The sequence below is a fragment of the Crossiella sp. SN42 genome (assembly GCF_023897065.1).
Classification (GTDB): domain Bacteria; phylum Actinomycetota; class Actinomycetes; order Mycobacteriales; family Pseudonocardiaceae; genus Crossiella.
Map to the genome: position 1 here is coordinate 1 of NZ_JAMHIV010000009.1, position 57671 is coordinate 57671.

The following is a 57671-nucleotide window of genomic DNA, read 5'->3' on the forward strand; positions in this document are numbered from 1 at the left end:
CGCCCCCCGCCAAGTACCCTCGGAACCGCGTCAACCGGCAGTGATGACCATGTCGGATACGGCCTTTTGAGAAAGACAGAATCGATCCAACTCACAGTTTGGGCGGCAGACTTGTGACTCTGCGTAGATGCACGCGCGGGGCATCTCGTTACACTTCCGTCCGTGGGGTGGTCTACCTGACCCCAAGGGAGAACTTCCCTGTCGCGTAAAGTAGTCAATACCGGCCGACCCTATGGGGAGTTGAACAAAGATGACCGTTGACGGTGTCATGCTCGGCATTCCGGCGATGCCTCCGCCTGTGCTGACCGAGCGCCGCAAGACCCGTCAGCTTCAGGTGGGCAAGGTGGGCGTGGGCAGTGACCACCCCGTGTCCATCCAGTCCATGACCACCACGCTGACCTCCGACGTCAACTCGACCCTGCAGCAGATCGCCGAGCTGACCGCGGCGGGCTGTGACATCGTCCGGGTCGCCTGCCCCAGCCAGGACGACGCTGAGGCGCTGCCCGCGATCGCGAAGAAGTCCGGCATTCCGGTGATCGCGGATATCCATTTCCAGCCCAAGTACGTTTTCGCCGCGATTGACGCCGGGTGCGCCGCGGTCCGGGTGAATCCGGGCAACATCAAGAAGTTCGACGACAAGGTCGGCGAGATCGCCAAGGCGGCAAAGGACGCCGGGATCCCGATCCGGATCGGGGTCAACGCCGGTTCGCTGGACCCCCGCCTGCTGGCCAAGTACGGCAAGGCCACCCCCGAGGCGCTGGTGGAGTCCGCGCTCTGGGAGGCCTCGCTGTTCGCCGAGCACGACTACCACGACATCAAGATCTCGGTGAAGCACAACGACCCCGTGGTCATGGTGCGCGCCTACGAGCTGCTGGCCGAGCAGTGCGACTACCCGCTGCACCTGGGTGTCACCGAGGCCGGTCCGGCGTTCCAGGGCACCATCAAGTCCGCGGTGGCCTTCGGCGCGCTGCTCTCCCGGGGCATCGGCGACACGATCCGGGTCTCGCTGTCGGCGCCGCCGGTGGAGGAGATCAAGGTCGGTACCCAGATCCTGCAGTCGCTGAACCTGCGCCCGCGCAAGCTGGAGATCGTCTCCTGCCCGTCCTGCGGCCGCGCCCAGGTCGATGTCTACACCCTGGCCGAGCAGGTCACCGCCGGTCTGGAGGGCATGGAGGTGCCGCTGCGGGTGGCGGTCATGGGCTGTGTCGTCAACGGTCCCGGCGAGGCCCGCGAGGCCGACCTGGGTGTCGCTTCCGGTAACGGCAAGGGGCAGATCTTCGTCAAGGGCAAGGTCATCAAGACCGTGCCGGAGTCGCAGATCGTGGAGACCCTGATCGAGGAGGCCATGCGCATCGCCGAGGAGATGGAGCCCGTCGAGGGCGCCTCTCCCGTGGTGACCGCCGCCGGCTGAGCAAGCCCCAACGTTAGTCCGTCATCCCCCGGTGAACTCTTCGTGAACCGGGGGATGACGACCATTGGGTGACCCAGTGCCCTCGGCCGGGTGTGTTTGGCAGACTTGCAGGGTGCTGAAGCTTGCCGGGGCTCGGCTGCTCGAGGAACGGGATCTGCGGGCGGTTCGAGCCGCCCTTGACGCCGACCCCGTGGCAGCCTGCATGGTCGCCTCCCGTGTCGAGATCGCCGGCTGCGACCCCTGGCGGCTGGGCGGGGAGATGTGGGGGTTCGGCAGCAGGCTGGACGGCCTCTGCTTCTCCGGCGCGAACCTGGTCCCGCTCTCCGGCGGGTTACCCGCGGTCAAGGCCTTCGCCGACCGCGCGCTGCGCCGCCGCCGCGGCTGTTCCTCCCTGGTCGGCCCGGCCGAGCAGGTGATGCCGCTGTGGGAGGAGCTCACCCCGGAGTGGGGCCCGGCCCGTGAGGTGCGCGAGGACCAGCCGCTGATGGCGATGGCCGGTGAACCGGTGGTCGCGCCCGACCCGCTGGTCCGCCCGGTCCGGCCGGACGAGCTGGACCAGTACCTGCCCGCCGCGGTGGCCATGTTCATCGAAGAGGTCGGCATCGACCCCAGGGCCGACGACGGCGGCGCGAGCTACCGGGCCAGGGTCGCCGAACTGGTCGCGGGCGGCCGGGCCTTCGCCCGGTTCGAGCAGGGTGAAGTGGTGTTCAAGGCCGAGATCGGCGCGCTGTCCGCGCGGGTCGGCCAGATCCAGGGCGTCTGGGTGCACCCGGACCGGCGGGGCCAGGGACTCGGCACCGCGGGTACCGCGGCGGTGGCCGACCGGCTGGTCCGCGGCCTCGGCCGGATCGCCAGCCTGTACGTCAACGCCTACAACACCCCGGCCCGCGCGGCCTACCAGCGGATCGGGTTCCAGCAGGTGGGGCAGTTCAGCACGGTCCTGTTCTGACACAACTGTGTTGGAACGAGAAGACAATCGTCCCGGCCGGGCTCCGAGTCGGGGCCCATCCGTACTCGACCCGGCCGGGACGACTACCTGAGCTGGTGGTCCCACCAACCCCCAGGCGGCAGGAACACCGGCATTCAAGCTATGCCCTGTGCGGAGCGTGGTCGTCGCACTCCCAACCGACTTTTGGCACCAACTCGGGTGGTAGCCCGGGAACGGTCTGCAACTTTTGCGGTATGCCCGATGCCATGCGCAGGTACGGGACGGGGTGCGCCGGAGGGCACTAACGTTGGTCCGTGCGCCTGATCAGATCGGCGATGCGCTGGGCACTGGCGCTGCAACCGCAGGTCGCCGACACGGTCGTGGCCGCGGTGGTCACCTGCGTTGCCCTGCTGTTGGTCCACCGCGATCCGCCGTTCGGCATCGGTCAGCCGACCGAGCTGGTCGTCGCGCTGGTGTTCCTGTCGGTGATGCCCAACGCCTTCCGCAGGCTGGCGCCGATCCTGGTGTTCCTGGTGGCCAGCGCGGCCTACGCGGCCTACCTGCTGTGCGGCTACCCCGACGTGATCACCCCCTTCGGCGCCTGGATCGCGCTGTACACGGTGGCCGCGCACTGCCAGACCAGGGTGTCGGTGCCGGTGATCCTGGCCGTGGTCCCCGCGCTGCTGACGCTGATGGTGCTCACCGGCGGGTCCTGGGTGAGCCTGGTGCAGTGGATCATGCACGGCTCGGTGGCCTGGCTGCTCGGCGCGAGCAGGCACAGCCTCACCCAGCGCAACCACCAGCTCGCCGAGCTGGCCCTGGAGCTGCACGCCGACCGGGAACGCCTGGCCCAGCGCGCGGTCACCGAGGAGCGGGTGCGCATCGCCCGCGAACTGCACGACGTGGTCGCCCACCACATGTCGGTGATCTCGGTGCAGGCCGGGCTGGCCCGCTACGTCTTCGACACCGACCGGGCCACCGCGAGCAACGCGCTGGCCACCATCGCCGACACCAGCCGCGAGGCACTGGACGAGATGCGCAGGGTGCTGGCCCTGCTCCGGCTGCCGGCCGAGGACGACGAGCCGGAGCCGGAGTTCGACCCGCAGCCCGGCCTGGACCGGGTCGAGGAGCTGCTGAACCGGGTGCGCGCGGCCGGGGTGCCTGCCGAGCTGGTGGTCACCGGCACGCGCCGCCCGTTGCCGCCCGGCCCTGACCTGTGCGCCTACCGGGTGGTGCAGGAGTCGCTGACCAACGTGCTCAAGCACGCCCTGCCCGCCTCGGCCACGGTGTACCTGCACTACCGGCCGCGCGAGCTGACCGTGCGGGTGGTCGACGACGGCCAGCAGCCCGCCTCGGCCGGAACCGGTCCGGTCTCCGGCCACGGCCTTGCCGGAATGCGGGAACGCGCCAGGCTCTACGACGGTAGCCTCACCGCTGGCGCGCACGCGCACGGCGGGTTCGCGGTGGAGCTGCGACTGCCGCTCGCACCGCCGCTGGAGCAGCCGGGGAGGAATGCGAGCCGATGACCAGCGTCCTCGTCGTGGACGACCAGGTGCTGGTGCGGGCCGGCTTCGTCGCCCTGATCACCGCCGCGCCGGGGCTGGAGGTCGTCGGCGAGGCCGCCAACGGCCAGGAGGCGATCGACCTGGCCGCCCGCACCCGGCCGGACGTGGTGCTGATGGACCTGCGCATGCCCGAGGTCAGCGGGGTGGCCGCCACCGAGCAGATCCTGGCCGGTCCGCCGGAGCCGCGGCCGAAGGTGCTGGTGCTGACCACCTTCGACCTGGACGAGTACGTCTACGCCGCGCTGCGCGCCGGGGCCTCCGGGTTCCTGCTCAAGGACACCCCGCCGGAGCGGCTGCTGGCCGCCATCCACACCATTGCGGGCGGTGACCTGCTGTTCTCGCCCAACATCACCCGCAAGCTGGTCGAGTCCTACGCCAACCGCGGCACCCAGACCTGGGCGCCGATCCCGGAGCTGTCCGCGCTGACCAGCCGCGAGGTGGAGGTGCTGCGCCTGGTCGGCCGCGGCCTGACCAATGCCGGCATCGCTGACGAGCTGGCGGTCAGCGAGGCCACCGTCAAGACCCACCTCAACCGCGCGATGGCCAAGCTCAACCTGTCCAGCCGGGCCCAGGCGGTGGTGGTCGCCTACGAAACCGGCCTGGTCATCCCTGGTCAATCCCGCACCGCCGGTCGCTGACAACCGGAACCCAGCCTGCCCTTCATCCCCTGTTGACACCCTCGCGCGGCATACTGGCCGCCGTGTCCGCTCACCGAGTTGTCAGCGCCACCGCCCTGCTTGTCATCGTGCTCCCGGTCGCGGGCTGCGGTCTGTTCGGCAGCGAGCCCAAACCCGAGGACGCGGCGCGGACCTTCCTCTCCGCCTTCGCCAACGGGGACACCGCCACCGCGGCCAACAGCACCGACGAGGCGAAACCGGCCAAGGACCTGCTGGACAAGACCCGCGCCGCGCTGAAGCCGACCGCGGTCAGCGCCACCCTGGACCAGACCGAGGTCTCCTCGGCCGACTCCACCACCGCGAGCAGCGGCTACACCGTCAAGTGGGACCTCGGCGGCGGCCGGAACTGGAGCTACCAGGGCAAGCTGGAGCTGCGCCGGGCGGAGAAGACCTGGCGGGTGCACTTCTCGCCCAGCGTGATCCACCCGAAGCTGCAACCGCAGCAGACCATCGCGCTGCGCGAGCAGCAGCCGCAGCCCGCGCCCATCCTGGACCGGGACGGCAGCCCGCTGCTCAACCCGGAGAAGGTGGTCGCGGTGCTGCTGGACCGCAAGGCCGCCGGTGACCTGCCCAAGGTGGCAGGCGCGCTGGCCGGCGCGGTGTCCCGCTTCGACAAGTCGATCACCCAGCAGAGCGTCACCGACGGCGCGAGCAAGGTGCCGGAGGGCCAGGCCTACCCGGTGGTCACCCTGCGCGACGCGGACTACCAGCAGGTCAAGGGCGAGATCTACGACCTGCCCGGGGTGCGCTTCAGCAGCCAGACCCGGCTGCTGCCGCCCGCGGGCAAGGAGTTCGCCGCCCAGGTGCTGCCCACCGTGCGCAAGGCGGTGGAGGACCAGATCGCCGGCACCGCGGGCTGGCGGGTGGTCACCCTCAACGCTGGTGGCACCGAGGTGGAGACCCTGCACGAGCAGCAAGCCCAGCCGGCCAAGGCGGTCACCCTGACCATGAGCCGGGGCGTGCAGGCCGCCGCCGAGGACGCGCTGGAGCCGGTCAAGAACGCGGCCATGCTGGTCGCCTTCCAGCCCTCCACCGGCGACCTGCTCGCGGTGGCGCAGAACGCCGAGGCGGACAAGGGCGGCCCGCTCGCGCTGACCGGCAACTACCCGCCGGGCTCCACGTTCAAGGTGGTCACCGCGGCCGCCGTGCTGCAAGCGGGCACGGCCACCCCGGACACCGTGCTGCCCTGCCCCGGCACCTGGACCATCCAGGGCCGCAAGATCCCCAACAACGACGAGTTCGACCTGGGCAACGTGCCACTGCACCAGGCCTTCGCCGCCTCCTGCAACACCACCTTCGCCGAGCTGGCCACCAAGCTGCCCGCCGACTCGCTGACCAGCGCGGCCAAGCAGTTCGGCGTCGGCGTGGACTTCGAGCTGGCCGGGGTGCGCACCCTGACCGGCAAGGTCCCGCCTGCCGAGCCGGTGGTGGAGCGCGCCGAGGACGGCTTCGGCCAGGGCAAGGTGGTGACCACCCCGTTCGGCATGGCCCTGGTCGCGGCCACCGCGGCCCGCGGCTCGATGCCCACCCCGAACCTGCTGCGCGGCGCCGAGACCAAGGTGGTCGGCGCGGTGGCGCCCCCGCCGCCGGGCATCGCCGAGCAGCTCCGGCCGATGATGCGCGAGGTGGTCACCAGCGGCACCGCCAAGAAGCTGAACCGGCTCGGCGAGGTGCACGGCAAGACCGGCACCGCCCAGTTCGGCGACGGCACCCACTCGCACGGCTGGTTCATCGGCTTCCGCGGCGACGTGGCCTTCGCGGTGCTGATCGTGGACTCCGGAACGTCCGGACCTGCGGTGGACGCGGCGGGACGGTTCCTGGGCGCGCTCTAGAGACCCTTCTCCGGCCGGTCCGATCCACTCCTCCGTCCGGGCGTCGTAGGGTGGACCCCATGCCCGTCCGCGCCCCACTCAAGCCCGGCCAGCAGTCGCCGCGGCGACCCGTGCCCGCACACATCGAGCGTCCCGAGTACGTGGACAAGCCGGCGCCCAAGCGCAACACCGATCCGTGGGTGCAGCCGCCGGAGATCATCGAGGCCATGCGGGTGGCCGGCAGGCTCGCCGCCCAGGCGCTGGCCGAGGCGGGCAAGGTGTGCGTGCCGGGGGCGACCACCGACGAGGTGGACGCGGTGGTGCACGAGTTCCTCTGCGACAACGGGGCCTACCCGTCCACGCTGGGCTACCGGAACTACCCGAAGTCCTGCTGCACCTCGCTCAACGAGGTCATCTGCCACGGCATCCCGGACAGCACGGTGATCGAGGACGGCGACATCGTCAACGTCGACGTCACCGCGTTCATCGGCGGCGTGCACGGCGACACCAACGCCACCTTCCTGGCCGGGCACGTCTCCGAGGAGGCGCGGCTGCTGGTGGAGCGGACCAGGGAGGCCACCGCCAGGGCGATCAAGGCGGTCAAGCCCGGCCGTCAGATCAACGTGATCGGCCGGGTCATCGAGGCCTACGCCAAGCGGTTCGGCTACGGCGTGGTGCGCGACTTCACCGGGCACGGCATCGGCCGGTCCTTCCACAGCGGCCTGGTCGTGCTGCACTACGACGAGCCGAGCATGGACACCGTGCTGGAGCCCGGCATGACCTTCACCATCGAGCCGATGATCACCCTGGGCACCATCGACTACGACATGTGGGCCGACGGCTGGACGGTGACCACCAAGGACAAGAAGTTCACCGCCCAGTTCGAGCACACCGTGCTGGTCACCACCGACGGCGCCGAGATCCTGACCCTGCCGTGAGCGGGGGCCTGCTCATCGCGGGCACCACCTCCGACGCGGGCAAGAGCGTGCTGGTCGCCGGGCTGTGCCGCTGGCTGGCCCGGCGCGGGGTGCGGGTGGCGCCGTTCAAGGCGCAGAACATGTCCAACAACTCGGTGGTCACCCTCGACGGCGGCGAGATCGGCCGGGCGCAGGCGGTGCAGGCCGCCGCGGCCGGGCTGGACCCCTCGGTCCGGTTCAACCCGGTGCTGCTCAAGCCGGGCAGCGACCGCAGCTCGCAGGTGGTGCTGCTGGGCAAGGTGGTCGGCGAGGTCAGCGCGCTGTCCTACCGCGCCCGCAAGGAGGAGCTGTTCGCCACCGTGCTGGCCACCCTGGACGGCCTGCGCGCGGAGTACGAGGCGGTGGTCTGCGAGGGCGCGGGCTCGCCGACCGAGATCAACCTGCGGGCCAACGACATCGCCAACATGGGCCTGGCCCGCGCGGCGAACCTGCCGGTGCTGGTGGTCGGCGACATCGACCGCGGCGGCGTGTTCGCCCACCTGTTCGGCACCCTGGCCCTGCTCGACCCGGCGGACCAGGCGCTGGTCAGCGGCTTTGTCATCAACAAGTTCCGGGGCGATGCCACGCTGCTGGAACCGGGCCTGCGCCAGCTGCGCGCGCTGACCGGCCGCCCGGTGCACGGCGTGCTGCCCTGGCGCGAGGAGCTGTGGCTGGACGCCGAGGACTCGCTCTCCTACGCCGCCGACGGGGTGGTGGGCCGTCCCGCGCCGCCGGTGGGGGAGCAGTGGCTGCGGGTCGTGGTGCCCCGGCTGCCCCGGATCTCCAACGCCACCGACGTGGAGGCGCTGGCCGGTGAGCCCGGCGTCTCGGTCCGCTTCGTCACCGAGCCCTCGCGGCTGGCCGACGCCGACCTGGTGCTGATCCCCGGCTCCAAGTCCACCGTCGCCGACCTGGCCTGGCTGCGCCGCACCGGCCTGGCCGAGGCCATCCACCGGCACGCCCGCGCCGGCCTGCCGGTCACCGGGATCTGCGGCGGCTACCAGATGCTGGCCAGGACCCTGCGGGACGAGGTCGAGTCCAAGGCGGGCACCGTGGCCGGCCTGGCGCTGCTGGACCTGGACATCGACTTCCACCCGGTGAAGACCCTGGCCCGCCCCACCGGCAGCGCGCTGTCGCACCCGGTGCACGGCTACGAGATCCACCACGGCCACCCGTCCCGCCGCGCGGGCACCCTGCCCCCGCTGATCACCCTGCCGGATGGCGCGGGCGAGGGCGTGCTGCACGAGTCGATCGCGGGCACGCACTGGCACGGCCTGTTCGAGAACGACGAGTTTCGCCGGGACTTCCTGCGCTGGGCGGCCACCCGCGCGGGCCGTACCGGCTTCACCCCGGCCCCGGACACCGACTTCGCCGCCGCCCGCGCCGCGCAGCTGGACCTGCTGGGCGACCTGGTCGCCGACCACCTGGACACCGACGCCGTGCAGCGGCTGCTGGAGCGGGGCGCGCCGAAGGGACTGCCGGACCTCCTGCCCGGCGCACCCCCACTGGTCAGCTAGCGCCGCCGCCCAGCCGCTCGTGCAGGAACGCCACCACGTCATCCCGGGCCGTCATCGCCGAGTTCCCCTCCCGGACCTCCCTGGTCAGCACCGAGTGCGCGTTCCACTGGTACCCCTCCGCGTTCCCCCGGCCCGAGTCCAGCTCCACCACCCGGAACGCCTCGCCCAACCGCTCGGTCAGCGTCCGGAACCGCTCACCGGGCGACAGCACGTCCCGGCTGAACCGCAGCCCCATCAGGCACAGCCCTGACTCCACCGTGCGCGCCGCGATCCGGGACAGCTCCGCCGCCGACATCCCCGGATCCGCCTTCCGCCGCGCGCCCAGCGGCAGTGGCAGCGAGGGCTGGCTGGCCACCGGGGCCAGCACCACGTCGTCCACCGCCGCGGCCAGCGCGAAACCGCCGGTGAAGCACATGCCGATCACGCCGACGCCGGGGCCGGGGGTGCGCGCGGCCAGGTCCCTGGCCACCGCGCGCAGGTAGTCGGTGAACGGGCGCTTGGCGTTCAGGGCGAACGCCCGGAACTCCGCGGACACGCACGCCTTGGCCATCACGGGCAGGGCGGTGAGCGGGTTCTCCGGTGCGCCGGGAGTGCCGAAGGCGGAGATCACCAGCACGGTGAAGCCGTTGTCCACCAGGTGGTCGCAGAAGCCGAGCACCGAGGGCGTCATGCCGGGGATCTCCGGCAGCACCACCACACCGGGGCCGCTGCCCTTCTCGTAGCAGTCGTAGGTGGATCCGGCCGCGGTGAACGGCGACCGCCGCCACCCGCTCAGCTCGGACGTGGGCGCCTGCTGGCTCATGAATCCGGTTGTACACCAGCGCTGCTCCATTCGCGTGGTGCTGTTTCGGGCCAGCGCCAATGCCGGCCGAGCCGTTGACGCGGCCGTAGCGGGTCTGTAACTCTTGCCTCCCGTTACGCAAAAAACTGACATCACAGTGGTAATTACGCACAGAGTCCCGTTATTTCCTGCGCAACGTCGCGCATGACCTCCTCCCTGGCTGCCCTGCCTCGGGGACGAGAAACAGAGGACCGCCATGAGAGTGCAGCGCTCACTGTTCCGACCCATCGCCCTGTTAGCCGCGTTTTCCCTGCTCAGCATGGGTGGCCCCGTCGTGGCCACCGCCGCCCCCGCACCGGATGTGGCGATCCGGCAACCGGTGGCGGCCAGCAGCGCCGACGCCGCGCACACCGCCCGCGCCCTCACCGACGGCGACCAGGGCACCTACTGGCAGAGCGCGGGCGACGCGCTCCCGCAGTGGGCCCAGGTCGACCTCGGCGGCGAGCAGACCATCGACCAGGTCACGCTGAAACTGCCCCCGCGGTGGGCGAAACGCGCCCAGACGTTCGCCGTTCAGGGCAGCAGAGACGGGATCGGCTTCGACACGCTGGTCACCTCCCGCACGCACACCTTCGACCCGGCCACCGGCAACACGGTCACCCTCGACCTGCCCGCGACCACCACCCGCCACCTGCGGATCGAGATCAGCGCCAACTCCGGCGACCGGGCCGCGCAGCTGGCCGAGCTCCAGGTCCGCCGGGCCACCCCGTCCACCGTGGACCTGGCCGCGGCGGCCGCCTTCACCGCGAGCAGCCAGCACCAGGACCACGGCGCGGCCAACGTCGGCGACGGGAACCAGGGCAGCTACTGGGAAAGCGCGAACAACGCCTTCCCGCAGTGGCTCCAGGCCGACCTCGGCGCCTCGGTCGCGGTCAACCGGCTGGTGCTCAAGCTGCCACCGAACTGGGAGCCGCGCGGCCAGACCCTCACCGTGCGCGGCAGCGACAACGGCAGCACCTTCACCGACCTGTTGGCCGCCGCGGCGCACACCTTCAGCCCGCAGGCGCAGAACACGGTGACGCTCACCCTCAACGCCGCGGCCACCACCCGGCACCTCCGGCTGGAGTTCAGCGCGAACACCGGCTGGCCCGCGGCCCAGCTGGCCGAGTTCGAGATCTACGGCCCGACCACCGGCGACACCCAGGCGCCCACCGCGCCCGGCGAGCTGGCCTACACCCAGCCCGGCGTGGACCAGATCCGGCTGACCTGGACCGCGGCCACCGACAACGTCGGCGTCACCGGCTACGACATCTACGCCGGCAACACCCTGCGCAGCCGGGTGGCCGGGAACGTGCTCAGCTACACCGACACCCAGCCGGTGCACGCGACCGTCAGCTACCACGTGCGGGCGCGCGACGCCGCGGGCAACGCCTCGCCCAACAGCAACACGGTCACCCGCACCGGCCTGGACAGCGGCACGAACCTGGCCCAGGGCAAGCCGATCACCGCCTCCTCGCACGTGCACAACTTCGTCGCGGCCAACGCCAACGACAACAACGCGCAGACCTACTGGGAGGGCGGCGCGGGCTACCCGAACACGCTCACCGTGTCCCTGGGCGCCAACGCCGACGTCAGCTCGGTGGTGCTCAAGCTCGACCCCAGCACCGCGTGGGGCCGCCGCACCCAGACCCTGGAGGTGCTCGGCCGAGACCAGGGCGGCGGCGCGTTCAACCAGCTGGCCGCATCCGCCCAGCACGTCTTCGACCCGGCCACCGGCAACACGGTGACCATCGCCGCCAAGGGCAGGGCCGCTGACCTCCAGCTCCGCTTCACCGGCAACACCGGCGCGCCCGCCGGGCAGGTCGCCGAGTTCCAGGTGCTCGGCACCCCCGCGCCCAACCCGAACCTGACCGTCACCGGCAGCTCCTGGACCCCGGCCACCCCGGTGGAGACCGACCCGGTGCGGCTGAACGCGACCGTGCGCAACACCGGCAGCGCCGCCTCGGGCGCCACCAGCGTCAACTTCTACCTGGGGGACAACAAGGTCGGCGCCGCCGCGGTCGGCGGCCTGGCCGCGGGAGCCAGCACCACCGTCACCGCCGACATCGGCCCGAGGGAGGCGGGCAGCTACCCGCTGACCGCCAAGGTCGACGAGGACAACGCGGTCGTCGAGCAGAATGAGACCGACAACAGCCACACCAACGCCGGCCAGCTCACGGTGAACCCGGTGTCCAGCTCGGACCTGGTGGCCGCCTCGGTCAGCTGGACCCCGAACAACCCCACCCCAGGGGCCGCGGTCGAGTTCTCGGTGGCCATCCGCAACCAGGGCAGCATCGCCTCGGCCGCGGGCGCGCACGGCATCACGCTGAACGTCCTGGACGGCAACGGAACCGTGGTCCGCACCCTCACCGGCGCGCACCACGGGGTCATCGCCGCCGGTGCCACCACCGCCCCGGTGAACCTGGGCAGCTGGCCGTCCGCGGCGGGCAGGCACTCGGTCCAGGTGGTGCTGGCCGAGGACGCCAACGAGCTGCCGGTCAAGCGCGCCAACAACACCAGCACCCAGGCCCTGTTCGTGGGCAGGGGCGCGAACATGCCCTACGAGATGTACGAGGCCGAGGACGCGGTCACCGGCGGCGGCGCGCAGGTCATCGGCCCGAACCGGACCATCGGCGACCTCGCCGGTGAGGCCTCCGGCCGCCGCGCGGTCACCCTGAACAGCACCGGCAGCTTCGTGGAGTTCACCACCAGGGCCGAGACCAACACCCTGGTCACCCGCTTTTCCATCCCGGACGCCACCGGTGGCGGCGGCCTCGACGCCACGCTCAACGTCTACGTCAACGGCCAGCCGCACAAGCCGATCACGCTGACCTCCAGGTACGCCTGGCTCTACGGCGCCGAGGCCAGCCCGGAGAACTCACCCGGCGCGGGCGGCCCCCGGCACATCTACGACGAGGCGAACCTGATGTTCGGCAGCACCATCCCCAAGGGCAGCAAGATCAAGCTGCAGAAGGACAGCGGCAACACCAGCAGCTACGCGATCGACTTCATCAACACCGAGCAGGTCGCGCCGATGGCCAGCCCCGACCCGGCCAAGTACGCCGTGCCCAGCGGCTTTGGCCACCAGGACGTGCAGAACGCGCTGGACAAGGTCCGGATGGACACCAGCGGCACCCTCATCGGGGTGTACCTGCCCGCCGGTGACTACCAGACCAGCAGCAAGTTCCAGGTCTACGGCAAGGCGGTCAAGATCACCGGAGCCGGGCCCTGGTTCACCAGGTTCCACGCGCCGGCCGGCCAGGCCAACACCGACGTCGGCTTCCGGGCCGAGGGCAGCGCGAGCGGGTCCTCCTTCGCCAACTTCGCCTACTTCGGCAACTACACCTCGCGGATCGACGGTCCCGGCAAGGTGTTCGACTTCCAGAACGTCAGCGACATCGTCATCGACAACATCTGGAACGAGCACATGGTGTGCCTGTACTGGGGCGCGAACACCGACCGGATCACCATCAAGAACTCCCGGATCCGCAACATGTTCGCCGACGCGATCAACATGACCAACGGCAGCACCGACAACCACGTGGTCAACAACGACTCGCGGGCCAGCGGTGACGACAGCTTCGCGCTGTTCTCCGCGATCGACGCCGGTGGCGCGGACATCAAGAACAACGTCTACGAGAACCTGACCTCCACGCTGACCTGGCGGGCGGCCGGGGTCGCGGTCTACGGCGGCTACGACAACACCTTCCGCAACATCTACATCGCCGACACCCTGGTCTACTCCGGCATCACCATCTCCTCGCTGGACTTCGGCTACCCGATGAACGGCTTCGGGCCGGGGCCGACGAAGTTCGAGAACATCTCCATCGTCCGGGCGGGCGGCCACTTCTGGGGCGCTCAAACGTTCCCGGGCATCTGGGTGTTCTCCGCCTCCAAGGTCTTCCGCAACATCCGGGTGTCCGATGTGGACATCATCGACCCGACCTACAGCGGCATCATGTTCCAGACCAAGTACCGCAGTCCCGGCCGGCCGGAGAACCCGATCACCGACACGGTGTTCACCAACGTCTCCATCTCCGGCGCCCGCAAGAGCGGTGACGCCTTCGACGCCAAGTCCGGCTTCGGCCTCTGGGCCAACGAGCTGCCGGAACCCGGTCAGGGCCCCGCGGTCGGCTCGGTCACCTTCACCAACCTCAAGCTCTCCGGCAACCACACCGACATCCGCAACACCACCTCCACCTTCACCATCAACCGCAACTGACGGGCCACTGACGAACGGGCGCGGCCGTGTCCTCCCCGGCCGCGCCCGTTCCCGCTCCGGGCTGACTCCCAGCGGGTTCCCACCTGGCTCCCAGCCTCGGCGGCCAGCCTGTTCCCGTGACCGACCGCACGCGCCAGCCCCGCTGGTCCCGGCCCGCCCTCGCCGCGGTGCTGGCACTGGCCGCGGTGCTCTACACCTGGGCCCTGTCCGCCAACGGCTTCGCCAACACCTACTACTCCGCGGCGGTGCTCAGCGCCACCCAGAGCTGGTCGGCCTTCTTCTACGGGTCGCTGGACGCCGGTGGCTTCATCACGGTGGACAAGCCGCCGCTGGCTTTGTGGGTGCAGGCCTTGTCCGCCAGGGCGTTCGGCTTCTCCAGCTGGAGCATCCTGCTGCCACAGGCCGTGGCCGGGGTGGCCGCGGTCGCGGTGGTGCACCACGTGACCAGACGCGCTTTCGGCCCGGCGGCGGGCATCCTGGCCGCGCTGGCGCTCACCCTGACCCCGGTGGTGGTCGCGGTGACCCGGCACAACAACCCGGACACCCTGCTGGTCCTGCTGCTCACCCTGGCCGCCTGGGCGCTGTCCAACGCGGTCCGCTCCGGCCGCCTGCTGCCGCTGCTGGCCTGCGCGCTGGCCGTCGGCCTGGCCTTCAACACCAAGATGTTGCAGGCCTATCTGATCGTGCCCGCCGCGGCAGTCGCCTACCTGGTCGGCGTCAGCGGGCCGTGGTGGCGCAAGCTGCTCCGGCTCGGCCTGGCCGGGGTGGTGCTGCTCGGGGTGAGCCTGTCCTGGCTGCTCGCGGTGGACTCGGTCAACCCGGCCGAGCGGCCCTTCATCGGCAGCAGCACCGACAACACGGTCAGCGAGCTGTTGTTCGGCTACAACGGTTTCGGGCGTCTGCTCGGCCAGAACCGGGTCGGCTCGCCGGGGCTGAACGCCGGGGGCGGTGGCGGGGGCAACGCCAGCGGCTGGGACCGGCTGCTCAGCGGCGAGGTCGGCGGCCAGATCGCCTGGCTGTTCCCGTTGGCGCTACTGGGTTTTGCCGCCGCGCTGGTGCTGCGGCGGCAGCGCGCCGAACTTCTGCTGTGGGGCGGCTGGCTGCTCACCACCGCGGTCGTGTTCTCCACCGCCGCCGGGATCTGGCACACCTACTACACGGTCGCGCTGGCCCCGCCGCTGGCCGTGGTGGCCGGTGCGGGCGCGGCCGCGCTGTGGCGGCTGCACCGGGACCGCTCGCACTGGGGCTGGCTGCTGCCGGTGACCGTGGGGCTGACCGGGTTCTGGGGCGCGACCCTGCTCGGCCGCACCCCGGACTACCTGCCCTGGCTGCCGGTGACCCTCGCGCTGCTCGGCCTGGCCACCTCGGTCGCGCTGGCCATCCCGTTGCTGGGCGGCCGCTTCTCCCGCCGCGCGACCGCGCTCACCGCGATCACCGGGCTGCTCGCGGCCCTGGCCGGACCCGCCGCCTACGCGGTGACCCCGCTGACCGCGAAGACCTCGGTGACCTTCCCGATCGCGAAGCCCACGGCCGCGGTCAGGTTCGCCCCGGACCGCGCCGAAGGCCCCAGCGCCGCCGCGCTGGCCCACCTGGAGTCGCAGTACCGGAATGAGCGCTGGGCGGTGGCCGTGGTGGGCGCGCTGGTCGCCGCCCCGGTCATCCTGGACACCGGCCTGCCGGTGATGGCCGTCGGCGGCTTCAACGGCAACGACCCCGCGCCCACCACCGCCCAGCTGCAAAACTATGTCCACAGTGGACAGTTGCGGTTCGTCTGGACCACCGGCGCGTCCCCGACGCTCCAGTTCGGCGGCGGTGGTGGCGCGGGCACGGCCGTGGTGGACGCGGCCCTGTCCTGGGTCACCGCGCACTGCGCACCGGTGCCGGGGACAGGGCAGCTCTACGACTGCTACAGCTCGACCCGCACGCCGTAGTCCACGATCCACCGGTTCAGGCCCAGCAGCGACTCCACCGTGCGCCGGGTCGCGGAATCCGAGCCGACGGTGACCAGCGGTGAGTCCAACAGGGTCTGGATGTCCTTGCGCGGCACCAGTTCGGTCACCGGCGCGGAGGAGTCCTCGATCACCCTGGCCAGTTCCTCGCGCAGCGCCTTCTCATACCCCGCGTCCTGGGTGGAGGGGTACGGGCTCTTCTTGCGCTGCACCACCGACTGCGGCAGCACGTCCGCGGTGGCCGCGCGCAGCAGGCTCTTCTCCTTGCCGTCGAAGGTCTTCATCGCCCACGGCGCGTTGAACACGTACTGCACCAGGCGGTGGTCGCAGAACGGCACCCGGACCTCCAGGCCCACGGCCATGCTCATCCGGTCCTTGCGGTCCAGCAGCAGGTTCACGAACCGGGTCAGGTTCAGATAGCTCAGCTCGCGCATCCGCGCTTCCAGCCCGGTCTCCCCGGCCAGCCTGGGCACCTCCGCCAAGGCCTCCTGGTAGCGCTGCTGCACGTAGTCGCCCAGCTGGAGCCGCTCGGCCAGCCCGCGGTAGACCGACTCGGTCTGGCCATGCGCCCGCGCGGCGATCCACGGGAAGGTGTTCCCGTTGACCGCGACCGGGTCGTGGAACCACTTGTAGCCGCCGAAGACCTCATCGGCGGACTCCCCGGACAGCGCCACCGTCGACCGGCCGCGGATCGCCTTGAACAGCAGGTACAGCGAGAAGTCCATCTCGCCCATGCCGTTGGGCAGGTCGCGGGCGTGCAGCGCGGCCGCGCGCACCACCGGGTCCATCAGGTCGTCGTTGTCCAGCACGATGTTGGTGTGCTCGGCGGCCACGTGCTCGGCCACCTCGGCCACGAACGGCGCGTCCGGGCTGTCCCGGAAGGCGTCGGCGTGGAAGTTGTCGGTGTACCCGGCGAAGTCCACCGAGAACGAGCGCACCGGCCCCGCGCCCTGCGCGGTCAGCGCCTTGGCTGCCAGCGCGGTCAGCGCGCTGGAGTCCAGGCCGCCGGAGAGCAGCGTGCACAGCGGCACGTCCGCGATGAGCTGCCGCTCGACGATGTCCTCCAGCAGCTCCCGCACGGTGCGCACGGTGGTGTCCAGGTCGTCGGTGTGCTCGGTGGCCTCCAGCTGCCAGTACCGGGACTTGCTGATCCCCTTGCGGGACACCGTGACCACTGAGCCGGGCCGCACCTCCGCCAGCCCGCGCAGGATGCCCAGCTCCGGCGTCTTGACGAAGCCCAGCGCCTCGCGCAGGCCGTCCGCGTCCAGCACCGCCTCGGCCAGCGGGTTGGCCAGGATCGCCTTGGGCTCGGAGCCGAAGAGCACGCCGTCGGCGGTGGGGTAGTAGTAGAGCGGCTTGATGCCCATCCGGTCGCGCACCAGCAGCAGCTCCTCGGTGCGGGCGTCCCAGATGGCGAAGGCGTACATGCCGTTGAGCCGGTCCACCAGGGACGGGCCCCACTCCAGGTAGGCGTTGAGCACCACCTCGGTGTCGCTGGCGGTGCGGAAGAGGTGGCCGCGACGCTGGAGCTCGGCGCGCAGCTCGCGGAAGTTGTAGACCTCGCCGCTGTAGGTCAGCACCGCGGTGGTGCGCCCCCGCTCCTCGGCAAGCATCGGCTGGCGGCCGCCCTCAAGATCGATGATGGCCAGTCGCCGCTGTCCGATCGCGGCGTGGCGGTCCAGCCAGAGCCCGGCGTCATCCGGTCCCCGGCAGGCCATCGTCTCGGTCATCGCGGCGGCGGTGTCGTGTTCCTGGGTCAGGTCGCGCTGGTAGCCGACCCAGCCGGCGATTCCACACATGAGAGAGATCCCCCTTCAGCACTGAATTGGTGGGATGTCTCCGACGGTAGACCCGATGGTTGCGTCACGCAACGGTCGGCTTGGTGTTCCCGGCGGCAGGTGGAAGGGTGGAATCGTGACGAACCGGGCCGAACCGAACACGGCGGACGACCAGCTCACCGGCGCACTCGAACACGAGCTGACCCTGTTCACCCGCAAGGCCTTCTGGCGGTTCTGGACCACCCGATATCCCGAGGTCATCGGCCTGGACCAGACGACCTACCCCTACCTGGCGGTGATCTCCGCGCGCCCGGGGCTGACCGTCGGCGAGCTGGCCAGGATGTTCAACGTGGACAAGTCCACGGCCAGTCGTCATGTGGCCAAGCTCACCAGCGCCGAGCTGGCCAGGGTGGTCGACAACCCGCCCAACGCGCGCACCCAGCCGTTGCAGGCCACCGAGGAGGGCAGACGTCGGGTCGCCATCGTGCAGGCCGACCGCGCCGCCTGGCTGCACGGCGTGCTCGCCGACTGGCCCGAACAGGACCGGCGGGACCTGGCCCGCCTGGTCGCCCGCCTCAACGCCGACCTGGACGCCCGCGAGCAGCGGACCAGGGGCCGCTAGCTCAGCGCGGGTCCTCGGCGGCGGCGAGCCGCCGGGTGATCCGTTCGACCTCCGCCCGGCCGATCGGCAGGTGGTGGTCCCACCTCGACCGCGAGGCGCGGACCCACGCCGACTCCCGCTCGAACCGCTCCCACCGCACGGTGCCGGCGGCCGGGCAACGCAGCACCGCGATCGCGGCGTCGGCGTCCCACACGTCCTCGACGGTGGTGAAAACCGCGAAGTAGTAGTGGCCGTCCACGGGCTCGGCCCGCCGCTGGGCCTGCCGGAGGAACACCCGCGCCCGGAACTCGGCCATCCGCCGATCAGGCATCCGGTAGTCGAGCAACCGCAGGGTGTGCCGGTGCTCGGTCGCCGGTTCCCGGACCACCTCCTCGGCGGATTCGAGGTCGAGCACGTCGATCGGCCGGCGGAACACGGCGTAGTCGCCGGTGAACTCCGCATGCCGCCGCCGGACCAGCGCCGCCATGTGCTCGACGACCCGCGCCCACTCGGTTTCCGGCACCTGCTCCGGCAGCCGGCTCAGCAGGTCCGAGGAGCGCCACTGGCCGTCGCCGGTGAACGCCTCTTCCCCGAATTTCGGCTCCGGCCACAGCGGCACCCGGACCACGGCGGAGGGCGCGCCGTCCTCGGTGAGGAGGTGGTGCGCGTAGTTCTCCGCGAGCTCGCGGTCGCACTCCGACTTGAGGTGCGCGGCCTCGGACGCGCTCACCTGGATGGCCTCGTGGGTCCAGTCCCGGCCGGAGTTCAGCCGGTCCAGCTTGTCGGTGAAGGACCAGGTGCCGTACCCGTCGTACTGCTCCTCGCGCAACGGCCCCAGCAGCCGGATGAGCATGTACGACTGGTCGATGTCACAGATGCTGTCCGAGCCCTGGAACGCCGCGTAGTAGCTGAACTCGGTCAGCCCCGAGTTGTGCTCCGCATTGCGGACCGAGTGCACCAGTTCCGCCAGCCGACGGTTGGCGAGCGGCACGTCGAGCTCGTGCGCGGTCCACCCCGGCTCGTCGGCGACCCGGCTCAGCAGATCGGAGGGCCCCCAGCGCAGCTCGCGGGTGAACGCCTCCTCCACTGTCCCGGTCGCCCGGACCACGGCGTGCGCCGATCGTTCCCCGTCGACGAAGATCGCCACGTAGCGCGTGTTCTCCGCCTCGTCGACCTGGTAGTCGCGAGCACCTCGGCTCATGTGATCACCCCCCAGTGATCAGCCGAGCCTAACGCAACGCCCTCGGCCGAGGGCAGGCCCGCCGGTGGTTCCCGGTCATCCGGCGGGCCGCCGTGGTGCCTAGTGCTCGGCGGAACCGAGGGTGGAGAGCAGTTCCTCGATGAAGCCGCCTGCCTCGCGGGCCGCGCGCTCGGGGTCCTGGTCCCGGACCGCCGCCAGCAGGTCCTGGTGGGAGATGTGCCGGTCGCCGTCCACCTCGGAGTCCACCGTGGTCGCGACACTGGCCTTCACCGCCTCGGTGAACCCTCGGTACAGCTCGGTGAGCACCGGGTTCTGCGAGCATTCGACGAGCATCAGGTGGAAGGCGGTGTCGGTGACCACCATCCGCTCCCACTCCCCGGCGGCCAGCGCCGCGTCCCGCTCGGCCAGGGTCTCGGTCAGCCTGCGCAGTTCCTCCTCGCTGCGGCGGACCGCGGCCAGCCGCGCGCCCTCGACCTCCAGCGCGTGCCGCACCTCCAGCACGTCGCGCAGCTCGGCATCGCACAGCCTGCGCACCGCGCCGGACAGCTCACTGGTCGCGCGCACGAAAGTGCCGTCGCCCTGTCGCACCTCCAGCAACCCGGCGTGCGCCAGTGCCCGGACCGCCTCCCGGACCGTGTTCCTGCCCACGCCCAGCGCCGTCACAAGCTCGGGCTCAGCGGGAATCCGCCGCCCGATCGGCCATTCGCCGCTGGTCACCAGCGTGCGCATCTGGTCGATCACCTGCTCGACGAGGCCGGTGCGTCGGGTAGTGGCCAACGGCACAGTCTCATCCTTTCATCCGGACATCCCATGTTTGCTTATAGTACTCGCGTGACCGTGACGCCGACCCTCCCTGACGACATCCGGTCAGCAGCTCAGCCTGCCACTTCCGGCCGCTCCCGTGCAGCTACGGTCGTCGGCGGCAGTTCGCTGTTGATCGTCGGAATCGTGCTTGCCGCGCTCAACCTCCGTCCCGCCGTGACCAGCCTCGCTGCCGTGCTGGCGGAGGTCCGTGATTCTCTGGGCGTCTCGGCAGTCTGGGTCAGCGCGGTAACGGCCGTGCCTACAGTGTGTTTCGGTTTCGCCGGTCTCGTGGCGCCGATGCTCTCCCGCCGCTTCGGCCCGCTGCGCGTGGTGGGCTTCGCACTGGGCCTGCTCGGCCTGGGACTCGCCCTCCGAGTCCTGGACGGACCTGCGGTTCTGCTGGGCGGCACGCTCGCGGCCTGCTCCTCGATCGCGGTGGCCAACGTGCTGATCCCGGTGGTCGTGAAGGAGTCCTTCCCCGGACGGCTCGGTTTTGTCATGGGCGTCTACAGCGCCGCGCTCTCCGCCGGTGGCGCCGCCGCGGCCGCCTTCACCGCGCCGCTGGAGCGGTGGGTCGGCGGCTGGCGGGTCGCGGTCGGGCTGTGGGCGGTGCTCGCGGTGACCGCCCTGGTCGTCTGGGCGGTGGCCCGCCGCCGCGCCCAGCCCCTGGAGGAAGCGGCCCTCGCGCACGACGCACTCGAACAAGCCGCCCCCGGCCACCCGGCCGCCACCGCGACCGCCGCCGCCACTGCGACCGCCGCCACCGTCGCCACTGCCACCGCGGCCGCCACCACCGCGACCTCCGCCACCGCCGCGATCCAGGCCACCACCCCCGACCCGGCCGCCGCGTCCACCACCGCGGCCGCCGGGAGCTCCCGGAGCCTGTTCCGCAGCCCGCTGGCCTGGGCCGTCACCGGCTTCTTCGGCATCCAGTCGCTGGTCGCCTACACCTGGATGGGCTGGCTGCCGGAGATCCTGCGCGACGTCGCCGGCGTCGACCCGACCACCGCGGGCGTCATGCTCGGCGCGCTGATGGTCATCGGCGTGCCCGCCGCGCTGATCATCCCGCCACTGGTCACCCGCCGCCGCGCGCAGTCCGGCTGGGCGGTGGCGATGACCGCGACCTCGCTGCTCGGCGTGCTGGGCCTGCTGTTCGCGCCCACGCTGTCCCCGGTGCTGTGGGTGGTGCTGCTCGGCGTCGGCATGGGCGGGCTGTTCCCGCTCGCACTGACCTTCATCACGCTGCGCTCACGCACCGTGGCCGACACCGCCGGGCTCTCCGCGATGGCGCAGAGCCTGGGCTACCTGATCGCCGCGGTCGGCCCGTTCGGCGTCGGCATGCTGCACGGCTGGACCGGCGGCTGGACCGCCTCGCTGCTGCTGGTCCTCACCGCGATGACCATCCAACTGCTCTTCGGCTACCTGGCCGGCCGCCCCCGCTACGTCTGAGCGCCGGCCCCGCGACCGCGGTGTGCGCGGTCGCGGGGCGGCCCGGCTCAGATCTTGAGCAGCGCGTTCTCCAGCAGCTCCGGCATGGCCGGGTGGATCCAGTACTGCCCGCGCGCCATGGTCCGCGCGTCCAGCCCGAAGTGCATGGCCTGGATCAGCGGCTGGATCAGCGTGGCCGCCTGCGGCCCGATGATGTGCGCGCCGAGCAGCAGCCCGGAGGCCGGGTCGGCGATCAGCTTGCAGAAGCTGGTCGTGTCCTCCATCGCCCAGCCGTAGGCGATGCCGCCGTACTCCTGGGTGACCGCCACGTGGTTGAGCCCGGCCGCCTTGGCCTGCTCCTCGGTCAGCCCGACCGAGGCGACCTGCGGGGTGGAGAACACCGCGTGCGGCACGAACCGGTGGTCGGTGGTCCTGGGCGAGTCCGGGTGCAGCAGGTTGTGCTGGACCACCTTCGCCTCGTGGTTGGCCACGTGCTTGAGCTGGTACGGCGAGCTGACATCGCCCAGGGCGAAGATGCCCGCCACCTCGGTGCGCTGGTGCTCGTCGACCGCGATCCGCCCGTCGGCGTGCGTGCCGACCCCGGTCTTGTCCACATCCAGCAGGTGCGCGTTCGGGATCCGCCCGGCCGCCACCAGCAGCTCCTCGGCCTCCACCACCTCGGCGCCCTCCGGGCCTTCCAGGTGCAGCCGGACCACGCCGTCCACCCGCTCCGCGCGCAGCGCCTTGCGGTTGAGCCGCAGGTCCCAGCGCTGGCTCGCCAACTCGGTGAACCGGGCGGAGATGTCCGCGTCCTCAGCCCGCAGCAGCGCGCCCGAGCGGTTGACCACGGTCACCTGGACGCCGAAGGAGCTGAACACGTGCGCGAACTCGGTGGCCACGAACCCGCCGCCGAGGATCACCATCCGGGCGGGCAGCTTCTCCAGGCGCATCACGGTCTCGTTGGTGTGGAAACCGACCTCGTCGATGCTGGCCACCGCCGGGATCACCGGACGGCTGCCCGCCGCGATGACGAACCGGTCCGCGGTGATGGTCACCCCGGTGCCGGTGTCCAGCTGCTTCGGTCCGGTGAACCTGGCCTCACCGGTGTAGACGGTGACGTTCGGGCACTCCTGCGCGCGGTAGCGGAACCCGCCCTCGGCGATCGGGTCGATCCGGCCGAACACCCGATCCCGGATCTCAGGCCAGTTGACCCCGTGCAGCTCCAGGTCCACGCCGAGCTTGGCCGCGGGCTTCGGGCTGCTGGCGAGCTCGGCGGGATGCACGAACATCTTGGTCGGGATGCAGCCGACGTTGAGGCAGGTGCCACCGAAGACACCCTTCTCCACGATCGCGATGTTCCAGTCGTCGAACCGCTCGTCGATGATCGAGTTGCCCGAGCCGCTGCCGATGATGACCAGGTCGTAGTGAGGCACGCTATCCATCCTGCCTGTCGCTCGTGGTCCGCCTGCCATCGGCGGGGTCGCTGACCGCCACGGGCACCCGGGCGTCGATGACCTGCAACCCGGCCAGCCGCCCGGAGATTCCCCGCTGATCCCGCCCGAAAACCGCCGAAACAGCGTGCGCCAGCAACAACCCGAGCGCCAGCCACAGTGCGATGTCCGCACCGGGCACCTCGGTCGGCGCCGCGGCGAACCCGAGCAGCCCGGCCACCCCGCCGAGCCCGATCAGCCAGCGCACCAGCAGCGCCACCGGCCCAGGCGCCCGCGCGCCCGCCCCCGGCCCCCGGCGCGCACCGTCCCCGGCCGCCACCGGCCGCAGCCGCACGATCACCTGCCCCGGACTCGCGCCCCGCGCCACCATCGTCAGCACCAGCAAGATCCCCGCGGGCAACCACCACTGCGCCCACGCGGGCACCCACGGCCCCGCGACCCCGCCCAGCCCGGCCACCAGCGCGAACACGTTCCCGGCCCACCACACCAGCAGCAGGTCGCACACCATCGCCAGCAACCGCCGCCACCGGGTCACCGGCCGCGGCAGCTCAGCGTCGGCCACCGCCCGCTGACCGGGCACCAGCCGCAGCAGCGGCGCGAACAGCACGCCCAGCGCCGCGCCGGTGGTGTTGGAGATCAGGTCGTCCACGTCGAAGATCCGGAACGCGCACGGGTAGACCCACCAGATCCCGGTCAGCTGGGTCAGCTCGATCAGCAGCGACACGCCCGCGCCGATCAGCGCGCTGGCGAAGAAACCGCGCCGGAACAGGTGCCGGACGAACATGCCCAGCGGCACGAACAGGGCCACGTTGAGCGCGAAGGAGCGGAAGCTGCCGTCCGCGGCCACCCTGGGCAGGTCCCGCCAGCCGTGCACCGAGGGCCACTCGGTGAGCACGTGCAGCGGCTGCCACTGCGCCCGCACGCCGAACTGCTGGCAGAAGTCCGGGCCCACCGGCGGCAGCGGGATCATCACATAGGCGAGCAGCGCCAGCAGGTAGAGCAGGAAGGCGAAGGCCACCGCCACATCGCCGGCCCCCAGGTCGCCGCGCTTGCGGTAGCGCACGGCGACGTAGGGCACGAACAGCACCAGGGCCAGTACGACCGCGGCGATGCCCGCGACCCAGGCCGGTAAGACCCGGACTCCCATCCGGTCAGTGCGCGAAGACCGGGCTGATCACGGCCCGCGCCAGGGTGTGGAACACCAGGTTGAAGCTGACCACCGCCGGGGTGGCCGAGGCGTCCACGCCCAGGGTCTCCACATCCAGCGCGTGCACCGCGAACATGTACCGGTGCGGGTGGTCCCCGGCGGGCGGCGCGGCCCCGCCGTAGCCCTCCGAGCCGAAGTCGGTGCGCACGTGGAAGGCGCCCGCGGGCAGCCCGGAACCGTCCGCGCGGCCCGCGTCAGTGGCCAGTTCGGTGACCGAGGCGGGCACGTCCACCACCACCCAGTGCCAGAAGCCGGACGGGGTCGGCGCGTCCGGGTCGAAGCAGGTCACGGCGAAGCTCTTGGTCTCGGCGGGGAAGCCGCTCCAGCTCAGCTGCGGGGAGCGGTTCTCGCCGGACAGCCCCATCCCGTTGAACACCTGCGCGTTTGTCAGCTGCTCGCCGTCGGCCACGTCGGCGGAGGTGACGGTGAAGGAGCCGACCGGGGGCAGCAGGCTGTAGGGGTCGGGGGCGACGGGACGTTCGAGGCTCATCGGCACTCCAAGAAATGGGGTCTCGCGGGTCATGGGCACCGCGGCTGCGGATCACCCTATCCACCCCTGTCCTACCCCGTCGCGCGGTAGGATCACCCCTGTCGCGACTGGCGTGTTCGGGTGGAACCAACCATCGGGGAGCGGCACGGATCGGTGCGCGCCGTACGCCTGGGCGCAGCCGGAACCCGTTGCCGTGCCGCGAGGAGGACTCGTCCATGCACCAGCCCGCCCTGCCCCACCTCACCCATGCCGACCCGGTGCTCGCCGAACTCGTGCAGGCCGAAGCCGGCCGCCAGTTCGAGAAGCTGCGCATGATCGCCTCGGAGAACTACGTCTCCGAAGCGGTGCTGGAAGCCACCGGCACCGTGCTGACCAACAAGTACTCCGAGGGCTACGCCGGCCGCCGCTACTACGAGGGCCAGCAGCTGGTCGACCCGATCGAGACCATGGCCGTGGACCGGGCCAAGGCGCTCTTCGGCGTGGACCACGCCAACGTGCAGCCCTACTCCGGCTCCCCGGCCAACCTGGCCGTCTACCTGGCCTTCGCCGAACCGGGCGACACCGTGATGGGCATGGCACTGCCCTCCGGCGGCCACCTCACGCACGGCTGGAGCGTCTCGGCCACCGGCAAGTGGTTCCGCGCCGTGCAGTACGGCGTGCGCAAGGAGACCGGCACCGTGGACCTGGACCAGGTGCGCGACCTGGCCCGCGCCGAACGGCCGAAGCTGATCTTCTGCGGCGGCACCGCGATCCCGCGCACCATCGACTTCCCGGCCTTCGCCGAGATCGCCAACGAGGTGGGCGCCATCCTGGTCGCCGACATCGCGCACATCGCGGGCCTGATCGCCGGTGGCGCGCACCCCAGCCCGGCCGGGCACGCCCAGGTCATCAGCACCACCACGCACAAGACGCTGCGCGGCCCGCGCGGCGCGATGCTGATGTCCGACGCCGAACACGCCAAGGCACTGGACAAGGCGGTCTTCCCCGGCCTGCAGGGCGGCCCGCACAACCACACCACCGCCGCCATCGCGGTCGCCCTCGGCGAGGCCTCCGGCCCGGCCTTCCGCGAGTACGCGCACGCCGTGGTGGCCAACGCCAAGGCACTGGCCGAGGCGCTGCTCGCGCGCGGCTTCGAGCTGGTCTCCGGCGGCACTGACAACCACCTGATCCTGGCCGACCTGACCAACAAGGGCATCGGCGGCAAGCCCGCGGCCAAGGCGCTGGACCGGGCGGGCGTGGAGCTGAACTACAACACGGTGCCGTTCGACCCGCGCAAGCCGTTCGACCCCTCCGGCATCCGGCTGGGCACCGCGGGCATCACCACCCGTGGCCTGGGCGTGGAGCAGATGCCGCAGGTCGCGGAGTGGATGGACCGCGCGGTGACCGCGGCCGGGGAGAACGACGAGGCGGCCATCGAGCGCATCGCGGCCGAGGTCGCCGAGCTGATGGCCGGTTACCCGATGCCGGGCTGGGCCCCGCAGGTCTGAGCTGACAAAAGAAAGACGGACCCCCGCCGGTGGCACGGCGGGGGTCCGTCAGCTCAGGTCAGCTCAACGCGGTTCAGTACTTCTCCGGCGAGCGCATGAACAGCGCCAGCAGCAGGTAGAGCAGGAACTGCGGGCCAGGAAGCACGCACGAGACCACGAACAGCAACCGCACCGTGCCGGGCTTCCAGCCGAAGTACTCGGCAAGGCCACCGGCCACGCCGAAGAACACACTGTTGCGCGACCGGGCCAGCCGTCGCGACCTGATCGGGGCGGACATCGTGAGTACCTCCTGGGGTCGGGCCGCTCGCTGCGGCCGCTTCCCCATTCACATTCCCCGTTTCGCGGCCCGCGTACCTCAGGGGAGACCCCGATATTTTCACTCCGGGTGACGGCCGACACTGGGGGCGGCTGCCCCGCGGCCGCTACAGCGCCGTGCGCGAGGTCAGCCAGTTCCCCGCCTCGGCCAGCGCCCGCTCCCGCACCGAGGGCGCGGACAGGAACACGTCGTGCAGCGCCCCCGGCACCGGCGTCACGGTCACCTCCCGGCCCAGCCGCGGCGCCCACCTGGCGATCTGCTCCACGTCGAGCACGGTGTCCGCGTTGCCCGCCGCCTGCTCCCACACCTTGCGGTGCAGCAGGCTCTTGTCCGAGCACAGCACCAGCACCGGCGCGCCCACGTCCAGCCCGGCGTGCACCTGCGCGTGCCCCCGGCGCACCGCGCGCAGCCAGCCCATCCGCACCGGGAAGTGCTCGATCGGCTTCCAGGCCAGGTTGTAGTCCCACTCGCCGTGGTGGGCGCGCAGCAGGCTGTGCGCGTAGGTCGGCGCCAGCGTCGGCTTGACCACCAGCTTCGGCAGCCACCGGCCGACCAGCCGGACGATCGCGGTGCCGATGGTCCGGTTGAACCAGGGCTCGGCCAGGTCCAGCCACGGGCTGTTCAGCACCATCGCGTCCAGCGGCAGCCGACCGCGCCGGGCATCGGCCCACAGTGGGGTGATCAGCCCGCCGGTGGAGTGCGCCATCACCACCAGCCGCTCGTGCCCGTCCTGCCGGATCAGCTCGGCGGCGGCGTCCAGCTCCTCGAAGTGCTCGGCCAGGTCGGTGACGTAGTTCGGCAGCTGGGCCGGCAACAACGACCGGCCATAGGCGCGCAGGTCCAGCGCGTAGAAGTCATAACCGAGTTCACTGAAGAACTCCGCGACGTGGGTCTGGAAGAAGTAGTCGCAGAAACCGTGCACGTAGAGCAAAGCGCCCTTACCGGGAGACTTCGCCGGGTAGCGCACCAGCGTGGCCACCGAGTCCACATTCCGGACCGCGGCCAGCTTGATCGTCCGCGCGCTATAGGCCTCACCCAGGAAGTCCGCTGTCACAGGGACAGTCTGTACCACAAAATCCAATGTGGACTGGCCCGCCGTCCCAGCGGTTCTTAGGCTTCCACCATTCAGCACTCGCACCGCCGCGAAGCCCCGGAAGTGGCCTTCGAGGAGCAGCCGATGACGCGCCAGCGACCATGGACGCCCGAGCGCGACCGCCTCCTCGCCGGGCGTCGCGCCGAGCTGGCCGGCCTGCGCGCCCTGCTGGCCGACGCCGCCGCCGGCCTGCCCCGCGCGGTCCTGGTCACCGGCGCCGCGGGCATGGGCAAGACCACCCTGCTGCGCGCGCTCACCGAGCAGGCCGAGCAGGACGGCCTGCTGGTGCTCAGCGCGCAGGCCGCCCCGGTGGAGCGCGACTTCGCCTTCGGCGTGGTCCGGCAGCTGCTGGAACCGGTGCTGCTCACCGCGCCCGCGGAGAGCCGGCAGCACCTGCTGGCCGGACCGGCGGTGCTGGCCGAACGGGTGCTCGGCTGGGAGGGCCTGCACGGCGAGCGGCCCGCGCTGGACACCTACGCCGCCCTGCACGGCCTGTTCCGCTTCACCGCCAACCTGGCCGCGACCGCGCCGCTGGTCATCGCGGTGGACGACGTCGAGGCCGCCGACCCGCCCTCGCTGCGCTGGCTGGCCTACCTGCGCCGCCGGCTGCACGGCCTGCCGGTGCTGCTGGCCGTCACCCGCGGCGCGGGCCGGGAGGTCGCCGACCCGGCCGCACTGGACGACCTGGTCACCGCGGGCCGGCCGCTCACACTCACCGGCCTGGCCACCGGGGACTGCGCCGAGCTGCTCACCGCCGCCTTCGGCGAGCCGGTCGAGCCCGAGTTCGCCGCCGCCTGCGCCACGGCCACCGGCGGCAACCCGTACCTGCTCGGCGAGCTGGCCCGTGCCGTGCGGGCCGCCGGCGTGCCGCCCACCGCGGCGCACGCGGCCGAGGTGCCCGAGTTCGGCGAGCGGCAGATCGCCCAGCTGCTGCTGCCACGCCTGCACGCCCAGTCACCCGAGGTGACCCGCCTGGCCAGGGCGCTGGCCGTGCTCGGCGCGGCCGAGCTGGACCTGGCCGCCGCGGCCGCCGGACTCGACCCGGCCGAGGCCGCCGAAGCCGCCCGCGAGCTGACCGGGCTCGGCGTGCTCGCCGACGGCAAACCGCTGACCTTCGCCCAGGGCCTGGTCGCGGGCGCGCTCGCGGCCGAGGTCAGCGCGGCCGAACAGCAGATCGCGCACGCCCGCGCCGCCCGGCACCTGCACGCCACCGCGGCCCCGGCCGAACAGGTCGCCGCGCACCTGGCCGCCACCGGACCCGGCGCGGTCACCGGCGACTGGATCACCGGCACCCTCATCCGCGCGGCCCACGGCGCGGCCGCCAACGGCGCCCCCGAGCTGGCCGTGCGCTGCCTGCGCCGCGCCCTCGCCGAACCCCAGCCCGCCGAGGACCTGGCCGAGCTGCGCCTGGAGCTCGCGCTCACCGAGCTGCAGGTCGACCCGGACACCGCCGCGGCCCGCCTGGCCGAGCTGACCGGCGAGGACACCGACCCGGTGCTGGCCGCCAAGGCCGCGCACGCGCTGGCCCAGGAGCTCGGCGAGGCCGACCGGCACGCCGAGGGCATCGCCCTGCTGGAGCGCGCCGCTGCCAGGGTCGAGCCGCACGAGGCCGACCTGGCCAGGCAGCTGCGGCTGTCCGTGCTGTGCCTGCACGTCGACGACTGCCACGTCCAGCCCGATCTGCCGCACCGCCTGGCCGGACTGCGCGGCGCGGCAGGCTCGATGCGGGCCAGCCGGTTCGCCGACACGCTGCTCGCCTTCCAGGCCGCGGTTGGCGGCCCCAGCGCGGCCGAGGCCGAGCCGCTGGTGCTGCGCGCCTGGGCCCAGCGCGGCGGCACGCCGGTCGCCGGTCCCGGCGCCGAGCTGGCCGAACGCTGGGAGTTCGCCTACCTGGTCGCCGGACTGTTCGTGCTGGAACGCCTCGACCTGGCCGAGGCGCACTGCACCGAGCTGCTCACCGCGGCCCGCCGCCTCGGCTACTCGCTGCGCGCCGCCGCCGCGCTCGGCCTGCGCGCCCAGGTCCGCTGCCGCCGCGGCGCGCTGGCCGAGGCCGAGGCGGACGCCCGCGCCGCGCTGGCCGTGCTGGACGAGCTGCGCACCGGCACCCGCAGCGCCACCCTGTTCGCGGTGGCCACCCTGGTGGAGATCCTGCTCGAACGCGGCGAGGCCCCGGCCGCCGCGGACCTGCTGCACGACCGCGGCCTGGCCGACGAGCTGCCCGCGGGCTGGCGCTACAACTACCTGCTGCTGGTCCGAGGCCTGCTGCGGGCCTCCCTGGGCGACCTCAGCGGCGGCCTGGCCGACCTCGAACAGGTCGGAAAGCGCTTCCTGGACCGGGGGGTCACCGACCGCGCGCTGCTGCTGTGGCGCTCCTGCGCGGTCCCGCTCTACCTGGTCACCGGCCGGCGCGCGGAGGCCGAACGGCTCGCCGCCGAGGAGCTCGCGCTGGCCCGCCGCTGGGGCGGACCCGGCCCGCTGGGCGTCGCGCTGCGCACCGCCGCGCTGACCGCGCCGGAGGCCGAGCGGACCACCCTGCTGACCGAGTCGGTGCGTCACCTGGAGAACTCCCCGGCCCGCCCCCAGCTGGCCCGCTCACTGGCCGAGCTGGCGCTGCACCTGGGCGCCCAGGGCAAGACCACCCAGGCCGGCGCGCTGCTGCGGCGCGCGCTGCGGCTGGCCGAGGACTGCGGCGCGGACGTGCTCGCCGACTCGATCCGCCGCCAGGCCGCCGGCCTGGGCGAACCGCGCCGCGGCGCGGCGGTGGACGGCGGCGAGCTGACCCCGCACGAGCTGCGGATCGCCGAGCAGGTGGTGCGCGGCCGGACCAACCGGGAGATCGCGGAGGGCTTCCTGGTCACCTCGCGGGCGGTGGAACAGCACCTGACCAGGATCTACCGGAAGCTGGGCATCGCCCGCCGCTCGCAACTGGCCGCCGCCCTGCTGAGCAGGAGCGGCGGCCAGTCGTGGGTCCGGCGTGCGCCAGGCGGCGATTAGCCGATTGAGATCAGTCCGGCGAGCCCGGCAATCTTGATCCTGATACCGAGGATGTTGATCCGGAGACCAAGGTTGATGTTGACCTTCAGCCCGACCCTGATCGAGCCCAGGTCGACCCGGACACCACCCTTGAGGATCGTGCAGCCCGACCCGACCCTGAGTTTGATGATCTCGCCGGTGTCCAGCCTGACCTTGATGGCGCCCTTGAGGACGGCGACCACCTCGGCGTCCTCGTAGTCGTAGTCATCGTGGTCGGCCGCGGCGGCGACCGTGCTGGTCGCTGCCGGTGCAGGGGTCGCTGCCATGGCTGGTGCGGCGATGAGGAACAATCCTGCTGACATCGCGGTGGCGGCAACGGTGGCGACGGTTCGTCTGGTGAAGGATCGCATTGTCCTGGCTCCCTCGTTCCTAGCGTGAGCCCAGATCGGGCTCAACTCCCAGTGAACATTCATCACTAGGGAGATGGCAGGGTGGATGGGCCATTCTCATCCCATTCGTCATTACCCACAGGTATGCGAACGGCCGAGAGTGACCGAGATCCACCAAATCGGTTGACCACGGTCACTCTCGCCGGTGGTTCGATTGCGATATTTGGGTCAGAGCACGATCACCAGGTTCGCCAGCAGCGAGCCCGCGACGCTGATGCCGCGGACGTTGACCTTGCCGCCGACGGCCAGCGAGCCCTCGATCCGGGTGTCCTTGCCCAGGTGCACGTCCACGGTGGCGCCGGAGGCGAGCTTCAGCGTGAGCTTCTTGGTGGTCGCCGACAGCACGGTGGCGCTCGAGAGGTGGAAGCCGGCCGACTGCTCGGCGGCGGTGGCCGCCGGGGCGGCGGAGGCGATGCCGCCGGTCAGCAGCAGACCGGCGGAGAGGGCGAGCGCGGAGGTGCCTGCCGCCAGGAACTTGGTCACGTTGCGCATTGTTCACTCCCATTAATTCGGAGATTTTGTCATTGCCATGCCGGGTCGCGGTCCGACGGGAGAATCAGAACAGTGCGCGGTAATCGCGGACAAGACCGGCGACCGAAGCCGCAGAAAAGCGGAACCGCACTTCGGAATAGGTGTAGTTCTCACCTTCGCTGAATTTCCTCAGTACTTCGGCCATCCGCACCCGGCTGCGCCGTCCAGGTCCGAAGGCTGGGCCGCCCGGCCTATTCGGACTACCGAAGTGCCGGACCCTGAGTTGTCCCTGAGTTGTCCCTGAGACCGACCGCACGAGCGCGCACGCGTCTGTACGCTCGAATGCAGTACCGCTTTACACCGACTAACGGGGGTTGACGATGGCGGACGACGCGGCCCAGGTGCCCGTGGCGACTGGGCGCACCCGGTTCCCACAGATCAGCCCGAGGGCCTACGAACACCCGGCCGACCGGGGCGCCCTGGCCACCGCACGCGCGGTGCCCGGCTTCCCGGCCGTCCTCAAGGCGATCTACGGCGCCCTTCCGGAGCGCAGCGAACGCCTGCTCGCCCTGGCGACCTCGATCAAGGTCTCGGAGAACCAGTACCCGGAGCTGCACCGCCTCCGGGTCGAATGCGCCACCGCGCTCGACCTCGAGCAGGTGCCCGACCTCTTCGTCGCGCGCGACCCGCACCCCAACAGCTACGCGATGGGGATGGACGAGCCGTTCATCGTCATCACCACCGGACTGGTCGAGCTGCTGGACGAGGAAGGGCTCCGGTTCGTGCTCGGCCACGAGATGGGCCACATCCTGTCCGGGCACGTCCTGTACTACACGATCCTGCGCCGCCTGATCGGCCTGGCCGCGGGCATGGCCTGGATGCCGGTCGGGTACTGGGGCCTGCGCGCGATCATCCTCGCGCTGCAGGACTGGCACCGCCGTTCCCAGCTCTCCGCCGACCGCGCCGGCCTGCTGTGCGTGCAGGACGCGGCCGTGGCGCTGCGGGTGCACATGATCCTCTCCGGGGTCACCGACCCCACCAAGATCGACACCGCCGAGTACCTCAAGCAGGCCGCCGACTACGACGGCGTGGAGGACGTGCGCGACAGCGTGCTCAAGCTCATCCACCTGGACGGGCTCACCCACCCGCTGCCCGTCGTGCGGGCCGCCGACCTGCAGCAGTGGGCGGCGAGCGAGCAGTACCGCGACATCCTGGCCGGGAACTACCCGCGCCGCGGCGACGACAGCACCACCTCGAACTGGAAGGACGACATCAAGGGCGCGGCGAAGTCCTACAAGGAGGCCATCACCTCCTCGGCGGACCCCCTGGCCAAGGTCCTCAGCGAGGTCGGCAACCTGGTCTCGGACACCGCGGGCAAGGTGTGGAACTCCTTCACCGGCGGCAACCGCGGCGACAGCAACCGCGGCGACAGCGGCGGCGACGCGGGCAAGGCCTCCGGCCCGTCCGCGAACTGAGCCGAGCGCTCCCACGGAACACAACCGCCCGTTGAGCCCCGGCTCGGCGGGCGGTTCCGCTGCGCGCGACTCCCGCGCTGGCCCGACCCCAGCGCTGTGTCTGCCCCGTGCTGTGCCCGACCCCCGCGCCGCCCGGCCCCCGTGCTGTGCCCGACTCCAGCGCTGCCCAGCCCCCGTGCTGTGCCCGGCCCGCGCGCCCGACACCCGGCTCCGCGTTCGTCGCCTGGCCCGCGCGCCCACCGCTCGACCCCGCGCCCGTCCCTTGGCCCCACGTCCGTCGCTCGACCCCGCGCCCGTCCCTTGGCCCCGTGCCCGTCGCTCGACCTCGCGCCCGCCGCCAGCCCCACGTCCGTCGCTCGACCTCGCGCCCGCCGCCAGCCCCGAGCCCGCCGCTCGGCCTCGCGCCCGCTGTCCGACCCCGCGCCCGCCGTCCGACCCCGCGTCCGTCGCCCGGCCGCCGGCCTCCGGCCCCGCTCAGTCCCCGGTGGCGGAGAAGTGCATGTAGTCCTTGGGTGTCCGCCAAGTCCCGCCCCAGGTCCACCCGATCGCGCCAAAGGCCTGCACCACCGCGTCCCCGGCGTGGATCATGCCGGGCTTGCGCTGCCGCCGGTCCACGTACGCCGAGGCCAGCTCCGGCAGCACCAGGTCCCCGCGCAGGTAGGGGTTGGCGAACGGGTTGAGGTCCACCGCGAGGCCCTTGGCGTGTGCGGACCAGCGGGTCTGCCCACGCGCCGGGCGGCAGACGAAGCCGTTGGTGTTGTTGCCGTCGCCGGTGGGCGGGGCGTCCAGCTCGGCCTTGGCGGTCACCCGCATCTCCTCGATCGGGAACCGGGCCGCGTACAGCCGCTCGAACACCGCGCGCACCTTCTCCGCCACACCCGCGGCCAGGATCAGCTCGCCGGTGTGCGGCCGGTCGTCGAATCCCCAGAACGACACGGTCAGGTACCGCAGCTCGTCCTTGCCGACCGGGCAGTCCGGCTGCCAGGTGCTGCGCGCGAGCACCTCGGCCGGCACCGGGACCACGACCGAGGCGAACCGCCCGTCCTTCGGCGGCGGCAGCCGGTCCGCGCTGGGCAGTCTGCGCTGGGCCAGTTCGGGCGGGGTGGGCAGCACCTGCCCGAAACCATCCGGCCGCTTGGGCAGCGGTCGCGCGCCGACCGTCCACATCGGCGGCGGGGGAGCGGGCCGCTGCTCACCGCCGGGCGGGGCGCTGCTGGGCGGCGGGGTGCTGGCTGGCGGGGTGCTGGTCTCGAACCGGAACGTCAGCGGCGGCGCGGGCGTGCTGGTGGTCACCGGCTCCGCCGGCCCCTGACAAGCGGTCAGTGCCACCGCGAGACCCAGTGCGACCGCCGTGCCGGCCCAGCTTCCGCTCCCCACCCGTCCAGCATGGCATGAACCGCGCCTACACCCGTTCAGCGTAGTAATCCCTCGACCAAACGACGGAGTATGCTTCCCCGTGCGTGCGCTGGGTGCCCGATCAGTCGCACAGCGTGCCGATCGTGAGAGGTATGTCGATGACGAACACCGAACCGCCGCGCAACCGGTGGTGGCTGCTGGCGCCCGCGGCGGCGCTGGTGCTCCTCGGCGGACTGGTCTACTCGGTGCTGAGCCCCGCGTCCGCGCCGGAGGCCCAGCGCGACGACGTGCAGCTGCGCTCGGCCCGGATCGTCGGCGGCACCACCACCAACACCTCGGCGCACCCGTGGGCGGTCTACCTGACCGGCCGCGCGGGCAACCAGTACTGCGGCGGCACCCTGATCGCGCCGACCAAGGTGCTCACCGCCGCGCACTGCGTGGTCAACCGCGCGCCCGCCGACATCAGGGTGGTCGCCGGGCGCACCGACACGCAGAGCCGCACCACTGGCCGGGTGCTGCCGGTCAACCGGATCTGGACGCACGCGGAGTTCGAGTCGGTGTTCAACGGCGACGACCTCGGCGTGCTCACCCTCGGTGAGGCCTTCGACGTGCCGACCCTGCCGCTGGCCGAGCACAACGACCCGCGCTACCGGCCGGGCACCAAGGCGACCGTGGTCGGCTGGGGCGCGACCAAGGAGGCCGGGCCCACCTCCCGTTACCTGATGCAGGCGACCGTGCCGGTGCTGCCGGACACCAGCTGCGCCCGGCCCTACCGCACCTACGACCCGGCCGAGATGTTCTGCGCCGGGTACGACAAGGGCGGCATCGACGCCTGCCAGGGCGACTCGGGCGGTCCGCTGGTCGCCGAGGGACGGCTGATCGGGATCACCTCCTGGGGCGAGGGCTGCGCCCAGCAGAACAAGCCCGGCGTCTACACCAAGATCGGCAACTACCTCGACCTGATCAACGCCCAGCTCGGCCAGCGCCGCGCGCCCAGGTGAAAATTCAGTCCGACTGGTAAACGCCGCGTTTCCGATCATTACGTCTTCACGCAACAACAGATTAACCACGCCGTCCTGAGCTGGGTTCTGCCTGCTCAGCAGTGGTCCGCACGGCCAGAAACTGATTAGGCCGAACGGGTCACGACGAAGGGCGGTTGTCGGCGCAAACACTCCTCGCGTTGCCTACAGCGCAACCCGGCCACCTGGGCTGGGACCTCGTACGAGGGCACGGGGAAGGAGTGACCGTTGGCGACCACCCTGCATCGCCTGGTCAAGTTCATCGGGGTCGCGGCAGCCGCCGTGACCCTCGGCCTGGCGCCCGGCGCCATGGCCAGCGCGGCACCGCCGCCGGAGACGACGGTCGACCCGTTGATCGTCGGCGGCACCGCGGCCACCACCCAGCAATACCCCTGGACCGTCGCGCTGCTGCTCGATGGCCAGCAGTGGTGCGGCGGCACGCTCGCCGCGCCGAACAAGGTCGTCACCGCCGCGCACTGCACCGCGGGCAAGGCCGCCTCCCGCTGGCAGATCGTGGCCGGCCGCACCGACCTGCGCACCAGCCAGGGCCACACGGCCAGGGTGACCAAGATCTGGCAGCACCCGAACTACCGCAGCGTCACCCAGGGTGACGACGTGGCGGTGATGACGCTGGACCGCAGCCTCAACTACACCACCCTGCCGCTGGCCAAGCCCGCGGACTCGGGGCTGTACCAGGCCGGCACCCAGGCTCGCGCGCTCGGTTGGGGCGACACCACCGGCAACGGCGACTACTCCGACACGCTCCGTCAGGTCGTCGTGCCGCTGACCTCCGACCAGACCTGCTCGAGCGCGTACTCGGAGTACAAGAGTGCGTCCATGGTCTGCGCGGGCTACCCGCAGGGCGGCAAGGACACCTGCCAGGCCGACTCCGGCGGCCCGCTCGTGGTGAGCGGCAAGCTGGTCGGAATCACCTCCTGGGGTGAGGGTTGCGCACAGGCCGGCAAGCCCGGTGTGTACGCCCGCGTGTCCAGCTACTACAGCCAGCTGGCTGCGCAAATCGGCTCTTAACAGGCACGGAGTGGCCCGCCGCCCAATTGGCCCACACCGAACGACCGTTGTGTGGCGGGTCACTCCTCTGTTGCTCTTGGTATGCGTCTCCCACTCGTTCGAGGGCACGAGAAAAGGAGCCCCACCATGGCGGTAACCCTGCGTCGCCTTGGCCGAATGCTCGGCATCGTCGCCGCGGTCGCGGCGGTCAGCTTCTCCTCCGCGGCGGCCGTGAACGCCTCGCCGTCATCCGACGTCGACCCGTTGATCGTCGGCGGCACCCGGGCATCGATCAGCGAGCACCTGTACACGGTGTACCTGGCCTCCGGCAGCTCCGGCTCCGGCCAGTTCTGCGGCGGCACCCTGGTCGCGGCGAACAAGGTCGTCACCGCGGCGCACTGCACCAAGGGCCGTTCCCCGTCGAGCACCTTCGTGGTGCACGGCCGCGAGGACAAGCAGAGCACCGCGGGCACCGTCGCCCGGGTCACCAAGATCTGGGTGCACCCCAGCTACGCCACCGCCACCGCGGGCTACGACGTCTCGGTGCTGACCCTGGACCGCAACATCAGCGGCCCGACCGTGCCGCTGGCCACCCCGTCGGACACCGCGCTCTACGCCGCGGGCCAGAGCGGGCTGATCCTCGGCTGGGGTACCACCAGCTCGGGCGGCTCCGCCTCGCGCTACCTGCTCAAGGCGAACGTGCCGCTGACCTCGGACCAGACCTGCAAGACGGCGTACTCGCAGTACAGCAACACCTCGATGGTGTGCGCCGGTCTCCCGCAGGGCGGCGTGGACACCTGCCAGGGTGACTCCGGCGGCCCGCTGATCGTCGGCGGCAAGCTCATCGGCGCCACCTCCTGGGGCCGTGGCTGCGCTTCGCCGAACTACCCCGGCGTGTACGCCCGGATCGCTCCGTACCACGCGGTGCTGAGCCAGCAGATCGCCTCTTAGCCCCTGCCGCAAGGCCACAACTGAATATCCCTGCACCCCGATGGGGCGGTCCGTGCACGCGGGCCGCCCCATCGGGCTGTCTCCGGCTTGTCCAGCCAAGGTCACCCGCGTGGGTTGCGTTCGCCGACTCGACTTGTCCGCCCGCGCCACCGGGGCTGTCCTGGGGGAGGGGAGGCGAGCAGACGGGAGCGGACGATGAGGTCTGGCACGCGTGCACGGCTCGGTTGGTCCGGCATCCGCGCGGCGATCGTGGGAGTCCTGCTCCTGTGCGCCGCGCCCGCACCCGCGCTCGCGGACCCCATTCCGCCGCCGGACACCCAGGTGGTCGGCGGCACCAGGGCCTCGATCTTCGAGTTCCCTTGGACGGTCGCGATCGCCAAGGCCGAGGGCCCGGTCATCTGCGGTGGCACCCTGGTCACGCCGACCATGGTGCTCACCGCCGCGCACTGCGCGGTCGGCCGCCAGCCCAAGGACCTGCTGGTCATCGCGGGCCGGGAGGATCTCCTGGCGCTGGGCGGCGAGGTCCGCGCGCTCACCGGGATCTGGATCCACCCGTTCTACACCGACGTGCGGGCGGGTGACGACGTCGCGGTGCTGCGCCTGGCCCTGCCGCTGGCGCTGCCCACCCTGCCACTGGCCACCCCGGCCGACGCCCTGCTCTACGGCCCGGGCTCCTACACCACCGCGCTGGGCTGGGGCCGCACCGCCGAGGGCGGCTTCCCGTCCCGCTACCTGCTCAAGGCCGCGCTGCCAGTGGTCAGCGACCCGCTCTGCCAGTCCGTGCTGGCTGGATTCGAGGCAGGCTCGATGATCTGCGCCGGCTACGCCAACGGCGGCGTGGACACTTGTCAGGGCGACTCGGGCGGCCCGCTGGTGGCCGGCGGCAAGCTGGTCGGCGTGACCTCCTGGGGCATCGGCTGCGCGCGCCCGTTCCAGCCCGGCGTGTACGTGCGGGTCAGCACGTACCAGCCGCTGCTGGACCTGGTGCTCAGGTCCTAGCAGCGGCTGTCAGTGCTCAGTCCTCGACGGCCTCACGTGCCTGGAGAACCGCGTTCAGCGCCCAGCTGACCACCGCGACGATGATCGCGCCGAAGAACGCGGGCCAGAACCCGGTCACCTCGAACGGCAGGCCCAGCTTGCCCGCGGCCCAGCCGGTCAGCCAGAACAGCAGGCCGTTGACCACCAGGCCGATCAGGCCGAGGGTGAGCAGGTAGAAGACGCAGCCGACCAGCTTGACCACCGGCTTGATGATCGCGTTGACCAGACCGAAGACCAGGCCGACCAGCAGCAGCGTGCCGATCTTCGCGCCGACCGAGACCGGGCCGGGCCCGATGTCGATGCCGGGCAACGCGGTGGACACCCACAGCGCCACGGCGGTGATCACTACCTGGAGAACGAAGAACACGGGCGGCTCCCTGAGTCGGACGGCGGCGGGCCGTGCGGCTCAGCTGCCGAGTACGAGCCCGACCGACATGGTCAGGAAGGCTACCGCGCAGAAGGCGTCCAGCCCGTTCAGCACCGCCGGACGCGCCAGCCGTTCCTGCAGCCTGCTGGCGGCCAGCACGATCGCCAGCTCCCAGGCGAAGGCCAGCACCAGGAACACCGCGGCGAGAACGCCCAGCTGGAGCACGGGGTTGCCGGCCGCGCCGAGGAACTGCGGCAGGAACGCCAGGCAGAACAGCAGCATCTTCGGGTTGGTGATGTTGCACAGGAACCCGCGCAGGAACGGCCCGTTGCCCGGCCGCTCGTCCTCCCGCTCCCCGGCGGTCGCGGTGCGCAGCTCGCCGCGCGCCCGCCACAGGCCGCGGATGATCGAGTAGGCGAGGAAGCCGAGGTAGGCCGCGCCCAGCCAGCGCAGCGCGGTGAGCACGCCCGGCGAGTGGCTGATCAGCAGGCCGAGCCCGGAGACCACCAGCGCCACGTGCACCAGCGCCGCCGAGTGGATGCCGGCCAGGGCCAGCAGCCCGGCCCGGGTGCCCTGGCGCAGCGAGGTGCGCAGCAGCAGGAACGCGTCCACCCCCGGCGTCAGCACCACGACGGCACAGGCGATCAGGAACGCGGGCAGTTGGGTCAGGTCCAGGGACATGTCGCCTCCCATCGTGGTGAGCAGGACAACCGAGGGTCGATCCATGATCAAACAGGCAATCTTTCGCCTTGATGGAACCTTAACAGGAAGACTTGCGGTCTTTGACGCGGAAACTACGTGTGTTCCCTCACCTGGTAGGAACGGCGGGGTGAGCACCCCGCACCGAGCCACCGGCGACCAGCTGGACGTCACCACCCTCTACGCCCTGCTGCGCCTGCGCGTGGACGTCTTCGTGGTCGAACAGGAAAGCCCCTACCCGGACCTGGACGGCCGCGACCTGGACCCGTCCACCCGCCACCTCTGGTTCGCCGACACCGACGGCGAACCCCTGTCCTACCTGCGCCTGCTGGTGGAACCGGACGGCCGGACCATCCGCGTCGGCCGGGTGGTCACCAGGGCGGACGCCCGGGGCAAGGGCCTGTCCCGCGAGCTCATGCGCGCCGCGCTCGACGACATCGGCGACGCCCCGTCCGTGCTGGACGCCCAGACCACGGTGACCAGGTTCTACAGCGCTTTCGGCTACCAGGTCACCGGCCCGGAGTTCCTGGACGGCGGCGTCGCCCACGTCCCGATGAGCCGCCCCTAGCTACAGGCCCCGGGCAAGGAACCCGCCGGCGGACGGGGTGAAGAACGGCGAGAACCCCTGGCAGTCGTGCACCGGCTCCGACCCCGGCAGCCCCCACAGCCACCCGATGCGGTCCCCGCGCGCGCCGTCGTAGACGGAGAAGGACACCCTGAGCCCGACGTGCGCGGGATCGGCGCTGGCCCGCACCACCCCGGTGGCCATGCCGACCCGCCCGCCGACCACCAGGCAGGTGATGTCACCGCTGAAGTCGGCGACCAGCGCGCCGTCCGGCTTGTGGTGGGTGACGTGGAACCGCCCGGTGGCCGAGTCCGGAGTGCTGCCGGGCGCGACCGCCGCGCGCACGGAGAACATCAGCGGGTCGTTGAGGAACACCGGGTCCTTGCTGGTCCCGCGCACCGTCCCGGCGAGCACGTGCCCCCGGTCGCCACCGCCCGCAGCCGCGAGCCCGCCCCCGGCCACAGTCTTGTTAGCGCGCCCACCACCGGAAGTCTTGTCAGTGGCCCCGCCACCCGAAGCCTGGCCAGCGAGCCCGTCACCGAAGGCTTTGTCAGCGCGCCCGCCACCCCCGCCACCCGAGGTCTTGTCAGCGCCGTCCACCCCCGGCACCGGCCCGCGCACCGAGAAGTCCCCGTCCCGCAGCCGCAACACCGGCGCCGTCCCCTGCAACCGGCTCACCGGCTGCCCGAAGAACCCCCACACCCACCCGATCCGGTCCCCGCGCGCGCCTTCGTCCTGCACCGTCAGCGAGATCGGCTTGCCCACGAACTCCACCTGCGGCGCCCCGGGATGCTCGGCCCAGGTGATCTTCCCGTTGACCACCCCGACCTGCCCGACCGCGTGCGCGCCGGTGACCTCGCCGGAGAACCGGGCCAGCAGCGCGCCGTCCGGCTTGTGGTGGGTGACCTTGAAGTGACCGGTCGGCTGCATCGGATCGGTGGCACTGGCCTCGATCTCGAACCGCACCGGATCACCGGCCATCGAGCCGAACTCGGGTCCGAGCGTGCCGCCCGCCGACCCGCTGATCCGGATCGGCGCCTCGGCCGCGAAAGCCGGGGTCACACCGGCGAGCACCGCCGCCGTGGTCAGCCCGGCCACCAGTAAACCGCGTGTTGTCCTTGTCATGCCCCGAGCCTCGCGGCCCGGTCGCGGCCTGGATTCCCGCCGCGGCGTGATGGTGCTCCCCCGCCCGAGGGAGCACCATCCGCCCGGACCTCAGGGGCCGATTCCGGGTCGGTCTCTGAGATCCCGTCTGGTCACCGCTGGTCAGCCGCCGTTACTGGGCTGGTAGACGGGCTGGCGGTGGGTGCGCGCGGCCGCGCAGGTGATCCGGGAGACCGCGTCGACCATGCTGCGGCCGAGCTTCACCCTGGCCCGCAGCGCCGGGTGGGTGGTGCTGTAGTCGTTCAGGTTCGCCGCCGCGTCCCCGCGGAACTCCCCGGAGGCGAACAGCGAGTAGGTGACCATCGGCTTGCCCTCGGCGTCGAAGACGATGCCGGCCTCGTTGCGGCCGTCGTTGAACCACCCGGCCTTGGTCGCCACCCTGGCGCGCTCGGCCGAGTTCAGCTCCAGCCGGATCCCGTCGGTGAACGCGGCCATCGAGCGCAGCAGCGTCAGCACGTACTGGGTGGAGGCGGCCGAGACCAGCGTGCCGTCGACCAGCTTGCGCAGCAGCGTGTGCGTCTCGCGCGGGGTGGTGGTGCCCAGGAAGAACCGGTTCGGGTTCGCCACCGGCTTCACCTGGGTGTGCGTGAAGCCCTTGGCGCGCAGGATCTCGTTCAGCTCCGCGGCCGGGCAGACCAGGCCGCACAGGCGGACCGCGGTGTTGTCCGAGACGGTCAGCAGGTTCGCCATCGCGTGACCCAGCGTCACCGAGCTCGGGTAGGCGCCGTCGAAGCCGAAGATGCCGTCGCCGTCCTTGCTGACGATGGCCGCGGTGACGTCCACCCGCTGGTCCAGGGTGAGCAGCCCGCGGTCGATCTTGTCCAGCACCGCGGCGGCCACCGCGATCTTGTTGACCGAGTAGGCCTCCACCACCCGGTCCGCCTCGTCCTCCACCGCGGCGACCGGGGTGCCGTCCGGGTCGGTCACGCTGATGAAGGAGGACCAGGTGCCACCCGCGCGGTGCGCCTCCCGCCGGTACACGCGCTCGATCCGCCGCCGGGCCTGCGCCGCGGAGGCAGGAATGACGCTCTCGTCGTCGATGGGGTCGGTCTGCGCCGACGCCAGCGGTGTGCTGCCCAGTACGGCGCCCGCCGCCGCCACGGTCCCCAGACCGAGCGCGCGCCTCCGGTTGATGGTCATGCGCGGCAGCCTAGGGCCATTCGAGTGAGGATCAAGGAGATGTCGAATCCCTTGTCCTGACTGTCCTTCCATCGGGCACGGATGGAGTAGCCGACACCGCTGTTCGCGTCAGTCGCCCGGTCGCGGGGCGGTGCGCGTGATCACCGCGACCGCGCGGTCCAGCTCCGCCGCCGACAGGTCCGCCCGCGCGGTCAGCCGCAGCCGCGACACCTGATCCGGCACCGACGGCGGCCGGAAACAGCCGACCTGCACGCCCTCCGCCCGGCACCGCCCGGCCCACGCCACCGCCTCCACCGGCGAGGGCGCGCGCACCGACACCACCGCCGCGCTCGGCGAGCTGACCGCCAGCCCGGCCGCGCCCAGCCGCTCCGCCAGCTCCCGCGCCACCGCCCGGGACCGCCCGGCCAGCTCCGGCTCGCCGCGCAGCACCCGCAGCGCGGCCAGCGCGCCACCCGCGCAGGCCGGGGCCAGGCCGGTGTCGAAGATGAACCCGCGCGCGGTGTCCACCAGGTGCGCGATCACCCGCCGCGGCCCGAGCACCGCCCCGCCCTGGCTGCCCAGCGACTTGGACAGCGTGGTGGTGACCACCACGTCCGGCGCCCCGGCCAGCCCGGCCGCGTGCACCCCGCCGCGCCCGCCCTCGCCCAGCACGCCCAGCCCGTGCGCGTCGTCGACCACCAGCGCCGCGCCGTGCGCCCGGCAGGCCGCGGCCAGCTCGGCCAGCGGCGCCAGGTCGCCGTCGACGGAGAACACCGAGTCGGTCACCACCAGGGCGCGCTTCTTCACCCGCTCGGCCAGCAACCGGGCCACCCTGGCCGGATCGCGGTGCCCGGCCTCGGCCGTCTCGGCGCGGGACAACCGGCAGCCGTCGATCAGCGAGGCGTGGTTGTGCGCGTCCGCGACCAGCACCGTGCCCGGCCCGGACAACGCGGTGAGCGCGCCGAGGTTGGCCAGGAAACCGGAGGAGAAGACCAGCGCGGCCTCCGCCCCGCAGTGCTCGGCCAGCTCGTGCTCCAGCTCCGCGTGCAGCTCGGTCGAGCCCGTGACCAGCCGCGATCCCGTGGCGCCCGCGCCCCAGCGGCGGGCGGCGGCCGCGGCGGCCTCGGTGATCCGGGGGTCCCGGGTGAGGCCGAGGTAGTCGTTGGAGGCCAGGTCCAGCAGGTCCGCGGACCCGGCGGCGCGCGGCCGCAGCGAGCGGGTCAGCCCGGCCTTGGCACGGGCCCGCGAGCGGGTGTCCAGCCAGCCGAAGACGTCGTTGGTGGTCGAGGTCACGCCCGGAGTGTCGCATCAGCCGGGCTACCGTTCTGCCCGTGCGGGCAGCGCGGCGTTCCCTCGACGACCTGGACCTCTTCGGTCCGGGTTTTGTCAGCGACCCCTGGCCGCACCTGGCCGAGCTGCGCGAGCGCGCCCCCGTGCACCACGACCGGCACACCGGGCTGTGGTTGGTCAGCAGGCACGCCGACATCCGCGCCGTGCTGGCCGACCCCGCCGGGTTCGTGCCGGACAACGCGCTCACCGCGATCACCCCGGTCCCGCCGCCGCAGCTGCGCGTGCTGGCCAGGGCCCGGTTCTCGCTGCCGCCCACGCTGGCCAACAACGGCACCGACAGCCACACCGGCCTGCGTCGCCTGGTCGCCGGCTACTTCACCCCGGCCAAGGTGCGCGCCGCCGAACCCCGCATCCGCGCCCTCGCTGACGAGTACCTGGACCGCCTGCCGGCCACCGGCGAGTTCGACCTGGTCGCCGGGCTGGCCGCGGAGCTGCCCTGCCGGGTGCTGCTGGAGCTGCTCGGCATCACCGGAGTCGACCTGCCGGTGCTCAAGGCGTGGAGCGCGGCCTCGCTGGAACTGTTCTGGGGCCGCCCCGGCCCCGGCCGCCACCAGGCCCTCGCGGAGGCGGCGGGGGAGTTCCACCAGTGGCTGGCCGCCCGCATCCGCGCCGCCACCCCCGGCAGCCCCGACCTGTTCGGCCAGCTCGCCGCGCACCGCGCGCCCGGCGACCGGCCGCTGCGCGTGGCCGAGGCGGTCGGCGTCTGCTACTTCCTGCTCATCGCCGGTCAGGAGACCACCAGCCAGCTGCTCAGCACCCTGCTGCACCGGCTCATCCCGCGCACCGACCTGTGGTCGCGCCTGGCCGCCGGTGACCAGGAGCTGGCCGCGGCCTGTGTGGAGGAGGTGCTGCGCCGCGAACCGCCGGTGAACACCTGGCGCCGCGTCGCCGCCCGCCCGGCCACCCTGTCCGGGGTGCGGGTGCCACAGGGCGCGCACCTGCTGCTCCTGCTCGCCGGCGCGGGCTCGGACCCGGAGGTCTTCACCGACCCCGAGTCCTTCTGCCCGGCCCGCCCCGACCCGCGCCGCCACCTGGCCTTCGGCCACGGCCGCCACTTCTGCCTCGGCGCCGGACTGGCCAGGACGGAGGCCGCCGTGGTGCTCACCGAGGTGGCCCGGCGGCTGCCGCGGCTGCGTCTGCTGGAGCCGGAACCGCCGATGCTCGGCCTGCTCTCCTTCCGCGCCCCGCTGCGCGTGCTGGCCAGCCGATGACAAGCGTGATCAGCGAGACGGCCTGAGCCGCCCGATCGTGTGCGACGATGCGAACTGCTTTGTCAGCGAGGGGTGAGCGAGGAACCCGGTGCGAGTCCGGGACGGTCCCGCCACTGTGACCGGAACGGTTTCGTCAGGAACGGTTCCGGGAGTCAGGAGACTCGTCCCCCTCGGCCTCCCGACCCGGGCGTGGACACCCGAGGAAGGACCTCGCGCATGACCGTCGGCTACCCGTTCTCCGCTGTGGTCGGACACCCCGACCTCCGGCTCGCCCTGCTGCTCAACGCCGTCCACCCCGGTATCGGCGGGGTGCTGGTGCGCGGGGAGAAGGGCACCGCGAAGTCGACCATCGTGCGCGGCCTGGCCGCCCTGCTGCCACCGGCCGAGGTGGTCGAGCACTGCCGCTTCGCCTGCGACCCGGCCCGCCCCGACCCGAACTGCCCGGACGCCCCGCACGACGGCGCGGCCACCACCCGCCCGGCCCGGCTGGTCGAGCTGCCGGTTGGCGCCACCGAGGACCGCCTGGTCGGCTCGCTGGACCTGGAACGCGCGCTCACCGAGGGTGTCCGCGCCTATCAGCCGGGCCTGCTCGCGGCCGCGCACCGCGGCGTGCTCTACGTGGACGAGGTCAACCTGCTGCACGACCACCTGGTCGACCTGCTGCTGGACGCCGCCGCCATGGGCCGCGCGCACGTCGAACGCGAAGGCGTGTCCATCTCGCACGCGGCCAGCTTCCTGCTGGTGGGCACGATGAACCCGGAGGAGGGCGAGCTGCGGCCGCAGCTGCTGGACCGCTTCGGCCTCACCGTCACCGTGCTCGCCGCCCGGGACACCGACACTCGCACCGAGGTGGTCCGCCGCCGACTGGCCTACGAGGCCGACCCGGCAGGGTTCGCCGCCCGGTTCGCCCCCGACGACCGCGACCTGGCCGCCCGCATCGCCACCGCCCGCGCCGCTTTGTCAGCGGTCGTGCTGCCCGATGTGGAGCTGCGCCGGATCGCCGCGCTGTGCGCCGCGTTCGAGGTCGACGGCATGCGCGCGGACCTGGTGGTGGCCCGCACCGCGCTCGCGCATGCCGCCTGGCGCGGCGCGGCCGAGGTCGACGCGAGCGACATCGAGGTCGCCGCCCGCCTCGCCCTGCCGCACCGCAAGCGCCGCGACCCCTTCGACGAGCCCGGCCTGGAGGAGGAGCAGCTCCAGCAGGCCCTCGCCGCCGCGGCCGAGGAAGCCGAACCGCCGCCGCCGGACCCCGATGACGACCCCAACGGCCCCGGCGGCGGCCAGGACCACGGCGAGGACGCCACTCCGCCCGCCGACGGCCAGCAGGCCGCTACTGACAACCAGTCCAGCCCTTCCGGCGACCAGCCCTCGGGCGGCGGCGAACAGGCCCCGGCCGCCCCGGCACCCGCCTTCCGCGCCCGCCTGCTCCAGGTCCCCGGCCTCGGCGAGGGCGCGCCCGGCCGCCGGTCCCGGTCCCGCTCGGAGTTCGGCCGGGTGGTCCGTCCGTCCACAGTGGACGGCCACGGCCTGCACCTGTCCGCCACCGTCGCCGCGGCCGCCCCGCACCAGGCCGGTCGCGGCCGCACCGGACCCGGCCTGCTGCTGCGCGGTGAGGACGTGCGCCGCGCGGTCCGCGAGGGCAAGGAGGGCAACCTGGTGCTCTTCGCGGTGGACGCCTCCGGCTCGATGGCCGCCCGCAAGCGGATGTCCGCGGTCAGCGGCGCGGTGCTGTCCCTGCTCCGGGACGCCTACCAGCGCAGGGACAAGGTCGGTCTGGTCACCTTCCGCGGCGGTGGCGCCGAGCTGACCCTGCCGCCGACCTCCTCGGTGGACGCGGCCGCCGCCCGGCTCAAGCGGCTGCGCACCGGCGGCCGCACCCCGCTGGCCGAGGGCCTGCTGCGCGCCCGCAAGACCCTGGCCGCCGAACGCCTGCGCGACCCGCGCCGCCGTCCGCTGCTGGTCGTGGTCACCGACGGCCGCGCCACCGTCGGCGTGCACGGCGACCCGGTCCGCGACGCCCTGCGCGCCGCCGCGCTGCTGGCCGCCGACGGCGTCGCCGCGATCGTGGTGGACTGCGAGCACGGCATGGTCCGCCTCGGCCTGGCCGCCCGGCTCGCGCTCGCCCTGGGCGCGACCTGCCTGAGCCTCGACGAGTTGTCCGCCGACCGCATGGCAGGCGTCGTGCGCGCCGCCCGCGCGGCCTGAGCCGGGAGGAAACCCGATGCCCCAAGGACAGCCGACCAGTGTGCCCGCCGACGGCCTGACCACCCGGCAACGCCGCAACCGGCCGCTGCTGGTGGTGCACACCGGCGAGATGAAGGGCAAGTCCACCGCCGCGTTCGGCATGGCGCTGCGCGGCTGGAACCAGGGCTGGTCCATCGGCGTGTTCCAGTTCGTCAAGTCAGCCAAGTGGAAGGTCGGCGAGGAAGAGGCCTTCCGCGCGCTCGGCCGCCTGCACGAGCAGACCGGCGAGGGCGGCGCGGTCGAGTGGCACAAGATGGGCGAGGGCTGGTCCTGGACCCGCAAGAAGGGCACCGAGACCGACCACGCCGAGGCCGCCCGCGAAGGCTGGCAGGAGATCGCCCGCCGCCTCGCCGAGGCCCGGCACGGCATGTACGTGCTGGACGAGTTCACCTATCCCATGCACTGGGGCTGGGTCGACGTCGAGGAGGTCGTGGCCGCCCTGAGCGATCGCCCCGGGCACCAGCACGTGATCATCACCGGCCGGTACGCGCCGCCCGCGCTGCTGGAGGCCGCCGACCTGGTGGTGGAGATGACCAAGGTCAAGCACCCGATGGACGCCGGGCAGAAGGGACAGCGGGGGATCGAGTGGTAGCCCGGCTGGTCATCGCCGCCCCCGGCTCCGGCGCCGGCAAGACCACGGTGGCCACCGGCCTGATGGCCGCGCTGCGCAGGCGCGGACTGCGGGTCGCGCCGGGCAAGGTCGGCCCCGACTACATCGACCCCGGCTACCACGCGCTGGCCACCGGTCGTCCCGGCCGCAACCTGGACCCGGTGCTCTGCGGCGAGGACCGCGTCCGCCCGCTGTTCGCCCACGGCGCGCGGGAGGCCGACCTGGCCGTCATCGAGGGCGTGATGGGCCTGTTCGACGGCCGCCTGGGCACCCCGGGCCACGGCTCCACCGCGCACGTGGCCACCCTGCTGGACGCGCCGGTCGTGCTCGTGGTCGACGCGCGCGGGCAAAGCCGCAGCCTGGCCGCGCTGCTGCACGGGTTCCGCAGCTACGACCCGGCTGTGCGGATCGCCGGGGTGCTGCTCAACAAGGTCGGCTCCGAACGGCACACCCAGGTGCTCAGCGAGGCCTGCGCCGAGGTCGGCCTGGACGTGCTCGGCAGCCTGCCCCGCGACCCGGCCTTCGAGCTGCCCTCCCGGCACCTCGGCCTGGTCACCGCCGCCGAACACGGCCGCGCCGCCACCGAGGTGGTGGACGCCCTCGCGGACAAGGTCGCCGGCGCGGTCGACCTGGACGCGGTCCTGCGCCTGGCCCGCTCCGCCCCGCCCCTGCCGCCCGCGACCTGGGACCCGGGCCTCGACCCGGACCCGAGACGACCGGTCATCTCCATCGCCGGCGGCGCCGCGTTCACCTTCGGCTACGCCGAGCACGCCGAGCTGCTCACCGCCGCGGGCGCGGAGGTCGCGGTGTTCGATCCACTGCGCGCCGAGTCCCTGCCCGAGGGCACCGCCGGACTCGTGCTGCCCGGCGGCTTCCCGGAACAGCACGCCGAGGAGCTCTCCGCCAACGCCCCGCTGCGCGCCGCGGTCGCCGCGCTGGCCACCGCGGGCGCGCCCGTGCACGCCGAATGCGGCGGCCTGCTCTACCTGGCCCGCGAGCTCGACGGCCGCCCCATGTGCGGCGTGCTGCCCGCCGACGCCCGGATGACCCCCAAGCTCACCCTGGGCTACCGGGACGCGGTCGCGATCACCGACTCCGTGCTGCAGCAGGCCGGAACGCGCCGCACCGCACACGAGTTCCACCGCACCGAACTCGTCCCGGCCGCGAGCGACACGGCGGCCTGGGCCTGGCGGCAGGACGGCCACCCGCGCGCCGAGGGCTACGTGCTCGGCGGCGTGCACGCCTCCTACCTGCACACCCACCCCGCCGAGGACCCGGCCGCGATCGCCCGCTTTGTCAGGCACTGCGCAGAGTTCGCCACCCGTGAACCCTGAACGCCGGATCGAGGGTCTAGACCGGCCCGCATTAAGCCAAAGCCATCGATTGCCCGACACACACAGTCACGACTGTCCTAGGTGGACAACCACAGCTCCGGCAAATCGGCGCAGCGGCGGCTACCTGAAGTGGCGATCTTGACTTAGCGGGGACCGGGCTGCGAGTGGCCGGGATCGCAGGCGGTAACGTCGTCGCCTACTCGCCGGGGGCTCGGTGCACACCGACTCGCGACCCCGGCGCCAAGTCCGAAGTGGACAGAGAAGTCCTTCCGCCTGCCGCGGGAGAGGGGAACAGTTGTGAGTGGTCGGATCTCGTTCATCGGCGCGGGGCCCGGTGCCGCCGACCTGATCACGTTGCGGGGCGCGCGACGGATCGCCGAGGCGGACATCGTGGTGTGGTCGCCCGCCGTGGTCGACGCCGACTGCGTGCGCGAACACGCCGGCCCGGACGCCGAGCTGGTCGACTGCTCCCGGGTGAACCACGAACAGGTCCTCGAGGTCTACCGCAGGGCCGCGGTGAAGAAGCAGTCGGTGGTCCGCCTGCACTCCGGCGACGCCGCCCTGTGGGGCGCGGTGCAGGACCAGTACGACGCCGCGCAGAAGATCGGCCTGGAAGTCGAGATCATCCCCGGCGTCTCCGCCCTCGCCGCCGCGGCAGCCGGCGCCGGGCGTGAGCTGAGCCCACTCGCCGACTCCGCCCCCGTGGTGCTGACCAGGCCCGAGGGCGACACCGGCGCCCTGCCCGACGGCGCCAAGCTGCGCGAGCTGGCCGCCCACGGCGGCACCATGGCCGTCGCCCTGTCCGCGGCCCGCACCGAGCAGCTGGTCGAGGAACTGCGCGCGGGCGGCTACGCCGAGGACACCCCGGTCGTGGTGGCCTACAAGACCAGCTGGCCCGACGAGCTCCTGGTGCAGACCACCCTCGGCGATCTGGCCGGCACGGTCAAGGACCACAAGCTCTGGCGCCAGACCCTGTTCCTCATCGGCCAGGTCCTGCGCCCCGGCAGCCAGCGCGCCCGGCTCTACCAGCCCGGCACCCGCCCCACGAGCTACCGCCGCGGCGACTTCACCGCCCGCCGAGCCGAACGCCTCGCCGCCGCCCAGCCCCCGGACCAGGTCGTCGAGGCCGAGGCCCCGGCCGCCACCCCCAGCACCCGCTGGTCCGGCCGCGACCAGCTCGAGTCCACCCGCTCCTCCCGCGCAGGCGCTCGCTACCGCACCGGCGCCTCCAAGCGCGCCGCCGCCGCGGCCGCCACCCGCTCCGGCCAGGTGACCCTGGCGCTGCACGAGCGGAAGCGCGCTCCCCAGGCCGACGCCGGCACGCAAACCCCTGCGGCCCAAGAACTTCCGGCCACGCACGCGGCTGACACCGGCCCACGGCCCGTCGGCGCTCAGTCCAACGATGGCCAACTTGCCGGAACCCGGCCCGCCAGCGCCGAGTCCGCGAGCACCCGGCCAACTAGCGCCCAGTCCTCGAGCCCGCAGTCCGCGAGCGCCCGGCCCGCCAGCGCCTCGGACGCGAGCCCCCAGCCCACTTCCCCCGCCCCGGCCCCACGAGTCGAGACCGTCAAGGTCGCCGTCTCCGTCGAGGCGCCCCACAGCGAACCGCAGGCGGCCACCCCGGCCAAGCCCGCGGTGAAAGCGCCCGCGGCGGCCAAGTCCACCGCGGGCAAGAGCAAGGCGAAGTCCACCGCCACCCGGCGGACCAAACGGACTCCGCGGAACAGCTGACCCGATGACGGCCGACGACGACTTAGCGGGACGCGCGGCGTCACCGCCGCCGGCCTGCCGCCACTCGGGTACTTCAACGGTTCATCGGCGAGCCGAGCCAGCGGATCCGGCGCGGCGTTGCCATGATCGACTTCAGGGCGGCCGGTGGTGGCCGTAACCGAGGCGGAGTGGGTGGCGACATGACGGTCACGGTGGTCGGCGTCGACGGCGGTCCCCTGGTCCCCGACGCGCAGAAAGCCCTTGCCGACGCGCGTTTGGTCATCGGCAAGCGCCGGTTGCTGGAACTCCACGCGCCCGAGGGGGCGCGCCGGATCGAGCTCGGTCCGGCCGGGCCCGCGCTCGCCGCACTCGGCGCGCTCACCGACGAGGACGGTCCCGCCGTGGTGCTCGACCACGGCGACCCTGGTTTCTTCGGCGTCCTGCGGGAGATCCGGGCGCACAACATCCGCGCCCAGGTGGTGCCCGCGCTGTCCACCGTGCAACGCCTGCTCGCCCGCGTCGGCCGTCCCAGCGACGACGTCACGGTGGTCAACGCGCTCGGCCGCGAACTGCGCAAGGCGCTCAACGTCTGCCGCGCCCGCCCCGCGGTCGCGGTGTTCACCGAGGGGGTGGCCGGTCCCGCCGAGATCGCCGCCGGTCTGCTGGGCTGGCGGCGCACCCTGATCGTGGCCGAGGACCTCGGCGGCCCCGATGAGAAGGTCACCTCGATCTCCCCGGCCAAGGCCGCGAAGCGCCGCTGGAAGGACCCGAACCTGGTGCTGTGCCTGACCGATCCGGGTCTGGTGCCGGAACCGGGCTGGTACCTCGGCGGCGAGCCGGTGCCCGCGGTCGGCGGCTGGGCACTGCCCGAAGAGGCCTTCGCCCACCGCGACGGCATGGTCGCCGGCGCCGAGGTGCGCGCGGTCGCGCTGGCCAGGCTCGCGCCGCGGCCGGGCATGCTGGTGTGGGACGTCGGCGCGGGCTCCGGCGCGATCGGTGTCGAATGTGGACGGTTGGGCGCCGCGGTGATCGCGGTCGAGCGCAACCCGGTGCACACCATGCGGATCGTGGCCAACGCGGTCAACCACGGCGTGGACGTCCGCACGGTCGAGGGCGAGGCCCCCGCGGTGCTCTCCGGCCTGCCCACCCCGGACGCGGTGTACGTCGGCGGCGGCGGCCCCAAGGTCGTCGAGGCCTGCGCCGCGGTCGGCGCGGAACGCGTCGTGGTCGGCCTCAACGCCCTGGACGAGGTCGCCTCCTGCCGCAACGCGCTGCGTGCCGGCGGCTACCAGGTCGACGGCTGCCAGCTCACCGCCGCCCGCCTCAGCACCCTGGCCGACGGCTCCAGCACCCTCACCGCGGTCAACCCGACCACCCTGCTGTTCGGCCGCCGCGAGGACGCCGGATAGCGTTGGCGCGTGATCGGGCTGTTCGCGGCGAGCGCCGCCGGAAGGCAAGCCGCCGCTGAACTCGCCGGCCGCCTCGGCCCGGCCGCCGTCCTCGCCGACGGCCCCATCCGCCCCGCCCTGGAACGCCTGTGGCCCCAACTGGACGCCGCGGTCTTCCTGCTCGCCACCGACTCGGCCATCCGCCTGGTCGCCCCCCTGCTGCGGGAACGCCACAACGACCCGGCCGTGGTCTGCGTCGACGAGGCCGAACGCTTCGCGGTGGCCCTCATCGACGGCCCAGCTGGCAACGCCCGCGACCTGGCCGCGCAGGTGGCCGAGATCCTCGGCGGCACCGCAGTGGTCACCGCCGCCGACCACGCCACCGGCACCACCCCGCTGGACGACCTGGTCGAACTCCTCGACGCCGCGGTGGACGGCGACCTCACCGCCTGCGGCGCCGCCGTCCTGGCCGGCGAACGCGTCCGCCTGGCCAACCCCCTCGGCTTCCCCCTGCCCGCCCTGCCGTCCAACATCCTGCTCGCCAACGCCCCCCTCGGCGACGAGAGTCCACAGTGGACGATCCTGCTGGACGACCGCCTGCCCAGCCCTGAACCCGACGGCCACGTGCTGCGCATCGTCCCGCGCACCCTGATCGTCGGTGTCGGCTCCACCAGCGGCGTGTCCACCACCGCCGTCACCACCGCGGTCGCCGCCCTGACCGACGAGCACCGCCTGGACCACCGCGCCATCCTCGCCTTCGCCACCGTCGAGGCGAAGGCCACCGAACCCGGCATCCTCGAAGCGGTCGAGGACCACGGCTTCTGGACCGCCCGCACCCCCCGCCTGCTGCACTACGCGGCCACCACCCTGGCCACCATCCCCGTCCCCAACCCCAGCCCGCACACCCACACCACCACCGGCACCCCCAGCGTCGCCGAGGCCGCCGCCCTGCACGCCGCCGCCACCCTCGCCCACGGCGCCCCCACCGAACTCGCCGCCGAGAAAACCATTCGTGGCAACGTCACCGTCGCCGCCGCCCGCATCCGCCCGCGGGGCCGCCTGGCCGTGATCGACCTCGGCCCCGGCAACCCAGACCTCCGCGTCCCCCGCGCCGAAACCGAACTCCGCAAGGCCGCCGTGGTGGTCGGCACCGAGGACACCCTCAACCAGGTCCGCACCCTGGTCCGCCCCGGCACCGAACTCTGGTCCAGCGGCAACCCGGAGGAAGCGGCTCGGCAGGCAGTCGAGCTGGCCACCGCCGGCCGCGCCGTGGCCCTGCTGAGCCCAACAGCCCCAGCCACCGGCCCAGAAGTCACCGTGGTCACCGTCCCGGGCCTGTCCCCAGCAGCGGTCGCGGCAACCACATTGTTGAGCACCCCAGCCACCGCGTCACCCAGCGACAGCGCGCACCAGACCGCCGAGCCACCCCACCCGGCCGCCACCCCGGACAGCAACACCGAGCCGACCACGAGCGCCGACCCAGGTCCGGCCAGCACCCAGCCCGGCAACACCCCAGCGCGCCCGGACACACCGGCGCACGCGGGCGCACCATCGCTCGCAGACACTCCAGTGTTCGCAGAGACGTCGCCCGACGCGGAGGCACCACCCCACGCGGAGGCACCACCCCACGCGGAGGCACCACCGCATGCAGATGCACCGCCCCACGCGGAGGCACCACCCCACGCGGAGGCACCACCGCATGCAGATGCACCGCCCCACGCGGAGGCACCACCCCACGCGGAGGCACCACCGCATGCAGATGCACCGCCCCACGTGAAGGCACCACCGCACGCAGAGGCACCACCGCATGCGGAGACGCCGCCGCACGCGGACATGTCACCGCACACCGACATGCCGCTGCAGACGGGCACCCCACCGCATACAGGTGCGCCACCGCACCGAGGCCCGCAAGTAGCCCCCGACACGGCGTCAGCCCTCGGTGCGGCACCGCATCCCGGCGCCTCGTCACACCCCGGCACGGCACCGCGTCTCACTGCGGCGCTCGCCCCGGGCGCGGCGTCGGATGTGCAAGCAGCACCTCATGGCGGCGCGACCGCGCCCGGCGGCCACATCGAGCTGACCCTGTCCGCGACCGAACCATGGCCCGTACAGGAACAGCGTCTCCGTGTGCTCGCCGCGAGCGATCTGCCGTTGCGGCTGAGTCCCACGACCGCCTGGCGAACCTGGGCGGACGAGGTCCTCACGGTATTGCTGGAGTCCCGTGGACCGAACACCCCTGCCGGTGTGGTCCGCGATCCGGGCCGGCCCGATCAGACCGCCCGGTGGATTCCGCTGGCCGAGTTGGACCCGGCCGATTTCGACGCTAGCACCGCCGTCGTGATCGGTGTTCCGGTTGTCCACAGGGGTGCGGGCCGCTGAGGAAATCGCGCTGGCGAGAACCGGTCGCGTGCGCGAGTTCAGCCGAATGTGTACCCGGGCGGCGGGAACTCGCTGGTTCGGTCATTTCTGTGGCCGTGACCGTGGTGTGATCGTCGCTGCTCGTGTTTCCACAGGGTCCGGCGAATCCAACTTCCGTGCAGTTGACCAGCTAGTTGGCCGCGTGTTGGCATTGAGTCAGCACCGGGACGTAGTCGGGCCAGACTCGGGGAGGTCGAGAAACGGGCCTGTCACGGCAGGCAAGTGGTGGCCACTGCGGCACGAGCAGTGGCGAAATGATTATCCGAAGCCCCCCGACGCCACGGTGCCGAAGAACGAAGTGTGAAGTGGTAGTCCGCGACGCGTTCGCGGCGGGCGGTCAATTCCGCATCCAGTGTGCTGATCGCGCCGAAGAGAGACCGCTCTGCCTGCCCCATCCGCCGCCCGGGGCAGGCAGAGCTTTTTCTGTTTCCGAATGAGACTCAGCTTTGCCTGGCGGGTTCCGTCGCCTCGGACTCGGCCGCCTCGGCCGCTTTGGCCGCGGCGTAGGCGGCCTTCTGCTCTGGCGTGGAGTGCCGGTGCGCCCAGTCGCCGAGCAGGGTCACCACGTCGGCCAGTTCGCGCCCCTTGTTCGTCAGCCGGTACTCGATGCGCACCGGCCGGGTCGGCTCCACGTGCCGGGTGACGATGCCCTCGCTCTCCAGCTCCTTGAGCCGGATCGACAGCAGCCGGTCGGTCAGGTCGGGGATGGTCTCGGTCAGCTCCGAGAAGCGGGTCCGGCCGGCCAGCATGGCGCGCACGATCGCCCCGGTCCACCGGCGACCGAGCACCTCCATGGCGTCCTGGAACTGCGGACAGTAGGGGGTGATCTGGTCCATTTGTGCAGCTTACCTCCGATTAGCGCCTTCCGCTTGACAAGCTCACCTTTCGTCAGCATGCTTACGATAGGTAAGTCAGTGGGCAACCTTGGAGGAAGTACGTGAGCATCCTGTTCGAGGAGACGAAGGTCGGCGGTCTGGGCTTGGCGAACCGCATCGTCATGTCCCCGATGACGCGCAACCGTGCCGACCGGGCCGGGGTGCCCACCGACCTGATGGTCACCTACTACGCCCAGCGCGCGGGCGCCGGACTGATCGTCACCGAGGGCACCCAGCCGTCGGCGATCGGCCAGGGCTACGTGACCACGCCCGGCCTGCACACCGAGGAGCAGGTCGCGGGCTGGCGGCGGGTCACCGACGCGGTGCATGACAAGGGTGGACGCGTCTTCGTCCAGCTCATGCACACCGGCCGTGTCGGCCACCCCGCGCTGCACGACGGTGAGCCTCAGGTCGCGCCGTCGCCGGTGCTCCTGGAAGGGCAGACCTACACCTACGAAGGGCTGCTCGACAACGAGCCGCCGCGCGAGCTGACCACTGCCGAGATCGAGCAGACCATCCGCGACTTCGCCGAGGCCGCGCGCAACGCGATCCGGGCCGGCGCCGACGGCGTCGAACTGCACGGCGCGAACGGCTACCTGATCCACCAGTTCCTGGCCGGCAACACCAACCAGCGCACTGACAAGTACGGCGGCTCGGTGGACAACCGCATCCGGTTCGCCGTCGAGGTCACCACCGCGGTCGCCGAGGCCATCGGCCCGGAGCGCGTCGGCCTGCGCATCTCGCCGGCGAACACCTTCAACGGGACCGCCGAGACCGACACCGAGGAGCTGTACCCGGCGCTGCTGCGCGAGATCGCCTCGCTCAACCTGGCCTACCTGCACATCGTGGAGAGCGCGGGCCGCGAGTTCACCCAGAAGCTGCGCGCGCAGTGGCCAGGTGTCGTCATCCTCTCCCCGGTGAACGGCGGCCTGCCGACCGGCAAGGAGCACGGCGAGCAGGCGATCGCCGACGGCGCGGGCGACCTGGTCGCCTTCGGCAGGCAGTTCCTGGCCAACCCGGACCTGCCGGAGCGGTTCCGCACCGGCGCGGAGCTGAACGAGGCGGACCCGGCCACCTTCTACGGCGGCGACCACCGCGGCTACACCGACTACCCGGCGCTGACCGGCTGATCGGCGCGGGCTGGTTGATCGACGTTGACCGGCTGACAAAGCTGGCCGACTGACAAAGCTGGTCGGCTGACCGAGCTAGGAGCTGACGGGCCGCGACTGACGAACTGGCGGCCGCCAACCAGCCAGGCTAAAACGACGGAGGGGCGACCGTGTAGGTCGTCCCTCCTCGCCATGTCAGCACGGTGAATATTCCACTCGACGGGTGGCTATGGTCATCGACACAGCTCGGTGACGTGATCGTGGACTTCGCCGCGCGCCGGGGCATGCTGTCTGCCATGCACGCAGAGCACCACTATCTGGCCGGGCTGGACCTCACCGGCCGCCGGGTTGTCGTCATCGGCGCCGGGACCGTCGCCCAGCGCCGCCTGCCCAGGTTGGTCGCGGTCGGCGCGGCGGTCGAAGTGATCGCCCCCGAGGCGACTCCCGCGGTGGATGCCATGGCCCAGTCCGGCGAGATCACCTGGACCCGGCGACGCTACGCCGAGGGCGACCTGGACGCCGCCTGGTACGCGCTGGCCTGCGCGGACGACCCGGAGGTCAACGCCGCGGTGGTCGCCGAGGCCGAGGCGCGGCGGGTGTTCTGCGTGCGCGCCGACATCGGCGCCAAGGGCACCGCGGTCACGCCCGCGATGGGGGAGCACGACGGGCTGCTGCTCGGGGTGCTCTCCGGTGGACGGCCGCTGCGCTCCGCGGCGGTGCGCGACACCGTGCTGGACGCGTTGCGCACCGGGCTGCTCGACGACGCCCACGAGCGCACCGCCGAGCGGGCAGGCGAGGACAGCGTGGCCGGTGAGCTGCCGGGTGTCGCTCTGGTCGGCGGTGGTCCCGGCGACCCGGAGCTGATCACCGTGCGCGGCCGGCGGCTGCTGGCCAGGGCGGATGTGGTGGTCGCCGACCGGCTGGCCCCGCGTGAGCTGCTGGAGGACCTGCCGCCGCAGGTCGAGGTCGTCGACGCGGCGAAGATTCCGTACGGGCGCGCCGCCAGCCAGGAGTTCATCAACCGGACCCTGATCGAGAACGCGCTGGCCGGGAAGT

At 72.3% G+C, this 57671-nt stretch carries 46 protein-coding genes and 2 riboswitches (1 of these 48 running past the window's edge); of the genes, 28 read left to right on the forward strand and 18 right to left on the reverse strand.

The annotated features are described in order from the left end of the window. Nucleotides 1-250: 250 nt before the first annotated feature. The 7 genes from ispG to M8C13_RS12415 all read left to right on the forward strand — a co-directional run bounded on the left by ispG (nucleotide 251) and on the right by M8C13_RS12415 (nucleotide 8865). Nucleotides 251-1411: a flavodoxin-dependent (E)-4-hydroxy-3-methylbut-2-enyl-diphosphate synthase gene (gene ispG / locus M8C13_RS12385; RefSeq protein WP_252480682.1), complete on the forward strand. Its 1161-nt coding sequence runs from the start codon at nucleotides 251-253 to the stop codon at nucleotides 1409-1411. A 112-nt stretch (nucleotides 1412-1523) separates the two neighbouring features. Continuing rightward, nucleotides 1524-2360 carry a GNAT family N-acetyltransferase gene (locus tag M8C13_RS12390; protein WP_252480683.1) on the forward strand — a complete coding sequence of 279 codons (837 nt, stop codon included), beginning with the start codon at nucleotides 1524-1526 and terminating at the stop codon, nucleotides 2358-2360. 293 nt (nucleotides 2361-2653) lie between these two features. Beyond that, the gene (locus M8C13_RS12395; protein ID WP_252480684.1) at nucleotides 2654-3865 is read left to right on the forward strand and encodes a sensor histidine kinase; all 1212 of its coding nucleotides are present in this window, start codon (nucleotides 2654-2656) and stop codon (nucleotides 3863-3865) included. Continuing rightward, the gene (locus tag M8C13_RS12400; RefSeq protein ID WP_252480685.1) at nucleotides 3862-4542 is read left to right on the forward strand and encodes a response regulator transcription factor; all 681 of its coding nucleotides are present in this window, start codon (nucleotides 3862-3864) and stop codon (nucleotides 4540-4542) included. Before M8C13_RS12395 ends, M8C13_RS12400 begins: the two co-directional genes overlap by 4 nt. Before the next feature lie 62 nt (nucleotides 4543-4604). Continuing rightward, on the forward strand, nucleotides 4605-6413 hold the full coding sequence (locus M8C13_RS12405) for a penicillin-binding transpeptidase domain-containing protein (RefSeq protein WP_252480686.1): 1809 nt from the start codon (nucleotides 4605-4607) through the stop codon (nucleotides 6411-6413). A 59-nt stretch (nucleotides 6414-6472) separates the two neighbouring features. After that, the gene (gene map / locus M8C13_RS12410) at nucleotides 6473-7330 is read left to right on the forward strand and encodes a type I methionyl aminopeptidase (RefSeq protein ID WP_252480687.1); all 858 of its coding nucleotides are present in this window, start codon (nucleotides 6473-6475) and stop codon (nucleotides 7328-7330) included. After that, nucleotides 7327-8865, forward strand: coding sequence for a cobyric acid synthase (locus tag M8C13_RS12415; protein WP_252480688.1), 1539 nt, complete (start codon nucleotides 7327-7329; stop codon nucleotides 8863-8865). Before map ends, M8C13_RS12415 begins: the two co-directional genes overlap by 4 nt. On the opposite strand, the gene M8C13_RS12420 is transcribed toward M8C13_RS12415, so the two are convergent. Further along, nucleotides 8858-9667: a dienelactone hydrolase family protein gene (locus tag M8C13_RS12420; RefSeq protein WP_252480689.1), complete on the reverse strand. Its 810-nt coding sequence runs from the start codon at nucleotides 9665-9667 to the stop codon at nucleotides 8858-8860. The genes M8C13_RS12415 and M8C13_RS12420 overlap by 8 nt on opposite strands. Nucleotides 9668-9965: 298 nt before the next feature. Between M8C13_RS12420 and M8C13_RS12425 the strand changes: the two genes are divergently transcribed. Together M8C13_RS12425 and M8C13_RS12430 are read left to right on the forward strand one after the other, a co-directional pair. Further along, nucleotides 9966-13907, forward strand: coding sequence for a discoidin domain-containing protein (locus tag M8C13_RS12425; protein WP_252480690.1), 3942 nt, complete (start codon nucleotides 9966-9968; stop codon nucleotides 13905-13907). 116 nt (nucleotides 13908-14023) lie between these two features. Continuing rightward, on the forward strand, nucleotides 14024-15838 hold the full coding sequence (locus tag M8C13_RS12430) for a glycosyltransferase family 39 protein (RefSeq protein ID WP_252480691.1): 1815 nt from the start codon (nucleotides 14024-14026) through the stop codon (nucleotides 15836-15838). Here M8C13_RS12430 and asnB read toward each other — a convergent pair. Next, on the reverse strand, nucleotides 15814-17655 hold the full coding sequence (gene asnB / locus M8C13_RS12435) for an asparagine synthase (glutamine-hydrolyzing) (protein ID WP_252480692.1): 1842 nt from the start codon (nucleotides 17653-17655) through the stop codon (nucleotides 15814-15816). The genes M8C13_RS12430 and asnB overlap by 25 nt on opposite strands. A gap of 115 nt (nucleotides 17656-17770) precedes the next feature. Here asnB and M8C13_RS12440 point away from each other — a divergent pair, with 115 nt between their 5' ends. Next, nucleotides 17771-18256 (forward strand): MarR family winged helix-turn-helix transcriptional regulator, encoded by a 486-nt coding sequence (locus M8C13_RS12440; RefSeq protein ID WP_252480693.1) that lies wholly within the window; start codon nucleotides 17771-17773, stop codon nucleotides 18254-18256. 1 nt (nucleotide 18257) lies between these two features. Here the strand turns inward: M8C13_RS12440 and M8C13_RS12445 are convergent, their stop codons facing one another. Continuing rightward, nucleotides 18258-19436, reverse strand: a complete 1179-nt coding sequence (locus M8C13_RS12445) for a hypothetical protein (RefSeq protein WP_252480694.1) — start codon at nucleotides 19434-19436, stop codon at nucleotides 18258-18260. Nucleotides 19437-19535: 99 nt separating this feature from the next. After that, nucleotides 19536-20219, reverse strand: a complete 684-nt coding sequence (locus tag M8C13_RS12450) for a FadR/GntR family transcriptional regulator (RefSeq protein WP_252480695.1) — start codon at nucleotides 20217-20219, stop codon at nucleotides 19536-19538. 27 nt (nucleotides 20220-20246) lie between these two features. Here M8C13_RS12450 and M8C13_RS12455 point away from each other — a divergent pair, with 27 nt between their 5' ends. Next, nucleotides 20247-21689: an MFS transporter gene (locus M8C13_RS12455; RefSeq protein WP_252480696.1), complete on the forward strand. Its 1443-nt coding sequence runs from the start codon at nucleotides 20247-20249 to the stop codon at nucleotides 21687-21689. 47 nt (nucleotides 21690-21736) lie between these two features. On the opposite strand, the gene M8C13_RS12460 is transcribed toward M8C13_RS12455, so the two are convergent. From M8C13_RS12460 to M8C13_RS12470, 3 genes are read right to left on the reverse strand one after another with little or no spacing between them, the layout of a single operon-like run. Next, a complete protein-coding gene (locus M8C13_RS12460) occupies nucleotides 21737-23101 on the reverse strand; it encodes a mycothione reductase (RefSeq protein ID WP_252480697.1) in 1365 nt (454 codons plus the stop codon). 1 nt (nucleotide 23102) lies between these two features. Beyond that, nucleotides 23103-24266, reverse strand: a complete 1164-nt coding sequence (locus M8C13_RS12465) for a VanZ family protein (protein ID WP_252480698.1) — start codon at nucleotides 24264-24266, stop codon at nucleotides 23103-23105. Between the two features lie 4 nt (nucleotides 24267-24270). Beyond that, complete coding sequence (locus M8C13_RS12470) at nucleotides 24271-24816, reverse strand: YbhB/YbcL family Raf kinase inhibitor-like protein (protein ID WP_252480699.1); 546 nt, start codon at nucleotides 24814-24816, stop codon at nucleotides 24271-24273. A gap of 93 nt (nucleotides 24817-24909) precedes the next feature. Next, nucleotides 24910-24997: riboswitch (ZMP/ZTP riboswitch) on the forward strand. A 34-nt stretch (nucleotides 24998-25031) separates the two neighbouring features. Between M8C13_RS12470 and glyA the strand changes: the two genes are divergently transcribed. Continuing rightward, nucleotides 25032-26303 (forward strand): serine hydroxymethyltransferase, encoded by a 1272-nt coding sequence (glyA, locus tag M8C13_RS12475; protein ID WP_252480700.1) that lies wholly within the window; start codon nucleotides 25032-25034, stop codon nucleotides 26301-26303. Nucleotides 26304-26376: 73 nt separating this feature from the next. Here the strand turns inward: glyA and M8C13_RS12480 are convergent, their stop codons facing one another. Together M8C13_RS12480 and M8C13_RS12485 are read right to left on the reverse strand one after the other, a co-directional pair. After that, entirely contained in the window at nucleotides 26377-26580 is a 204-nt protein-coding gene (locus tag M8C13_RS12480) for a PspC domain-containing protein (RefSeq protein ID WP_252480701.1), read from the reverse strand. Between the two features lie 145 nt (nucleotides 26581-26725). Next, on the reverse strand, nucleotides 26726-27673 hold the full coding sequence (locus M8C13_RS12485) for an alpha/beta hydrolase (protein ID WP_252480702.1): 948 nt from the start codon (nucleotides 27671-27673) through the stop codon (nucleotides 26726-26728). A gap of 123 nt (nucleotides 27674-27796) precedes the next feature. Here M8C13_RS12485 and M8C13_RS12490 point away from each other — a divergent pair, with 123 nt between their 5' ends. Next, a complete protein-coding gene (locus tag M8C13_RS12490; protein WP_252480703.1) occupies nucleotides 27797-30706 on the forward strand; it encodes an AAA family ATPase in 2910 nt (969 codons plus the stop codon). On the opposite strand, the gene M8C13_RS12495 is transcribed toward M8C13_RS12490, so the two are convergent. Continuing rightward, nucleotides 30703-31095, reverse strand: coding sequence for a hypothetical protein (locus M8C13_RS12495; RefSeq protein ID WP_252480704.1), 393 nt, complete (start codon nucleotides 31093-31095; stop codon nucleotides 30703-30705). The two genes, M8C13_RS12490 and M8C13_RS12495, sit on opposite strands and share 4 nt — an antisense overlap. Before the next feature lie 207 nt (nucleotides 31096-31302). After that, a complete protein-coding gene (locus M8C13_RS12500; RefSeq protein WP_252480705.1) occupies nucleotides 31303-31626 on the reverse strand; it encodes a hypothetical protein in 324 nt (107 codons plus the stop codon). A gap of 359 nt (nucleotides 31627-31985) precedes the next feature. Here M8C13_RS12500 and M8C13_RS12505 point away from each other — a divergent pair, with 359 nt between their 5' ends. After that, nucleotides 31986-33080: a M48 family metallopeptidase gene (locus M8C13_RS12505; protein WP_252480706.1), complete on the forward strand. Its 1095-nt coding sequence runs from the start codon at nucleotides 31986-31988 to the stop codon at nucleotides 33078-33080. Nucleotides 33081-33554: 474 nt separating this feature from the next. On the opposite strand, the gene M8C13_RS12510 is transcribed toward M8C13_RS12505, so the two are convergent. Further along, nucleotides 33555-34457 carry a M15 family metallopeptidase gene (locus M8C13_RS12510; RefSeq protein WP_252480707.1) on the reverse strand — a complete coding sequence of 301 codons (903 nt, stop codon included), beginning with the start codon at nucleotides 34455-34457 and terminating at the stop codon, nucleotides 33555-33557. A 137-nt stretch (nucleotides 34458-34594) separates the two neighbouring features. Between M8C13_RS12510 and M8C13_RS12515 the strand changes: the two genes are divergently transcribed. The 4 genes from M8C13_RS12515 (at nucleotide 34595) to M8C13_RS12530 (ending at nucleotide 38413) form a co-directional block, all read left to right on the forward strand. Then, on the forward strand, nucleotides 34595-35437 hold the full coding sequence (locus M8C13_RS12515) for a trypsin-like serine protease (protein ID WP_252480708.1): 843 nt from the start codon (nucleotides 34595-34597) through the stop codon (nucleotides 35435-35437). Between the two features lie 246 nt (nucleotides 35438-35683). Beyond that, a complete protein-coding gene (locus tag M8C13_RS12520; RefSeq protein WP_252480709.1) occupies nucleotides 35684-36484 on the forward strand; it encodes a trypsin-like serine protease in 801 nt (266 codons plus the stop codon). Nucleotides 36485-36610: 126 nt separating this feature from the next. Then, nucleotides 36611-37414: a trypsin-like serine protease gene (locus M8C13_RS12525; RefSeq protein WP_252480710.1), complete on the forward strand. Its 804-nt coding sequence runs from the start codon at nucleotides 36611-36613 to the stop codon at nucleotides 37412-37414. 195 nt (nucleotides 37415-37609) lie between these two features. Continuing rightward, complete coding sequence (locus M8C13_RS12530; RefSeq protein ID WP_252480711.1) at nucleotides 37610-38413, forward strand: trypsin-like serine protease; 804 nt, start codon at nucleotides 37610-37612, stop codon at nucleotides 38411-38413. A 16-nt stretch (nucleotides 38414-38429) separates the two neighbouring features. Here M8C13_RS12530 and M8C13_RS12535 read toward each other — a convergent pair whose 3' ends face one another. Continuing rightward, nucleotides 38430-38819 carry a phage holin family protein gene (locus M8C13_RS12535; RefSeq protein ID WP_252480712.1) on the reverse strand — a complete coding sequence of 130 codons (390 nt, stop codon included), beginning with the start codon at nucleotides 38817-38819 and terminating at the stop codon, nucleotides 38430-38432. Nucleotides 38820-38858: 39 nt separating this feature from the next. Then, entirely contained in the window at nucleotides 38859-39545 is a 687-nt protein-coding gene (locus M8C13_RS12540) for a LysE family translocator (RefSeq protein ID WP_252480713.1), read from the reverse strand. Between the two features lie 103 nt (nucleotides 39546-39648). On the opposite strand from M8C13_RS12540, the gene M8C13_RS12545 reads away from it, so the two are divergent. Further along, on the forward strand, nucleotides 39649-40086 hold the full coding sequence (locus tag M8C13_RS12545) for a GNAT family N-acetyltransferase (protein ID WP_252480714.1): 438 nt from the start codon (nucleotides 39649-39651) through the stop codon (nucleotides 40084-40086). Here M8C13_RS12545 and M8C13_RS12550 read toward each other — a convergent pair whose 3' ends face one another. The 3 genes from M8C13_RS12550 to M8C13_RS12560 all read right to left on the reverse strand — a co-directional run bounded on the left by M8C13_RS12550 (nucleotide 40087) and on the right by M8C13_RS12560 (nucleotide 43659). After that, nucleotides 40087-41208 carry a hypothetical protein gene (locus M8C13_RS12550; protein ID WP_252480715.1) on the reverse strand — a complete coding sequence of 374 codons (1122 nt, stop codon included), beginning with the start codon at nucleotides 41206-41208 and terminating at the stop codon, nucleotides 40087-40089. It lies immediately after the preceding gene. A gap of 141 nt (nucleotides 41209-41349) precedes the next feature. Further along, entirely contained in the window at nucleotides 41350-42387 is a 1038-nt protein-coding gene (locus tag M8C13_RS12555) for a serine hydrolase (protein ID WP_252480716.1), read from the reverse strand. A gap of 108 nt (nucleotides 42388-42495) precedes the next feature. Continuing rightward, entirely contained in the window at nucleotides 42496-43659 is a 1164-nt protein-coding gene (locus tag M8C13_RS12560; protein ID WP_252480717.1) for an 8-amino-7-oxononanoate synthase, read from the reverse strand. A 38-nt stretch (nucleotides 43660-43697) separates the two neighbouring features. On the opposite strand from M8C13_RS12560, the gene M8C13_RS12565 reads away from it, so the two are divergent. The 7 genes from M8C13_RS12565 (at nucleotide 43698) to M8C13_RS12595 (ending at nucleotide 54592) form a co-directional block, all read left to right on the forward strand. Continuing rightward, the gene (locus M8C13_RS12565; RefSeq protein WP_252480718.1) at nucleotides 43698-44927 is read left to right on the forward strand and encodes a cytochrome P450; all 1230 of its coding nucleotides are present in this window, start codon (nucleotides 43698-43700) and stop codon (nucleotides 44925-44927) included. A gap of 34 nt (nucleotides 44928-44961) precedes the next feature. Beyond that, nucleotides 44962-45111: riboswitch (cobalamin riboswitch) on the forward strand. A 32-nt stretch (nucleotides 45112-45143) separates the two neighbouring features. After that, nucleotides 45144-47132 carry a putative cobaltochelatase gene (locus M8C13_RS12570; RefSeq protein WP_252480719.1) on the forward strand — a complete coding sequence of 663 codons (1989 nt, stop codon included), beginning with the start codon at nucleotides 45144-45146 and terminating at the stop codon, nucleotides 47130-47132. A gap of 16 nt (nucleotides 47133-47148) precedes the next feature. Then, nucleotides 47149-47763 (forward strand): cob(I)yrinic acid a,c-diamide adenosyltransferase, encoded by a 615-nt coding sequence (gene cobO / locus M8C13_RS12575; RefSeq protein WP_252480720.1) that lies wholly within the window; start codon nucleotides 47149-47151, stop codon nucleotides 47761-47763. After that, the gene (locus M8C13_RS12580) at nucleotides 47757-49115 is read left to right on the forward strand and encodes a cobyrinate a,c-diamide synthase (protein ID WP_252480721.1); all 1359 of its coding nucleotides are present in this window, start codon (nucleotides 47757-47759) and stop codon (nucleotides 49113-49115) included. The genes cobO and M8C13_RS12580 overlap by 7 nt, the downstream gene beginning before the upstream one ends. 297 nt (nucleotides 49116-49412) lie before the next feature. After that, the gene (locus tag M8C13_RS12585) at nucleotides 49413-50846 is read left to right on the forward strand and encodes a cobalt-precorrin-4/precorrin-4 C(11)-methyltransferase (protein ID WP_252480722.1); all 1434 of its coding nucleotides are present in this window, start codon (nucleotides 49413-49415) and stop codon (nucleotides 50844-50846) included. Between the two features lie 179 nt (nucleotides 50847-51025). Continuing rightward, a complete protein-coding gene (gene cbiE / locus M8C13_RS12590; protein ID WP_252480723.1) occupies nucleotides 51026-52234 on the forward strand; it encodes a precorrin-6y C5,15-methyltransferase (decarboxylating) subunit CbiE in 1209 nt (402 codons plus the stop codon). Nucleotides 52235-52243: 9 nt separating this feature from the next. After that, on the forward strand, nucleotides 52244-54592 hold the full coding sequence (locus M8C13_RS12595) for a cobalamin biosynthesis protein (RefSeq protein WP_252480724.1): 2349 nt from the start codon (nucleotides 52244-52246) through the stop codon (nucleotides 54590-54592). A gap of 479 nt (nucleotides 54593-55071) precedes the next feature. Here the strand turns inward: M8C13_RS12595 and M8C13_RS12600 are convergent, their stop codons facing one another. Further along, nucleotides 55072-55467: a helix-turn-helix domain-containing protein gene (locus M8C13_RS12600; RefSeq protein WP_252480725.1), complete on the reverse strand. Its 396-nt coding sequence runs from the start codon at nucleotides 55465-55467 to the stop codon at nucleotides 55072-55074. A gap of 101 nt (nucleotides 55468-55568) precedes the next feature. Between M8C13_RS12600 and M8C13_RS12605 the strand changes: the two genes are divergently transcribed. Beyond that, nucleotides 55569-56636: an alkene reductase gene (locus M8C13_RS12605; protein ID WP_252480726.1), complete on the forward strand. Its 1068-nt coding sequence runs from the start codon at nucleotides 55569-55571 to the stop codon at nucleotides 56634-56636. 275 nt (nucleotides 56637-56911) lie between these two features. Beyond that, a protein-coding gene (gene cobA / locus M8C13_RS12610; RefSeq protein ID WP_252480727.1) for a uroporphyrinogen-III C-methyltransferase crosses the window boundary here: on the forward strand, nucleotides 56912-57671 show its 5' portion. It continues 503 nt past the right edge of the window; 760 of the gene's 1263 nt are visible here — the first part of the coding sequence; its start codon is at nucleotides 56912-56914; the stop codon falls past the right edge of the window.

What these genes read in the sequence shown, in the direction of transcription:
- ispG (WP_252480682.1), top strand. Translation starts at nt 251, where the DNA reads ATGACCGTTGACGGTGTCATGCTCGGCATTCCGGCGATGCCTCCGCCT.
- M8C13_RS12400 (WP_252480685.1), top strand. Translation starts at nt 3,862, where the DNA reads ATGACCAGCGTCCTCGTCGTGGACGACCAGGTGCTGGTGCGGGCCGGC.
- map (WP_252480687.1), top strand. Translation starts at nt 6,473, where the DNA reads ATGCCCGTCCGCGCCCCACTCAAGCCCGGCCAGCAGTCGCCGCGGCGA.
- M8C13_RS12420 (WP_252480689.1), bottom strand. Translation starts at nt 9,667, where the DNA reads ATGAGCCAGCAGGCGCCCACGTCCGAGCTGAGCGGGTGGCGGCGGTCG.
- M8C13_RS12425 (WP_252480690.1), top strand. Translation starts at nt 9,966, where the DNA reads ATGGGTGGCCCCGTCGTGGCCACCGCCGCCCCCGCACCGGATGTGGCG.
- asnB (WP_252480692.1), bottom strand. Translation starts at nt 17,655, where the DNA reads ATGTGTGGAATCGCCGGCTGGGTCGGCTACCAGCGCGACCTGACCCAG.
- M8C13_RS12445 (WP_252480694.1), bottom strand. Translation starts at nt 19,436, where the DNA reads ATGAGCCGAGGTGCTCGCGACTACCAGGTCGACGAGGCGGAGAACACG.
- M8C13_RS12455 (WP_252480696.1), top strand. Translation starts at nt 20,247, where the DNA reads ATGTTTGCTTATAGTACTCGCGTGACCGTGACGCCGACCCTCCCTGAC.
- M8C13_RS12465 (WP_252480698.1), bottom strand. Translation starts at nt 24,266, where the DNA reads ATGGGAGTCCGGGTCTTACCGGCCTGGGTCGCGGGCATCGCCGCGGTC.
- M8C13_RS12470 (WP_252480699.1), bottom strand. Translation starts at nt 24,816, where the DNA reads ATGAGCCTCGAACGTCCCGTCGCCCCCGACCCCTACAGCCTGCTGCCC.
- glyA (WP_252480700.1), top strand. Translation starts at nt 25,032, where the DNA reads ATGCACCAGCCCGCCCTGCCCCACCTCACCCATGCCGACCCGGTGCTC.
- M8C13_RS12480 (WP_252480701.1), bottom strand. Translation starts at nt 26,580, where the DNA reads ATGTCCGCCCCGATCAGGTCGCGACGGCTGGCCCGGTCGCGCAACAGT.
- M8C13_RS12490 (WP_252480703.1), top strand. Translation starts at nt 27,797, where the DNA reads ATGACGCGCCAGCGACCATGGACGCCCGAGCGCGACCGCCTCCTCGCC.
- M8C13_RS12495 (WP_252480704.1), bottom strand. Translation starts at nt 31,095, where the DNA reads ATGCGATCCTTCACCAGACGAACCGTCGCCACCGTTGCCGCCACCGCG.
- M8C13_RS12500 (WP_252480705.1), bottom strand. Translation starts at nt 31,626, where the DNA reads ATGCGCAACGTGACCAAGTTCCTGGCGGCAGGCACCTCCGCGCTCGCC.
- M8C13_RS12505 (WP_252480706.1), top strand. Translation starts at nt 31,986, where the DNA reads ATGGCGGACGACGCGGCCCAGGTGCCCGTGGCGACTGGGCGCACCCGG.
- M8C13_RS12515 (WP_252480708.1), top strand. Translation starts at nt 34,595, where the DNA reads ATGACGAACACCGAACCGCCGCGCAACCGGTGGTGGCTGCTGGCGCCC.
- M8C13_RS12525 (WP_252480710.1), top strand. Translation starts at nt 36,611, where the DNA reads ATGGCGGTAACCCTGCGTCGCCTTGGCCGAATGCTCGGCATCGTCGCC.
- M8C13_RS12530 (WP_252480711.1), top strand. Translation starts at nt 37,610, where the DNA reads ATGAGGTCTGGCACGCGTGCACGGCTCGGTTGGTCCGGCATCCGCGCG.
- M8C13_RS12540 (WP_252480713.1), bottom strand. Translation starts at nt 39,545, where the DNA reads ATGGATCGACCCTCGGTTGTCCTGCTCACCACGATGGGAGGCGACATG.
- M8C13_RS12550 (WP_252480715.1), bottom strand. Translation starts at nt 41,208, where the DNA reads ATGACAAGGACAACACGCGGTTTACTGGTGGCCGGGCTGACCACGGCG.
- M8C13_RS12555 (WP_252480716.1), bottom strand. Translation starts at nt 42,387, where the DNA reads ATGACCATCAACCGGAGGCGCGCGCTCGGTCTGGGGACCGTGGCGGCG.
- M8C13_RS12570 (WP_252480719.1), top strand. Translation starts at nt 45,144, where the DNA reads ATGACCGTCGGCTACCCGTTCTCCGCTGTGGTCGGACACCCCGACCTC.
- cobO (WP_252480720.1), top strand. Translation starts at nt 47,149, where the DNA reads ATGCCCCAAGGACAGCCGACCAGTGTGCCCGCCGACGGCCTGACCACC.
- cbiE (WP_252480723.1), top strand. Translation starts at nt 51,026, where the DNA reads ATGACGGTCACGGTGGTCGGCGTCGACGGCGGTCCCCTGGTCCCCGAC.
- M8C13_RS12600 (WP_252480725.1), bottom strand. Translation starts at nt 55,467, where the DNA reads ATGGACCAGATCACCCCCTACTGTCCGCAGTTCCAGGACGCCATGGAG.